Source organism: Aquidulcibacter paucihalophilus (assembly GCF_002105465.1).
Taxonomy (GTDB): Bacteria; Pseudomonadota; Alphaproteobacteria; order Caulobacterales; family Aquidulcibacteraceae; genus Aquidulcibacter; species Aquidulcibacter paucihalophilus.
Genome location: NZ_NCSQ01000158.1, coordinates 1 through 48,156, shown reverse-complemented (window position 1 = coordinate 48,156; position 48,156 = coordinate 1). Strand labels below are relative to the sequence as shown.

Sequence of the window (48,156 nt, the reverse complement as noted above, 5' to 3'; positions counted from 1 at the left end):
CTGCACCAAAGCCTTCTAGAACAAAAGAACGAGAAGCGATGCGATCCCCGATGGGGTAGTCCAGGCCTAGACCTCGTGCCGGAGAGTCCCGCAAGGTCCCCGCTCGCAACGCACGCGCTGGCGGGCATGGCAACCTGAAGGACGGCGCCTCAAGCTGCGATTTCGACCGTCCAGCTTTCGATCACGGGATTGGCCAGAAGTTTGGCTGCCATTTCTTTGGCGCGTGCGGCACCGCGTTCGGGGTCGGTTTCATCAAGTTCAATCTCGATGACTTTGCCGACGCGCGCATCTTCGGCCTCATGAAAGCCCAAGCCGCGCAGGGCTTCGGCAATGGCGCGGCCTTGAGGGTCCAGCACACCCTTTTTTAGACGGACATTCACAATGGCTTTCATCGGTTGGTTTAGCCTTCTACAAACGCGCTACGTGGGTCTTTAAAAATGCCCAAGCGCTGGGCGACTTCGGCATAGGCCTCAGAAACGCCGCCCAAATCTTGTCGGAAACGGTCTTTGTCGAGCTTGTTGTTGGTGCGCGCATCCCATAAACGGCACGAATCCGGGCTGATTTCATCGGCCAAAACCGTGCGCACCATGTCGCCTTCATAGAGGCGACCAAATTCAAGCTTAAAGTCCACCAAGCGGATACCCACACCCGCAAATAGACCCGACAAATAGTCATTGATGCGCAAAGCAAGCGCCATGATGTCATCAATTTCTTGTGTGGTGGCCCAGTTAAAGGCGGTGATATGCTCTTCAGCGACGATCGGATCACCCAAGCCGTCATTCTTATAATAGAATTCGACGATGGACCGGGGTAGTAATTCGCCTTCGGGAATACCTAAACGCTTCGAGATTGAGCCTGCGGCAACATTGCGTACCACGACTTCGAGCGGGATGATTTCCACTTCACGGATCAATTGCTCGCGCATATTCAAGCGACGGATGAAATGCGTGGGCACGCCAATCGCATTCAGATTGGTCATGATGAATTCTGAAATACGGTTGTTCAGAACGCCCTTACCTTCAATAATCGCATGTTTTTCAGCGTTGAAGGCGGTCGCATCGTCTTTGAAATACTGGATCAGGGTACCAGGCTCTGGCCCTTCATAGAGGACCTTGGCCTTGCCTTCATAAATTTTCTTGCGGCGGGACATGGTCGCGCTCTCCTCAGTGGTCAGGTGGCAAGGCACGCACTCGCAGCCAGCGTGGCCCGAGTCGAAACTCCTAACGACATTTCCACCCTAACAGGCTGCGCGACAGGCCTCAATCATGTGGCGCATCCTCTTGCGCTTACTTGCGCAGAGACCTATCCAGACCCCACATAGGACTTTGTCCGCTGACACGTTTTCAAGGAAGTCTGATATGAGCCAGTTCGATGAGCGCAAGAGCGCTGAAGAAGCCAAATATGCGCACGATAGCGAGCTTTCGTTCAAAATCACGGCGCGTCGCAACAAGCTGCTCGGCGCTTGGGCTGCCGGTCTTTTAGGCCTCGAAGGCGAAGCCGCTGAAGATTATGCCAAGTCCATCGTCATGGCCGATTTTGAAGAAGCCGGCGATGATGATGTCTACCGCAAAGTCAAAGCCGATCTCGACGCCAAAGGGGTTGATGTCAGCGAGCATCAGATCCGCCGCGAGATGGAAGATCTTCTCGAAGTTGCCCGCCAACAGCTGACGGCTTAAGCCGATGGCGCGCGCGCTGGCCTTTGGTGGCTTTGCTTTGGTTATGGCAACCCTTTCTGGGTGCGCCTTAGGCCCGGTTGAGTCCGATCCGGCACAGGCCGAAGCGCGCGCGGCGGCCATGCGCCAAGATTGTTATCGCCGCGGCGGTACGTGGAGCGAAGAGACCCGCACCTGCGTCGGGGCCGATGCCATTCGTCGCTAAAAGGACTAGACAAGGCCGACTTGCCCCGCCCACTATATCTGCCATGACGTACGGCTAAGGGGTTAAATTGATTGATGCAGCGGCGGGCCTTTGTCTCCTTAGTGGGTGCAAGCTTAGGCGCGGGCCTCGTGGGGCCCGCTTGGGCAGCCAAGCGCCAGCCCGATCCCCTTGCAGGTTTGGATGCAGAGCTTGATCTGGCGCGCCAGAATTGGCGCGTCCCGGGCCTTTCGATTGCGGTTATCAAGGATGGCGCGCCGCTTTATGCAAAGGGCTTTGGCTGGCGTGACGGCGCGAAAACCCAAGCGGTCACAGCCGATACTTTGTTTGGTTGTGCGTCCCTCACCAAAGCCTTTACTGCGGCAACCGTCGCCATCTTGGTCGATGAGGGCAAGCTTAAGTGGGATGAGCCCGTCACCACTTATCTGCCTGAGTTCAAAATGGCGGGCGGGGTAGAATATGCGAGCCTGAGCCTGCGCGACATGCTCTCGCACCGCACAGGCCTTGGTACCCATGATCTCGTTTGGTACAATAATGAGAGGCTGAGCAAGTCTGAGCTTCTGGCACGTATGCCGTATTTGGAAACCTCAGCGCCCCTTCGCAGCCAGTATCAATATAATAACCTCATGTATATTTTGGCTGGTCTGGTGGTCGAGCGCGCAACGGGCCAGACGTGGGAGGCCTTCACAGATGCGCGCCTCCTCAAACCACTCGGCATGACGCGCACTGGCTTTAGCCCCAGCCAAATGGCCATGGACAGTAATTTCGCCTTTGGCCACAAGCTAACCCCGGCCAAGCAAGCCGTGCAGATTCCGTTGCGGCCAGAAGATGCGATCGGCCCAGCCGGTCAGCTCTATAGCTCAGCCAACCAATTTATCGCTTGGATGGATTTGCAGCTGCGTCGTGGTAGCTTTGGCGAGAAGCGACTGATTTCTGTCGCGCAAAGTGAAGCCATGTGGGCACCGCTTGTATCAACCGGCGGACAACCAGAGGCCATAGAATTGAGCCGGGGGCTTTATGGGTTGGGCTGGCGCACCGATTTTTATCGTGGCATGCGGCGGGTTGCCCATGGCGGCAATCTCAATGGCTTTTCTTCGCGCGTGACCTTATTCCCAGAACAGAATGTCGGCATTATCGCCTTTGCGAATATGCGTGGCACACCTCTGCCCGGCCACGTCAGTCTTGATTTGTTTGATCGCCTGATGGGGCTGGCGCCAGCCAAGTGGTCTGCCCGAGGGTTGGCCCGTCGGGATGCGAATGAGGCCAAGGCCGCCACGCAATCCCCGCCCATGCCCATACCCAATACAACGCCTTCGCGCGCATTGGATGCCTTTGTCGGAACCTTCATCCATAAAGGCTATGGCATTTGGACCATCACCCGCGATGATGCCGGTTTGCTGGGCACCTATAATAACATGCCCATTCGCCTCAATCATTGGCATTATGATGTGTTCAACGGCAAACCTACCCGCGAAGATGATGATGATCTTCTCGATGTGAAGTTTGCTTTCCAAGCCGATATGGACGGCAAAATCAGGTCCTTAGAAGTGCAGATGGATAATGATTTTCCCCCGGCCATCTTTGTCCGGACATCTGGATAAATCCGGACCACAAAATCGTCTGCCAATTTGCAGTTCTTCGGTCATAGATTTGTCATAACGACTGATCCATCCCCCTCGCTTGCGCGTAAAGCTGACAGCCAAATCAGGTGCGGACAAGGATCGGAGAGATCAGATGGCCACGTATGAGACAGCCGAAGCTCAAAGCGCAACGCGCCGGTTTGTCAAACAGGCTATGAAAGCACCGTTGCTGGAGCATGATCACGAGCGCGAGCTGGCGATTAAATGGCGCGACCATCAGGATGAGCGCGCGCTGCATGAGCTCACAACGGCCTATATGCGGCTTGTGATTTCGATGGCGGCGCGCTTCCGCAATTATGGCCTGCCGATGAGTGACTTGGTCCAAGAAGGTAATATTGGGCTGATGCAGGCAGCGGCCCGCTTTGAGCCTGATCGCGACGTGCGCTTTTCAACCTATGCCGCTTGGTGGATCCGCTCAGCCATTCAAGACTATGTGTTGCGCAACTGGTCCATCGTGCGGACGGGCACGACGGCCGCACAAAAGTCGCTCTTTTTCAACCTCCGTCGACTCCGCGCCCTCATCAGCGATACGGGGGAAGCCATGATGACGCGCGAGAACCGCGAGATTATCGCCACCAAATTGGGCGTGAGTGAACGTGAAGTCGAACAAATGGCCTCGCGCCTTTCGGCCAACGACCGCTCGCTCAATGCTCCCATGTCCGATGGGGTCGATGGTGGTGGCGAGTGGCAAGACCTCTTGCCAGATGAAGGCATCCTACCCGATCAAGATGTGATGGAGCGAACCGATACCGAACGGCGCACCAATTGGATTCAAGAGGCGCTAAAATCCCTCAATCCGCGGGAACTCGCCATCATTCAAGAACGTCGCTTGACCGATGAGGGGGCAACCTTGGAATCCCTAGGCGTCCGCATGGGCATTTCAAAAGAGCGGGTGCGCCAGATCGAGCACCAGGCCATGAAGAAGCTGAAGGCCGCTTTGATCAAAAAGGTTGGAAACCCTGAAGATAGCGGCCTTCTGCCTGACGTGTGATCCGGGCTTTAGCGAACGACTGCTCGGTCGGCATAGAGGACGGCGGTATAAATGCCTTTAGAGCCTGTCATGCGGACGGGTACCGAAACCCCCATATTGCCAACATCGGCCAGCCAGATTTGCAGGCGGATTGGCTCGCGGCTTTCGCCAGGCTTTTTCTGATTAAAGCCTGCGACTTCGGTGTATGTTCCCCGACAATAGGTCGCAGGACCCTTGTAAGCCGGGGTAGAGACTTGCTCGATCCCGACATATTGGGTGCGAATATCATAGCGCCTTTTGCCGTCGAAAATCTTGACGGCTCCGCCACAGGCCCGACCCGCATCGCGGCCTGTAACCAAGGATAATTCCATCAAGCCCGTGACGGGATCCACGGACTCCAGCTTTTGGGCCAAAGTTGCAGGCGGAAAGCCCATATTTCCCCACATCGGCGCAGCCGTCACATCAACAGAACGGCCCGCGAAATTAATGGTGATCCGGCGTCTTTTGCCATTGGTCTCTTGATTGACAAAATTTCGCGGTTTGAGCTGCCCGTCGTCAATGGCACCCTTTACCGTTGCCACGCCAGCATCATTGTTAAAGGAAGCGGCAATGCCAGAGGTGCGGTATGTCGCCTCACCACTATAGCTGTCTTGGGTCAAATTGACTTTGAACGAACCGCGCGCCAATTCGAGCGGACCAATTCGCGCCCGCAAGGAAATGTCGACCGAACGGCTCTGCCCCGGGCCCAGATTGGTGAGCAGGCTTGGCGATGGACCGTTTTGCGCGACACTAGGCGTTGCAAGCACGCAAAGGGCTGCAATCGTGCACACCAGCGGGAGTTTTGACATCAGAGGCTCTTTCGTTTCAGCTTTCAAACACGGCCTATGGTAAGTCTCTCTGTCTGAACGCAAGCTGATTGCTTATGGTCGCAAATGTGGCGGTGTCTAGACACGCGCTGCATCTTCTTTATGAGCCTTTGGGCCCTGTCGCCCAAACAACTTATCCGCCTTGGCAGGCCTTCTGGAGTTCGCGCTGCCAAGTTCCAATCAAGGGTGCAAGCTTATCAGAGGGGCCTTGCAGCTCGCTCAACAAAACATCCACAGCCCGCGCGGCAAGGCCTAAAGCCTCAAAGCCAAATGTAGCGGCATTGCCTGCTTGAACATGGGCAAGTCGGCGTAAGTCTTCATAGGTTCTGGGTTCCGCAAAGCCAAAGTCCACTTCACTCTGTAGGTTCTCGAGTGCCCCTAAGTCTGTTTTCAAACTGACCAAATAGCTACCTTTCAGGGCCGTAAGATCTGGTGGGCTTCCAAACGCGCGCATGACTTTTCTCCGTCTGTTTCCCATGGATACCAACAAATGCTTTCGGCTTTAATAAGCCAATGTGGACCTTTTCAGATGGTTTTGTGACGGTTTTGTTGCACGTGGGGCATATTTTATCTCATTGATTAATCAACCCTAATTTCCCAAATTTACAATTCTGTCGTCTAAAAGTCATATAGTTGTCATATAAGTGTTGTCACATAGTCATTTTAATGTCACATTCCTCCGACGGGACATCTGGGTCGCGCAATTTTGTGGGTCATTGAGGAGATTGCTATGGCACACCGCTTTGTTGGACTGATCGCTTTTGCTGCTTTGGCATCGGGTGCTGCGCAAGCAGAAATCGCCGATCAAAAGGTGCCGGCCAATGCCGCCCCGGAAGTGGTCTTTAAACAGATTGAGCAAGCTGCGACCAAGATGTGTGCAGAAGCTGCGCGTCGAGACCGGGTTGTGAACGAGACCCAGTGCGTCAACACCTTGATTGCTTATGCTTTGGCTGAGGCGGATCGTCCAAGCTTGACTGCTGTGGCATTGGCAGAGCGGCCTGCTGTCGCTACCATCCGTGTGCAATTGCCTGAAGCCAACAGATCCATGCAAACAACCGCACTGTCCCAATAATTGGGCCCAATGACTTGGCCCAATAATTTGAGCTCAGCGCAGCGAGGCCCCGTTACTCTTTCGGTCTAGATCGAATTACCCGTCCGTCAGACGTGCGCGTGCAAGCTTAACTTGGCTTTCGCGCACGGCGACTTGGGCGAGTTTTACCTGCGCGGCCACTTCTGAACGAATGCGCGCCATATCGGCTGGGCTCAACAGCCCACATACCCCTTCGGCCTGCCCCAATGTGCAGGTCTTTTTGCCGTCATCTGACGAGACAACAAACGAGAAATCGCCTTCATTGAGGCGCGCCGCAAGCAATTGGGTAATCTCAAGACGCTGAACCGCTTGGTCGAGTTCGTGTTCTGAATTCTTATATTGTGCTGGCGTTAAAGTGGTTGGCGTTTCGAACCGAATTTTCACACGGGTAGCCGTGCGTGCTTGTTCTAAGGCGCTGGCTGCGGCCGCACTCTGTAAGGCTAGCTTGGCCGATTTGCTGGCCTCTGCCTGAGCTTGGGCCATCAAGCTCTTCATCGACCCAGGTGCGGCTAGGGCAGGGTGCAGGCTTGCCAAGGCCGGGGGTGCCGGGGTGGCTGGGGCTGCTGGAGACTCCGCAGCAGCAGGTGGTTGGGGTGGCAACGGCCGTTCAGCATGTTCGGGGGCCTGTGGCTTGGCTGTCGCATCGGCCATGACCAAGCGCTGTGTTGTCTTCACCGAAGGCTTTTCGAAGACATGGGCGATCAGGCTTTGCTTGGCTACAGGCACGTGCGCTTGTGCCAATTTGTCGCTTTGGCACTGCGCAGCCAAGGCGGTGGCGGCACTCAATTGAACTTTGGGGGTCGCTTTGACACCGCCATAGGGCAAGCCGATCGCCAGCTTTAGCCCATCCAAACTATGCGCCCGGGCATCAGCTGATGCCCATAAGCCGTTCATCGCGCCGGCTGCTCCAAAGCTGCCGAGCAGGGCGGCCGCGCCAATCATGGTCATTCGAAGTCGCAAGGCTAGTCACCTCATGCGCGGTGAAGGGAGGACCGCAACGCCTGTTTCCACCCCATCCCGTCTGCTTCGTCAACGCAGATCGGCAAGTTTGGAGCCATTCTTACATAAGTTTAACATAGCCGTCATGGATCGCTCATGTTTGGGTGCTTTGCGCCACTTCTTTTTTGCTCGAGAATCTCCGTCGAAAGCGGCGAAGGGGCGCTTAAAAGAACTGAGAGGCGGTCGATTATTTGGCTGTGCCGCAGAACGACTCAGGATGGGGTATCCGAGCCCCAGACCTCGGGCCGTAAACGCGCCGAGGTCCCCGCCCACAGCTCAAGCTTCGGCGGGGAGGACGTCGTGAGGGGAAGTGTACTTAGACCTGCTGGGTGTCAATTCGCATCAGCCAACCACCTTCTGCTCAATCGCCCCGAAGATGGAGTGGCCGGTGGCGTCGTCGGCCCAGATGCGCACGACTTGGCCGTGTTTCAGGAAGGGCGTCTTGGCGGCACCATGGAGGATGGTTTCTACAACGCGCACTTCGGCCAAGCAGGAATAGCCGAGACCACCTTCCGCGATAGGCTTGCCAGGGCCGCCAGTCGCGTCGCGGTTGGAAACCGTGCCCGAGCCGATAAGGGTACCGGCGCAGAGGTTGCGGGTATGGGCGGCATGGGCGATCAATTGGCCGAAATCAAACGTCATATCCACGCCGGTTTGGGCCCGACCCAACGGCTTGCCATCGAGATCGACGCTTAAGGTGACATGCAGTTTGCCGCCGTCCCATAAGGGCCCGAGGCTGTCGGGCGATACGGCGACGGGAGAGAAGGCGCTGGCGGGTTTGGCCTGGAAAAAGCCAAAGCCCTTGGCCAATTCATTGGGGATCAGATTGCGCAGGCTGACATCATTGACCAGACAGATAAGGGCGATGTGGTCACGCGCCGCTTCAGCGCTAATGCCCTGTGGCACATCGGTGGTGATGACGGCGACTTCGGCCTCAAGGTCACAGCCCCAAGCTTCATCGGCAAGCGGGATCGGCGCGCGCGGCGGCAAAAAATCGTCGGAGCCGCCTTGATACATCAGAGGATCGGTCCAGAAGCTTTCTGGCATCTCAGCGCCACGGGCTTGGCGCACCAATTGGACGTGGTTCACATAGGCCGAGCCATCGGCCCACTGATAGGCGCGCGGAAGCGGTGAATGAGCCTCACGTTCATGAAAGCGTTCGGTGGGAACTGCACCGCGCTCTAAGGCCTCGCTCAAAGTCTGCAGGGCTGGGCCGCACCGGGCCCAATCGTCGAGCGCGGCTTGTAGAGTGGGTGCGATCAGGCCTGCATCCGTGCAATAATTCAAGTCAGACGAGACCACGACGAGGCGACCATCGCGGCCGGATTTGAGAGAGGCGAGTTTCATCAGTGTTTCCTAAGGGCTGGGCGGTCCCAAACCGTTTCGATGGCACGTTTTAAACAGGATCAGACTTTGCGTGGCTGGCGCGGGCCTTAGCGTGCAGCCAGTCGGCATGGCGTGGCGCTTTTTTGGTACGCGACCATTCTTCCAGCATCTCGGGCGCAACCCGTCGCAGTTCGGTGAGTTCTGCAGCAGTGCCGGTATCATGGGCGAGTTCCAACCTGTGCCCATTGGGGTCGAAAAAGTAGATGGAGCGAAAAATGCCATGATCGGTTGGACCAATCACCGAGCACCCGCGCGCCTCTGCTCGGGCCTTGCCCGCGAGCAAAGCCTCTTCACTATCGACCTTGAAGGCGATGTGCTGCACCCATTCGGGCGTATTGGGGTCGCGGCCCATGTCCGGCTGCTCAGGCAGTTCGAAAAAGGCCAGCACATTACCGCCGCCGGCATCGAGAAAGACGTGCATATAGGGGTCATAGGCACCGGTGGACGGCACATGGTCTTCAGCAAAGGCGATTTGAAAATCCATGCCCAGCACGTCGTGATAAAAGTCCACCGTTTCCTTCGCATCGCGGCAGCGATAGGCGACGTGGTGAATGCCTCTTAGCTGGCTCATGACTCGTCCCTTATCCTAATTCTCGTCTGCGTAAATGGCCACGCGCGCAGGGCTAACCGCACTCATCTGCGCGCGATACATGCCAGGTGTGTTCATGCTCGCGACGGTCTGCCCCCGCGCATTGACGACAATAACCCCGCCATCACCGCCCAAAGCTGTCAGGTCTTTCTTCATGATCGCATCTGCTGCAGCCTGCAGGTCCATGCCGGGCTCTGCTGCCTTATCGCAAATGGCACGGGCGACGCCTAAGCGGATGAAATATTCCCCGGTTCCAGTGCCCGAGACCGCGCAGGTGGGCGTTGCATAGGTTCCAGCCCCAATGACCGGCACATCACCGACTCGGCCCCATTTCTTGCCGGTGAGACCGCCAGTGGAGGTGCCAGCCACCAACACGCCCTTGGTGTCGCGCACCACAATCCCAATCGTCCCAAACCGCGCTTCCCCGGACTTAGCCGCATTCGGGCCTGAGTGGACGGGGCCATCATTATTGAGGCCAGGGGGCTTTGGCGGGATCGGCATTTTTTGTTCGGTCAGAACTTCTTCAAGAATTTGCCAGCGCCGCGCCGTCAAAAAGAAGCTATTGGGAACTTGTTCAAGACCTTGTTCGCGGGCGAATTGATCCGCGCCTTCGCCGATCAGAAATACATGTGGCGTTTTTTCCATCACGGCACGCGCCGCACTAATCGGGTGGCGGGTTGTCATCATGCCCGCAACTGCGCCGGCTTTGAGGCCTTGGCCAACCATAATGGCTGCGTCCAAAGTCGCTTTGCCAGAGGCATCAATCGCTGCACCCCGGCCTGCATTGAATAAGGGATTATCTTCCAGATAACGGGCGGTAGCTTCCACCGCGTCGATCCCATCGCCACCTTTGCGGAGGATATCGGCACCTATCTCAATGGCTTCGGCCAAGGCGGCGCGATAGGCTTTATCCTGCTCGGGTGTTAAGTCCTTGCGCTCAATCACGCCAGCCCCACCATGAATAGCAATCGACCAAGCCGGAATGGGGGCTGGCGGGCTTGTCAGGAAGGTGCGGGTCTTTTCTGGGCCGTCACCGACTTGGGTTGTCATGGTGCAGGCACCGAGGGCGAAACCCAAAGCCGCTATGCTGCAAAGCGCGCCAAATTTGCCCATCCTAAACCGCTCCCAATTTTGGCCTCAGCCTTGCAAAACCCCGCGTCGAATTTGGTCCAATTCGATGCTTTCAAACAAGGCTTTGAAATTGCCTTCACCAAAGCCCTCGTTTCCTTTTCGCTGGATAAACTCGAAAAAGATAGGGCCAACGGCATCCTTGCCAAAGATTTGCAACAACAGGCCTTGGCCTTCGCTAGGCGCGCCATCAATCAAGATTTTACGTTGGCGCAGGGCCTCCACATCATGGCCGTGACCGGGCAGGCGGGTGTCGATCAAGTCAAAATAGGTATCGATCGTGTCCTGCAGTTCGACACCGCGGGCGCGGAGCTGGTCGACTGTGGTCAATAGGTCGGAGGAACCCATCGCGATATGTTGAATGCCTTCGCCCTTATAGCGCTGTAGGAATTCTTCGATTTGGTCGGTCTTGCCTTCTTCGCCCTTGCTCTCGTTCAAGGGGATACGGATTTTGCCACAGGGGCTGGTCATGGCTTTGGAGAATAAGCCGGATACTTTACCTTCAATGTCGAAATAGCGGATCTCGCGGAAGTTGAAGATGCGCTCATAATAGTCTGCCCATACGTCCATTTTTCCGCGGAACACATTATGGGTTAGGTGGTCGAGATAGGTCAGGCCTGTTGAATTGATGGCTTCTTCTTCCGCGGCGCCGGGGATGGGCTTAAAGTCGACATCATAAATGCTTTGCGCACCATAGCGATCAACCAGATAGATAAAGGCTCCACCAATGCCCTTAATCGCAGGAATATCCAGTTCCATCGGCCCGATGGGGCTATCGACGGCTTCGGCCCCGCGCGCGATCGCCTCCCGGAAGGCATGGGCGGCATCCTTGACCCGAAATGCCATGGCATTGGCCGATGACCCGCGCTGCCGGCGGAACTCAGCTGCTTGACCCACAGGCTCCATGTTGAGAATGAAGTTGATGTCGCCCTGTTTAAAACGGATCACATTCTTCGAGCGATGCTTGGAAAACGCGGTAAAGCCCAATTGGCGGAAATAGGTCGCCAAAGCGTCGGGGTCTGGGCTTGTGAATTCAACAAACTCAAAGCCATCAGTGCCAAGGGGGTTTTCAAACAAGTCCGTCATCGGGGGCTCCCACCATCTGTTGCCCCATTATAGTTTCATTTGTTACTAATTGCCAAGATGGGGCAACATCTATTTTGCCAATTTTTCGGCCTGGTCTTCCAACTTGCGAAGCATGGCTTCCAAGCGTTCAGCGGCTTGGCTGCCAATGGCCTCAATCAGAGACTTCTCAAAAGCGAGCGCAACGGGGGCGACCTCTTGGACGATGGAGACGCCTGCTGCCGTGAGGCTCAACTCAACAGCGCGACGGTCTCTTTCGCTCGGCTTGGATTGTACGAGGCCACGGCTGATCAGGGCTTGTGCTGCTCGGCTGACGGTGACTTTGTCCATGGCGGTGCGGGTGACGAGATTTTGCTGCGACAGCGGCACGCCTTCTGCGAGGATCGCCAACAAGCGCCATTGTGGGATGGTCAACCCAAATCGTGCCTCATAGGCCTTGGCAATCAGGGCGCTGACCTTGTTGGAGGCCACGCTCAACCGATAGGGCAGATAGGTTTCAAGATTGAGTGGTTTCATGATCTCGGTGTGGGTCTCTGCTTGGTGAAGACGAGATCAAACGCCAGTTGCCTGGGTTCTGCTTCGCCGATCTTGGTCAAAGCTTCTAGGGCTTCTTTGGCTTGTAGGATACGAGATTCTGCCCCTTGGAGAGAAGCTATGAAAACGGAACTGTAGTTTGCACATGGGCGCGATTCTTGCGGTATTTTGCAAGTGCTTGCTCAAACCAGTTTTAGAGCCTTGGCGGGGCCCATAGGGACTGCACTCGACCGCTGGGCCGCCTTTGGCGATCTTGAGCGCGATCTTGCAGAGCATAGCATGCTCCAAAGCTCTAAAGGCTGGTGGATCGCTGACCTCACTTACCGCTCCTGCAGCGTGTTTAGGCTCAACAAAGGCTTTGGCGATGCGCGCACATACTGCTGAGAGAACGGCGATTTTGGCCGTGCTCACCGCTCTGTTTCGTGCGTCCCTTGCCTCAGCCGTTTCGCTAGGCAAAAAGCAACCAGCGGGCGACATCCAAAAATGGATAAATCACGGCTAGGCCGCTTGTTCTTTCCGCCCACTAATCGGAGTTACACAGAACAATCAATTCGACGGTCAACACGGATAAAAATGACCCAAGTGTGCGCAAAGCGAAACTCTAGACCACTGAAAAAGGGCTTATGGTTGGCAGGTAGAGCGCCACAAACACTGCCTCCTACCCGGTCGAATCGAGCTCTATACTCGCCCACATTCGGCGGGACTCCACCTGAGAACCTCAAAGCTGTTCGCGAGGGCCTTTTGCGAAAGGGTGGTTAGCTTGTGGTCGTATTCCACGGGTAACTCTCAGACAGACTGTGCATCTAAGCGACAAAAAATCAGCCTGCCTGCGTCTCTGGCGCGGTTGTAATGAAGGCCGGATGCGCGCGCGCTTTTGCATCGGCGGCAACCAAGAGCGGGAAGGGGGTCAAGTCCACCCCATAGCGGCGGGCATTATTCATTTGTGGAACTAAACAGATATCCGCCAAAGTTGGTAAAGGCCCAAACAAATAGCCCTGTTCTGGTGACCAAAAGCGCTTGGCCGTCTCCATCTCCAATGCGGCAAAGCCCTTGGCGATCCATTCCGCACACCATTGCGTTGTCCGTGCTTCATCGGCGCCAAAGTCGGCAGCCAGCTTGCGCCGCACACCCAGATTTTGCACCGGGAAGATATCGCTCGCAATGGCATGGGCAAAAGCACGGCATAAGGCCCGCTGCCAAATGTCGCTTGGATACAGGCTCGGTTCTGGGATGGTGTCTTCCAACCAGTCCATGATCGCAAAGGATTGGGTCAGGACCCCATTCTCGGTGACGATTGCTGGCACCCGGCCCTCGGGGTTGAGAGTGCGATAGGGATCAGACAAATGGTCATTGGCAATCAGCGAGACAAAGTGGCTGTCACTGGTCACCCCTTTGAGGGCCAATGCTATGCGAACGCGGTAGGAAGCAGAGGAGTGGGAAAACGTATGTAATTGAAGCATAGGCTTCTCCTAGCATAGGGCGATTTCCCTCACCATATGGACCGCTAACATAGGTCAAAGTCGGCGGCGAAAGTGGCTGCTAGGCAAATCGATCAGATGGCTAAATCGATCCATTACGACCTCGCACACAAAATCGTGTAGTAAAGTTGTCTTGCGTCCAATGCTTCGCGGCATGATATTAGGGCTAAGCAATGTGGCAGAAGTCTGCTTGCATGTTGAAAAGGAACGAAAATGAACGACCAAATTAGGTTTCAAGCTCAAGCGATCCCAGCCGGGAACACGATGGACATGTCCGTCGACGCTGGCCTGCGGAGCTTTATGTTGGGCGTCTACAATAAGATGGGCCTTGGCTTGGTGCTCTCGGGCATTTTGGCCTATATCACCTCTTCCGTGCCGCCCGTTCGCGATATGTTGTTTACCGCCAATGGAGGCTACACGGGCGCAGGCTTGGTATTGAGCCTTGCTCCTCTTGGCGTGTTGCTGTTTGGCATGTTTGCCATGCGCAACCCATCCAAGACCGGTGCTAACCTGTACTACTGGACGATTGTGACCTTGATCGGTGCTGGCTTGGGCGTCTTGGCGCTGCGCTACACAGGTCAGTCCTTGGCTTCGACCTTCTTCATTACGGCATCTGCTTTCGGTGCGTTGTCGTTGTGGGGTTATACCACGAAGCGTGACCTGACAGGCTTTGGTACCTTCTTGATTATGGGCATGTTTGGCTTGCTCTTGGCCGGTATTGTCAACATCTTCCTGCAAAGCCCGATGTTGATGTTCGTCATCTCTGGCTTGGGCGTGTTGATCTTCTCAGGTCTGATCGCTTTTGATACCCAGCGCTTGAAGTTCGAGTATTATTACTTGAAGGGCGACAACACGGCGATGTCAGTTGCCACCAGCATGGGTGCCTTGAGCCTGTATCTGAACTTCATCAACCTGTTCCAATTCTTGCTCAGCTTCTTGGGCGACCGCGAATAGGCTGCTAGCCCCGTCTAAAAAAGAAAGCCCGCTGACGTCAGTCGGCGGGCTTTTTGTTTGATCAGAGCAGCAAAGCTTTAAGCCTCGTCTCCCTCCTCCAGCACATCGTCCAACAAATCTTGCGCCAACACGTCTGGCGATTGAGCAAAGGGCAGCGCGGTGAGGGGCGCGCTACCCGGCAGGGTTTCGACCGCCCGCAATTGCCGACCCAACACATTCTCGCGGGTGCGGGCTTGTTGCACAACCGTCTTGGCTTGATCCAGCTTGTCTTCAACCTTCTTCAAGACGCCGCCAAACTTCTCAAACTCTTGCTTGACCTTACTCAGCACCTGCCAGACTTCGCTGGAGCGCTGTTGGATCGCCAAAGTCCGGAAGCCCATGCGCAGGCTGGTCAGCGTCGCCATCAGGGTCGTGGGGCCAGAAACCAAGACTTTAAAGTCGCGCTGAAGGCTGTCGACAAGGCCCGGCCGGCGAACCACTTCGGCAAACAAGCCTTCGGTGGGCAAGAACATGATGGCAAAATCGGTTGTGTTCGGAGGCGCGATATATTTCTCGAATATGTCTTTAGCGGCGATCTTGATGGCGCGTTCAAGACCCTTTTGGGCGGCATCGATTCCCACCGTGTCGGCCCGGTCAGACGCATCAATGAGGCGTTCATAATCCTCCACCGGCAGTTTGGCATCAATCGGTAGCCAGACTGGCGTATCACCATCATTGGGCAGACGGATCGCGAATTCGACTCGTTGATTGCTGCCCGGTTTCACTTCGACATTTTGGGCATATTGCTCCTGGCTCATCGCTTGTTCGAGTAGCATGCCCAAAGTAGCTTCACCCCACGTGCCGCGGGCCTTTACATTGGTTAGGACGCGTTTGAGGTCGCCTACGCCTGTGGCAATAGTCTGCATCTCGCCGACAGACTTGAATACGCGCTCTAATTGCTCATTCACTTGGTTGAAGGAGGCCCCTAAGCGTTGCTCTAGGGTGCCCTGCAGCTTTTCATCAACTGTCACGCGCATTTGTTCCAGCTTAGCTTCATTTTCCTGCCGCAGGACATCAAGGCGGCCTTCGACGGTCTGGCGCAGCGCCAGTGCGGTGCGATCATTCGCCTCCATCATTTCCTTGATCTGGGTTTGCGCTTTGCTGAGCGCCTCTGCTTGAGAGCGGCCCTGCGCTGTCATACCGTCAACCAATGTGGCCGAAAGCACGGCAATGGCTTTATTGACCTCCTCGCGAAGGGCCCGACTATCTTCGCTGGTTGCAGCTCGATACTCTGCCAAACTCACGCCAAAGGCGTCGAGCCGCTCGCGCTGGGCAGCCGACATGACATCAATCAGGCGCTGCAAGTCTTGTGCGATTCCGGCCATGCGACTGGCCATTTCTTCGCGCGCTTGCAGGTTCTGGCGTTGGGCTTCTTCGCGAACCGAGGTGATGCCGGTCTGAAGGTCCTGCCGATAATCGACAAAGCGCACATTCATGTCCTCAATCCGCCGACCCAATTGGGTCAAAGGACGGTTAGACCGCGTTAGAGCAAAATAGACCGCGACTAAGAGGATTAAAACATACAGACCAATGACGGCCATCAGGTTCAAAAATTCGGGCGAAATGGTTTCCGGGCTCGTGGAGGGGGCCATGGCTTAGATGTCCTTGCGACTCAATCTGGAGATAGTCTGACGTGTTTGTGCCACAGCTGATGCTGGGCTCACATACAGCACGACAGTCTAGTCTAGTTCTACGTCAAAACAGGACGCAGTCGAGCTTTTGATGAAACAGATTGGCAAGTGGGAAGATAAAAAAAGGCCGCGCCATGGTTAGGCGCGGCCACCCTCTCGCGAGAGCCAAAAGGGCGTCTCCTCCCCGAAACGCCGCCGGACCGAAGTCCAAGCCTCTTTTGTGTGACAATCTGTCACCTTTCTGTCAAGTCCTTTGGACTCTCTGTTGCAGCAATTCGACGGACAGCTAAATTCCACTGTGCGGTCAACACACCTGATAATCTTCCCAAATTACAGTATTCACGGCCTCGGCATAAGCGGTGCAATTACTGCCCCAATTTTGTGTAATTTGCCCTTTTTCATTCTTATACCAAGAAGTGCAGCTGGAATCTGCCCAGACAGTTCGGCCCAAATCTTCTTGTAACTTCGCGATAAACCGTGCCTGAGCCTCAGGCTTAATGCTCGCAGATTTGGCCTTTTGTTCGGCGAGACCTGCCAGCATTGCCCGCACATATTCAATCTGCCGCTCAATCATAAAGGTGATGGAATTATGGCCCAGATTGGTATGGGGACCATAGAGCATGAAGAAGTTTGGGAAGCCCGCTGTGGTGATACCCAAATAGGCCTCAGGCCCTTCTGCCCAGTGATCGGCGAGGCGTGTCCCTAGTTGGCCGACGACATCTAAGCTCCAGTGCCAGCCCGTCGTTTCAAATCCGGTGGCATAGATCACCACGTCCAAATCATAATGGGTGCCGGTTTCAACGCTAAGGCCTGTTGCCTCAAACCCTTCGATTCTGGCGGTCTCGAGTGTCACATGGTTTTGGGTGAGGGCGGGGTAGAAGGTATCGGTGAAAAGAAAGCGCTTGCAGCCAACGGGGTAATTGGGTGTGAGCTTCGCGCGGAGACCTGGGTCTGCAATCTGCTTTTCCAAATGCCGCTTGGCGATGTCGGCATAGGCAGCGCGGCCTTCTGGGGTCCAGCTAAATGTCTGCCAAAAGTAAGTGTCGGCGGTATCAAAAATAAGGGCGCGATTGCGTGCGCCTAGGTCCATCGCCGCTTGTGGGTTGCTGAGCAGAAGCGCAATTTCAGTGGGTGGGATTTCGCGGTCACCACGTGGCCCGATGTAATTGGCAGAGCGTTGAAACACCACCAGAGAGCGTGCAACCTTTGCGACTTCCGGAATCAATTGTACCGCGCTCGCCGCAGAGCCAATGACCCCCACCCGTTTGCCGGCAAGGTCAATATCATGGTTCCAAGCTGCCGAATGCATGCTTGCCCCTTCAAAGCCGTCTTGCCCCGGAATTGGTGGGATTGAGGGGCGGTTCAATTGACCCAAGGCCGAGATGATGGCCCCAACCTGGTGAATTTGGCCGTCTCGTGTGGTGATCGTCCAGTGCTGCTGGGTCTCGTCCCAGACGGCAGAGGTGGCTTCAGTGTTAAGGGAAAGCATAGGCCCTAAGTCGAACCCCGCGACCAATTGTTCGCAATAGGCCTGGATTTCGGCCGAACTGGGATAGGTGTTGGTCCAATGGATCGCCGGGGCAAAGCTGAATTGATAGAGCGCAACCGGCACATCGCAGGAGCAGCCGGGATACGTGTTCTGGGCCCACGTGCCCCCAACGCGGCTGGCTTTCTCAAGCAGGATCAGATTGGTGTAGCCAGCCTGTTTCAACTGAATGGCAGCAGCAAGCCCACCAAGGCCCGCGCCAATGATTGCGATTGGGGTTGAATAATCCATGAAAGTCGCTCCCAGTTTTTATTGTGAGCGCCACGATCATACAAAAAGAGCTGGCTTACAATGCCCCTATTTGGCTGGGTCTCAGGCCCGCAAATCGCCAAAGGCCAGGCGGTGCGCCCGTGTTATCTTTCCGCCCACGCCAGCAAGCTTTAGATCAAGCGTCTGACCCGCCCAATCCACCTCGACAAGGCCAAAGTTTATCGGTCCATAGCCATCACCAATCCGGTTGCTGGCGGGCTCTCGTATCCAATCTGTGCCGGGTGCTGTGGTAAAGCCTTTATTGATCCCAGAGGCTGTTAGGTCTGTTAGCGGATAGGCCACGCCGGTTCTTTGTTGATGAATTGAACCAAAATGGCGATCACCAGAGGCAAAGAGGACTCCATTGGCCTTGGTTTGGGCAATCAGATCATACAGCCGTTGTTGCGCCCGCGGGAAATTGCCCCAGCGCTCCCAGCCATGGCCGTCCGCAATGACTTGGATGGAGGAGATGATAAGGCGCAAGTCGGCAGGCTTTCTCAACTCGTCTTCCAGGAACGCCCATTGGGCGGCTCCCAAGACATCGGCTTCAGAGCTCAGGGGGTGGGGGATATAGCGTTCTTTGCCCGGTGCATTGCGTTGATCGGTCCGCACAAGGGGGTCGCGAAAATAGCGCGTGTCGAGCAAAATGACCTGCAAGACCTGGCCGGGCGGGCCTGAACGAAACGAACGATAAATGCCGGGACGCTGGCGAATTGGGTTGTTGCGGGCAATGTTCCAAAAGCTCACGAACATGGCTTGGGCTTTAGCCTTAAACGCAAAGTCTCCCCCGCCATCATTCAGGCCGTAATCATGGTCGTCCCAGACGGCTTCGGTTGGCTTAGCAGAGACCAGTCTGCGAAAGGCGGGTGCCTCGGAAAGCTTGCGATAGGCTTCTTTCAGGCTGGGCAATTGCGGATCTTTGGGCGTATCGGAGCCATAGACATTATCGCCCATCATAATCAGCAGATCGGGCTTTGCCGCTTGAACATCGTCAAGCAGACTGAGGTCTAAGTCTTGGTCTGAACATGAGGTGAGTGCGATACGTGATACACGGCGATTGCCAAGTCTTGGGCTGATGGGCGCACGGGGAAAATCGGGCAAATCTTCTAAGAAGGGCTTGGCGGTGACGCAGCCTGCTAAAGGCAGTGTGGTAAAGGCAGCACTGCCCGAAAGGGTCAAAAATTGGCGCCGGTGAAACATGCTTTTCCTTTAATCCCGCTTAGCGTCATTCTCGTGACAAATTGAGGGTGAGTCGGCTTCCCAAAGAATAGAGAGGCCATCGACTCATCAAGGCTTAGGCTTTGTGCCTGTTTCGCCGCGTTCAATCCAGAGAATGATTTCTGCAAGCCATTTTTCTAAACGGGCGAGGCTTGCTTGCTTCTCGCGCACTTCCGATAAGCGTGCCTGCATCGCCACCAGTTTCTCAGCTTGGGTCATGCTGCCATTTTCCCACGCCTGCAAAAGAGCCCGGATATCTTTCAACCGAAAGCCTAAGGTTTGGGCTAGTTTGATTGAAGCCAAGCGGTCGATATGGCTGTGGTCATAAGTGCGGTAGCCATTGCCGCGACGGTCGTCATCAGGGGTCAAGAGGCCCAACTTCTCATAGACGCGGATGGTCGAACGCTTCAGCCCGCTGATCCGTTCGAGTTCCCCGATATTCATCGCCACAAACCCTCTTGACCGTGTACTATAGTGCACAGTGTAGGCCTTTGACGCGCGCCGCGCAAACCTTAGCCACACGAAAGTTGATCATCATGTCTTCTTCCTCGCTCCCCCGACAGATTTTGCTCACCGGTGCTTCAACCGGCATTGGCCGCGCCACTGCGCTACATCTTGCCGCGCGCGGTTGGCATGTGCTGGCGGGTATTCGCAAACCTGAAGATGGAGAGGCACTCCTGCAGGCCTGCGCGTTTGGGTACCTTGAGCCTGTGTTACTCGATGTCACCCGCGACGACCATGTTCAAGCCGTCGTGGACGGTCTCAACGCGTCTGGAAGGCCTCTTCATGGCCTGATCAATAATGCTGGCTTTAATTATATGTCACCCTTCGAGGGTAGCGAGCGCCCGAAGATTGAAGCTGTGATGGCAACAAATCTCTTTGGACTTGCGCATCTCACCCGCGCCCTCCTGCCGTATCTGAGGGCGGGTGCAACTGTCGAAAAGCCTGCCCATATTCTGAATTTAGGCTCAATCGGCAGTCTGATCGGCATACCTTGGGAGGCATGGTATCACGCCAGCAAATTTGCCCTTTTGGGCCTTTCCGAAAGCTTGCAGAATGAAGTACTTGCCCAGAACATCAAAGTGACGGTGGTCTGTCCGGGGGGCATCCGAACCCCCTTTGTACAAAAGTCTGAAGCCGGGGCCGAAGACAGCCTTGCGGGCCTAACGCCTGAGCTCTCGGGTCTTTATTTGACGGGCATGCGAAAATTGGTTGGTTCAGTTGGGATGGTTGAGCGCTTTGGTTCAGACCCAATCCAAGTGGCGCGTGCCATCGAAGGCATTCTGGCGTCGCGCAATCCGCCGTTTCGTCGATTGGTTGGCACCGATGCAAAGGTCATGGCGGCCTTGCAAGCTGTTTTGCCGCGGCGGATGTTGCACGCTCTCTTGCGTGGCGCTTTCGGCGGATAAAAGAGAGGCAAGGGCTGCCACCACCGGTCTCATGGCGACAGCCCTTGCGTCCTTAGGCGTGGGCTTTAGACGTGGGCCAGATCAAACCGGTCGAGGTTCATGACCTTTGTCCAAGCTGCCACAAAGGCGTCGATAAAGCGGTGGGAGCCATCGCTACTGGCATAGACCTCGGCCAACGCGCGCAATTGCGAGTTGGAGCCAAAGATCAGATCAACCCGCGTTGCGGTCCAAACCTTGGCTCCCGTGTGACGATTGCGGCCTTGATAGAGGCCATCTTCTTCCGCGACCGGAGCCCAAGCCACATCCATATCGAGCAGATTGACAAAGAAATCTGCCGTCAATGTCTCAGGGCGCGAGGTCAGAACACCATGGTGCCCATCTGGACTCGTGACCCCCAAAGCGCGCAGGCCGCCTAGCAAAACTGTCATTTCAGGCGCGGTCAGGGTCAAAAGCTGCGCTCGGTCTACCAGCAATTCTTCAGCCGAAATCGAAAGATTTGGCTTTTGATAATTGCGGAAGCCATCTGCGACCGGTTCCATCACTTGGAACGAGGCCACATCGGTTTGCTCTTGGCTGGCATCCATCCGCCCGGGCGTGAAGGGTACCTGGATATTATGACCTGCCTTTGCGGCTGCGGACTCTAGGCCGACAGAGCCTGCCAGAACAATCAAATCTGCCAAGGAGACTTTTTTGCCCGAGGTAGTTTTCGAATTGAAGTTGGCCTGGATCTTGCGCAAGTGTTCCAACACCTTAGCCAATTGCTCTGGTTGGTTGACCTCCCAGTCCTTTTGCGGGGCCAAGGCGATGCGAGCCCCATTGGCCCCGCCACGCTTGTCTGAGCCACGGAACGTCGAGGCCGACGCCCAAGCTGTTGAGACCATTTCCGAAATGCTCAGGCCTGTAGCTGCAATCTCCGCCTTTAGTGCGGCAATAGCGGCGTCATCGACGACGGCATGGTTTAAGGCAGGGATTGGGTCTTGCCAGATCAATTCTTCGCTTGGAACCCAAGGGCCCAAATGCAAAGCGCGCGGACCCATGTCGCGGTGGGTCAATTTGTACCAAGCCCGTGCAAAGGCATCGGCAAACTGGTCGGGGTTTTCATGGAAGCGCTTTGAGATCGGGCCATAAATGGGGTCAAATCGTAGCGCAAGGTCGGTGGTAAACATCACCGGGGCATGGCGCTTGCCGGGGATATGGGCATCGGGCACCGTTCCTGCCGCATCTGCCTGGGCAGGGATAAATTGGGTTGCCCCAGCCGGGCTCTTGGTTTGGACCCAGTCATAGCCGAACAGATTGTCGAAATAATTATTGTCCCAGCGGATCGGATTGGTGGTCCAAGCCCCTTCAAGGCCACTGGTAATAGTGTCTGCACCTTTGCCGGAGCCAAAGCTATTGGCCCAGCCAAAGCCCTGTTCCTCAATCGTGGCCCCTTCGGGTTCAGGGCCGACATGCTTACTGGGATCAGCTGCGCCATGGGCTTTGCCGAAGGTGTGACCCCCCGCGATCAGGGCAACAGTCTCTTCATCATTCATCGCCATCCGGCCAAAGGTCTCGCGAATGTCAAAGGCTGAGGCCAAGGGGTCAGGCACGCCATTGGGACCTTCTGGGTTCACATAGATCAAGCCCATCTGAACGGCAGCCAAGGGGTTTTCCAATTCCCGTTCGCCTGAATAGCGCTGGTCATCCAACCAGCCCTTTTCTTTACCCCAATAGATATCTTCTTCTGGTTCCCAGACATCTACACGACCACCAGCGAAGCCAAAGGTCTTGAAGCCCATCGACTCAAGCGCACAATTGCCCGCGAGAATCATGAGGTCAGCCCACGAAATGGCACTGCCATACTTCTGCTTGATCGGCCACAGCAAGCGACGGGCTTTGTCGAGATTGCCATTATCGGGCCAGCTGTTGAGCGGGGCGAACCGCAAGGTCCCAGCGCCCGCGCCGCCCCGGCCGTCACCCGTGCGATAGGTCCCAGCACTGTGCCATGCCATCCGAATAAAGAAGGGGCCATAATGGCCGTAATCGGCTGGCCACCAATCTTGCGACTGGGTCATCAATGCCATGACGTCGGCCTTTAGTGCGTCGAGGTCTAAAGTTTGGAAAGCGGCTGCATAGTCAAAGCCGTGTCCCATTGGACTTGAAAGGCTGGTATGCTGATGCAGCATTTTCAGGTTAAGTTGGTTTGGCCACCAGTCACGATTGGATTGGGTTCCAACTTTAGCGGGTTGGCCGCCACCATGCATAACAGGGCATTTGCCTTGGGTTTCCATCGTCATATCCTCTTTTTACGTGGTGAATCTATGGACCTACGCTAAGGCCACAGGTTACATTGGTCCAATCGATTATATGACGTTGATCAATAGTTTTAATCTATGTCTTGAGCGCTCGGGTTAGACAGGGTGGCTTTAGGTCGTCTTATGCAGGCGGCTTTGATAGAAGCCGGGCTTATTCATGACGATGCCAGCTGCTTCATCTAAAGCTATAACCGCCCGCGACAGCGCCATATATTCGGCCCCGCCAGGCCGATAGGCTTGCGCCATGGTCAAGAGATGATCGCGATAGGCGCGCAAGCGCTCAAAATCCTGCTCGGGGGCAAGAAGGCCAAGATAAGAACGTGCAACCATAGCCCATAGTATGTTCTTCTTTTGTTCTTTTGCAAGGGCCTAAGGCGAGCAACAGGCTGCATTGCAGCATCGGGATGTGGATAGAGCGCGGCAAGCCTTGCGTCTGTCCGGCCCGCCCTTCCTTGACGCAAACGTCACTTTGGCTTCCTATGTCCGCAATCGCCCACGCATGGGCAAAACCCCGGGGGAGGGAAACAGATCATGACACCACTTTTAACCGTTCTGGCTTGGACTTTGGTATTGGCCTTTGTCCAAATTCTGTTGTTCGATGTCGCGCGGACCGGCCAATATGGCTTGAAGTGGAACATGGGTGCCCGCGATGAAACCATGCCACCGCTCTCACCCATGGCCGAGCGTCTCCGGCGAGCGCAAGACAATCTCTATGAGACCCTGCCGCTCTTCATTGCCGCTGTTCTGATCGCGGTTGTGGCGGGCAAGGAAAACGCGATTACGGTTTGGGGTGCCCATATTTATCTGATTGGACGGATCATTTACGTGCCGCTTTATGCCTATGGCGTGAAGAATATTCGCTCTTTGGTATGGATTATCTCCACCATCGGCCTTGGCATGGTGATTGTGCCTTTGCTGCTCGGCTAGGCAATTTGGCCAACTCCTAGGACGGCCAACGCCTTGACAGGCGGCGTTGGCGGTTCTGCCCGGGGCAATTGCGTAAGGGTCGCTGGACAGATCACGACTTGTGCGCACACCATCTCGCCAGCCCATGAAGATCAGAAGTGATGGAAATCAGATGATGCGTGACCGCTCCTTTCGCCAAGCCAAATTGACCCTCATAAGTTTAAGCCTTGGAATGCTGGCCTTTGGGCCAGCGCTTGCCAAGACTATGCCGTCAGAGCGCGCCGCACGCGCGCTGCATGAGCGGATTTTGACGCTTGATACCCATCTTGATACGCCCGCTGTCGTGGCGCGTCCGGGGTTTGATATTCTCAAGCACAATGACTGGAAGACCGCGTTTGCCCAAGTTGATGTGCCCCGGATGAAAGCCGGCGGCCTCGATGGCGGCTTTTGGGTGATCTATACGGCCCAAGGTCCGCGAACACCTGAAGGCCTCAATGCCGCACGCGATGCAGGTCTGATGCGCGCAGTGGTGATCCGCGAAATGCTGGCGCGCAGTCCTAAAGTTTTTGGTCTTGCCTTGAAGGCCGATGACGCAGCCAAGATTGCCGCAGAAGGCAAGCGCGTCGTCTTCATGTCGATAGAGAATTCTTACCCCTTGGCCAAGGACGTTTCTCTGCTTGAGACCTTTTACAAACTCGGTGTGCGCATGGTCGGGCCGGTGCATTTTGCCACCAATGACTGGGCGGATAGTTCAACGGATAAAGCCGAATGGGGTGGGCTTAGCCCACTGGGCAAGCAATTGGTGGCAGAGGCTAATCGTCTGGGCATGATCCTTGACCAGTCGCACGCCTCCGACCAGGTGCTCGACCAGATGCTGGAATTGTCGAGTGCGCCCATCATCGCCTCGCACAGCGGATGTAAGGCGATCTATGACCACCCACGCAATTTGGATGATGACCGCCTGAAAGCTCTGGCTGCCAAAGGTGGGGTGATCCAGATGAACGCTTTTGGGGCCTATTTGAAGCCCTTGCCACAATCGCCAGAGCGCCGCGCGGCCCTTGCAAAACTGGCGGCTGCTTATCCCAATCTCGCCAGCCGCAGCCAAGCTGAGCAAGAGGCTTTCCGCCAAGCCCGTGTGCGCTTGGATGCAGCGTTTCCAGAAAATCGTGCAACTTTTGATGATTTCATGGCCCATTTGCTCCATGCTATAAGGCTGATCGGCGTGGATCATGTCGGTATTGGCATTGATTGGGATGGCGGTGGTGGAGTCGTCGGCCTTGAAGATGCTTCCAAGGTTTGGAAGATCACGCAAGCTTTGATGGCCGAAGGCTATTCCGAGGAAGACATTGCCAAAATCTGGGGCGGGAATGTGCTGCGCGTCATGCGGGAAGTAGAAGCCAAGGCGCAGAAATAGGGTTTGCGGGTAGGGCGCTTGGCCAAATGGGTCGATGCGTTTAGAAGGGCGTGATGACCGAATTAAACAGCCAATTTCTGACCGCCCTCCGTCTTCAAGTTGATTTCTCTGCAATGGCACGGATCGGCAAAACCCCCGTGGGTAATCGCCTCATCGCACCGGTGACTGGAGGTCGATTTGAAGGGCCCCGTTTGACCGGCGAGGTCCTTCCAGGCGGCGCTGATTGGGCGCTTTATCGCGGGGAAGACCGCATGCTGGTCGATGTGCGTTTGACGCTGAAGACCGATGATGGGGCTTTGATCTATTTGACCTATCAAGGGGCACTGCGGACGTCTGCGGAAAATATGGTCCGCTTCAAAAAGGGCGAGATCTTGCCAAAAGAGGCGTTTAATTTGCGCACCATCACCCGGTTCGAGACAGGTGCCGTCCACTATGACTGGCTGAATGATATGATTGGCATTGGTGTCGGGACGCAAGAGACCACTGGCGTTGTCTATCAGATTTTTGAAATCCTCTAATCCGCGCTGGGCCGGCAGCTTTACAAGCTGATGCCAATGGCATTAGCGAGGCCAAATCGCTGACGTGGGAAGGGGCCAGACATTGCCAACGGATATCGAAATTGCTCAAGCCGCGACTCCTGTCCCCTTGGCCCAGGTCGCAGCCAAAATTGGCATTCCTGCTGAGGCTTTGATCCCCTTTGGCCGCACGAAGGCTAAGCTCGACACGGTCCGACTGGCAGAGGCTAAGCGCGACCGGGAAGCAGCGCTCGTTCTGGTGACAGCCATGAGTCCAACCCCTGCTGGCGAAGGCAAGACCACCACGACAATCGGTCTGGGTGATGGTCTGGCCCGGCTGGGCAAGTCGGTTGCGATCTGCCTGCGCGAACCCTCACTCGGTCCCTGCTTTGGACAAAAAGGCGGTGCAACGGGGGGCGGCCACGCCCAGGTCATCCCGATGGATGAGATCAATCTCCATTTCACCGGCGACTTCCACGCCATCACCGCCGCGCATAATCTGTTGGCCGCCATGGTCGATAACCATCTCTACTGGGGCAATGCACTTGGGATTGATCCCCGAAAAGTCGTGTGGCGTCGCGTGATGGACATGAATGACCGCGCGCTCCGCTCGATCGTCAGTTCCCTAGGCGGAAATGGACAACCGGTGGAGACAGGCTTTGACATCACGGTTGCCTCAGAAGTCATGGCTATCTTTTGCTTGGCAGAAGATTTGGCAGATCTGCAAGCCCGACTAGGGGCCATTATTGTTGCGTTTCGGAAAGATCATAGTCCTGTTACCTGTGCAGACTTGAAAGCTGATGGGGCTATGACCGCCCTCTTGATGGAGGCGTTTGAGCCTAATCTGGTTCAGACTTTGGAGGGTAATCCCGCCCTGATCCATGGCGGGCCTTTTGCCAATATTGCCCATGGGTGCAACAGCGTGGTGGCCACCAAAACAGCCTTGGGCTTGGCTGACTTTGTGGTGACCGAAGCCGGTTTTGGGGCAGACCTCGGCGCAGAGAAATTCTTCAATATCAAATGTCGCAAAGCCGGCCTAAGCCCGAAAGCGGTTGTAGTGGTCGCCACAATCCGTTCTTTGAAGATGAATGGCGGGGTGGCGAAATCAGACCTTGGTCGCACGAATGTGGAGGCGTTGGTTCGCGGCTGCGCCAATCTTGGTCAGCATTTGGAAAATCTCGCCCGCTTTGGTGTACCCGCATTGGTGGCAATCAATCATTTTGTGCAGGATTCAACGGAAGAGATTGCCGCGGTTCAGCGCTTTGTTGAGAGCCACGGTAGCCGTGCCATCCTGTGTCGCCATTGGGCAGAGGGTGGGGCTGGCACGCAAGAGCTGGCGCAAGCGGTGGTTGAAGTGGTCGAAGCAGATCGCGCGCGCTTTCAACCGCTCTATGCCGATGATCTGCCCTTGAGTGCGAAAATCGAAGTTGTCGCGAAAGACATCTACCGCGCCGCCGACGTAGTGATCGATAAAGCTGCCCTCACCAAACTCCGCCGCTGGCAAGAGGCAGGCTTTGGCCATCTGCCAGTCTGCATGGCCAAGACCCAATATAGTTTCTCAACCGATCCGACCATCTTGGGCGCGGCACAGGGCCATGTTGTAACCGTCCGCGACGTGCGCCTTAGCGCCGGGGCAGGCTTTGTTGTCGCGTTGTGCGGCGACATCATGACGATGCCCGGACTGCCCAGAACCCCAGCCGCGGAAGCCATTGGGGTGGATGCAGACCGTCACATTACCGGCCTATTTTGACGGTGCAGCCCCGATCGTAAAGGGTCCAATTGCGTCCATGATTTTGGGGTCCTTGGCAGATTTGGCCCCGCCGAAGATAAAGGCCCCAGCATTGGCCTCTAGGGCGCGATAGGCGGCATCATAATCCCAGGTCGTCAGATAGAGCTTAGCTCCACTCAAATCGGCTTGGTCACCAAAGCTGGAGCTTGGGAAGATCAAGGTAATCCGCTTGGCGTCTTTATCCACCGAAATGCTGGGAGCTGGGCCGGTTTTGGTGCCTTCTTGGGATTCACTGGCACCGACATGGCTGAACAGCGCGTTGGTCCAGCCATGGGCGCGGAATCGATAGTGCCAACTCATGCCGTCTGGCAATTCCCCACGCTGGTTTGGCATGACGCGCGCGCCGCTATCGGTCTGACCTGGCAGTTGGATGAAGCCTGTCAGACTGAGATGGTCGAACCCATTTTGCGGACTCCACACTTGGCTAATCGCGCCAACGTCAATCTCTAGCTTGAGGGCCCCGCCAGCAGTCGAAGCCCGTACGCCGCGCAAGTCCATGGTGGGATCGGCAAAGCTGGGGTCCGTAGGATAAGCATAGGCTGCCCCCGGTGGCCCCGTATCATCCCCCACAGGATCGGCCACATCTTGACGCAGGTTCCAAGCCGGCCGCACGCGGAATGTCCCCGCGTTTGAGGCTTGACCCGACCGAGTGGCATAAGCCGTCACCCGATGCGTGATGGCCTCATCGACAAATGCGGCAGTGGAGATTTTCGCGGACCACCGCCCTGTCGCATCGGCTTGGACAGATTGGGCATCGCCCAAATTGCCATCGAGTACGAGCTTGATGGTTTCTGAGGGTGCAGCTTGGCCCCGCACGATCAAGGTCGGCTCGCTAATCGGGCCCGACGGCAAAGCATCGAGGGCTGGGCTGTTGGGTGCGGCCGTCAGACTAAGCGGCGGAGCTTTGGAAACCCGCCAGACGGCCCCCGCATGTGGGCCCAATTCAGTTGTCAGCCGCTGGTTTTGACCGACCACCAAGAGAGGAGCCTTGCCGTCCATCGCAAAGAGCGGCTGCAGAACCGTACCTGCGCCTTTGCCGATATCGAGATTTTCGAGAAGGACTGGATGGTCGGCGGTATTCATGGCAATCACGAGAGTCTCGCTGCCATCCTGCATCAGATAGACCAGCGCCCCAGCGCCAGCGGCTTCCGCCGCCAAGACTTTTGGCGTGCCGCGCGATAAGACCCGGTTTTCGCGGCGCAATTTCGTGAGGCTGGCGATATAGCGATACAGCGGGCTTGTGGTGTCAAAATGATCGCGTCCGCCCGAGCCCCAACCTTCCGCAAACATAGCGGCGCGCTGGACGGTAAAGCCTTGCTCTGTCCCATAATAAATGACGGGAATACCAGGTAGCGTCATCATCATCAGCAGGTTCTGACGCAAGCCTGTTTCTGTCCCGCCACTCAAGAAGCGGTCGACATCGTGATTATCAAGGAAAGTCGGCATCAGATGGGGCTGCTGATGCAATGCCATCATATTTTCGATCCGATAGGCCAATTCTGCTGGCGGTCTGCCTCGCGCGAAGACATCTGTGGCGGTGCCATAAAGTGGGAAGTTGATCATGCCGGGCGCACGCGCTTCGCCATTTGGGCCGACCATATAGCTATTGATGCGTCGGGCGACTTTGTCCTCAAAACGGCGGTCCATCCCAAAGCCTTCGCCAAAGACATGGAAATTGTCCCGGCCAGTCCGTCGCGCCACCTCCGCCATTCCAGGTGCCTTAGGGTCCTTACTGTAGAGGAAATCGGTCATGAGCTCTGGCGGCACATAGAAGATCGTATCGACCCGGAACCCATCCACCCCCGCTGCCTTGATCCAATGCGCATAGGACTCACGCAAGGCGCGCTTCACCACGGGATTTTCAGTGTTGAGGTCATCCAGGCCACTCAATTGGAAATTGAGCTCTTGGTCGCGAACGGATAAGTTATTGATGTCCGGTGTCCAATGATAAATCCCGGCTTCACGGTCCGCCTTCCGGCGGGGATCATTTAAGGAAAACGGATATTGTGTGGGTGCCGCCATGGGCACGGAGTTTGGATAAGGCGTATAGCCTTTGGTCGGGTCCTTCGGGTCGTAATCTGGCCCATAATTGAAGAAGTTACCGGTATGGTTGAGGACTATATCTTGGATCAGATACATGCCCCGGCCATGCAGCGCTCGCGATAGGCTCTGATAATCCTGGAGTGAACCCAAATGCCGATCAATGGCTTTGAGATTGCTCGCCCAATAGCCATGATAGCCGCCATAGCCCGTCGCGGGGTCCAGCCATTGATTTTCAACCGGCGGCGTCACCCAGACTGAGGTTGCCCCAAGGCCCTGAATATAATCCAGGCGCTTTTCAACGCCTTTGAGATCACCCCCTGAAAAGCGCCCGCGCTGGGTGGGGTCAAACTCACCCTTGCCTTGGTCGTTATTGCTGGGGTCGCCATCCTCAAAGCGATCGGTCATCACAAAATAAATGACCTGATCACGCCAATCGGGCGAGGGCACATGGAGGGGCCCTGTGGCCTGCGCCATTGCCCCACCGCCGGCCAAAGTCGCCCACGTCAGTGCAGCCAAGCTTAAGCCTTTTAGAAGCGATCGAACGGTCATGCAGAAGTCCTTATGGGCTGGGGTAAGCGGCGTGTCTGGCCGGCTTGTCGATAGGCACGGGGGGTTAGTCCAAAACGTTGTTTAAACTGAAAGGCAAAATGGGCGGGGCTGGAAAAGCCTGCATCTTGAGAAATGATGCCGATGGGATCCCGGCCTTGAACCAAGCGGCGTGCAGCCAGTTGCAAGCGGTAAATCCGAATATAGGCGGTTAGGCTCATACCCATAATCTCGGCAAACCGCCGCGAAAAATAACTGGCTGACATGTGACAAAGCGATGCCATTTGCTCCAGCGTCCAATCCTTGCCCGGCTGGGCACGCAGGGCTTCCAAGGCTGGGCGCAGGCGGTCGACAGGCAAGGTGACGTGTTGGCTCTTGCCGTGCATGTGGGCGGGCGAAACCCGGGTGGCATGGGCGGCCCACAAGATCAACTCCGCGGTTCGGGCAACAATGGCGGATTGAGCGTTGGTCTGGCTGGCTTCGAGGAGGAGGTCACAGAGCGTGTTGAGTTGCTTGGTTTGTTGCGGACTTGGCAGGCCATAAAATGGATAGCCCAAGTCCAATTCTGGCAGAGTTTGGGAAAGCGCCTCTACCGTATCGGCGTCCAATTGCAGCAACACCCATGATTTTTCCCCGGGGCTAAAGGCATAATCATGGCTGCACATCGGCGGGACATAGACGACACTTTGCGGCTCAAGGGTGGTCTCTTCCCCGTCCAACCAAAATGAGCCTTTGCCGGACTCAAAAATCACCAATTCCGCGACGCTGTGATAGTGGGGAAAGCGGTCTAAACCCGGTGCGTCCGGGCCATGCTTGACCCGCTCAGCCCATACGTGCGTGCCAGCGGCTAGTTCAACGGGTTCGCAAAGGTGACGCAGCGGCATGGTGTTACCATGACTTGAATTGAGATGGGGTGCAAGATTGGCTTGGCTGACGAGGCTGTGAACCAAGCGGCCTACGCACCTTCGCGCATCAAGTCTTTGGCTAAATGATCGCCCACGCGCAGAGCATTGGCCACAATCGTTAGCGTTGGATTGACGGCGGCAGAAGAAACAAACACGCTCGCATCCACCACATAGAGATTGTCCAAATCATGCGCCTTGCACCATTTGTCGACGACCGAAATTGCAGGGTCATCCCCCATCCGCAACGTGCCGCATTGATGGGCGGTGCCATAGAGCGGCAATTCTTGGTCGATTGTGAAATTGGCTTCGAACAAGGAAGAGCGTTCCCGCGTGAAATTTTCAAGCCCAACCTCTAACTTCTCGACTAATCTTTTATGCGCCGTCAAATCGCCTTCTGTGTAAGACAGCTTGATCCCGCCATTCTCATTGAGTGTCACCCGATTATAGGGCCGGGGCAGGTCTTCCGACATGACCAAAAAGCTGACCATGCGTTCGGCCAGTGCGTCCATGAAAGTGTCGGGCAGCAGATTAGGGCTGATGAAGTCTGCTAGCTGCCCTTCAAGCGTCTGCCCGGACATATATTCCAGCATTTGGATTTGCCCCATTGGATAGGGGAATTCCTCTTCCGTATCGCCATAGTAAAAATCATTGACGCAAAGGGTCTTTGGGAAGCTGGAATCGAAATGCTGCAAAGCTACCGAAATCACCGCCGACGTGGTGTGAAACATATAATTGCGTCCAACTTGGTCAGAGCTGTTGGCGAGGCCATTGGGATGTTTTGGGTTGGCGGACTTGAGCAACAGGGCAGCAGAATTGGCCGCACCAGCAGCTAATGCGACATAATCGGCGGAGAATGAGACCTCGCCATCTGGCCCAGAGGCGACCACTTCGGTGACCTTTCTGCCGGATGCGTCGGTCTTGAGCTCAAGGACCTTATAGCCCGGCAAAAGCTTGACATTGGGTGCGGCTTCCAGAGGCTGGAGCGCAGCCGTGCGAGCATCGACTTTGGCCAAGAGACGGCAAGGGAAGCCGCCACAGGTCTTGCAACGCACGCATTTGCCTTCTTGCGGATTGGCATCATTGCGGCGAATACCCAAAGGCAAGGGCGAAGGGGTCCAGCCTAAGTCCTCGAAATGGGCTTTCAGCCGCAGCATGCCGGGGTCATGGGTCAGCGCGGGGAAGGGATAGGGTGGGTCGTTAGGATCGTCAGTTGGGTCAATCCCGCGTTCGCCATGCACCTCCCACAGGCGCTCTGCCTGTTCATACCAAGGCCGCATATCATCATAGGTCACGGGCCAAGCTGGGCTGACGCCATCGAAATGGTCTACCCGATCAAAATCCAGCGGTTTAAAGCGCATGAGGGCAGCACCATAGAAACTCGTATTGCCGCCCACCCAATAATGGGTGTTGGGGGTAAATGGCTTGTCATCCTTATCGGTCCATTGCTCGTCCGTGCGATAGATGCGGTCGACAAACACCCGTTTCGGGTCCCAGTTTTCGCGCCCGACGGGAAGATGCTCACCCCGTTCTAAGATCAGGATTGACTTCCCCGTGCCCGCCAAGGCTTGGGCAAAGCTGGCGCCGCCGGCACCAGAACCGATAATCACAACATCATAATGGGGCATCAGAATCTCGTCAGGCTTTTGGGTCGGGTAGGGAAAATTTCTTAGCTTGTGGCCGGATCAAGGCCGCCGTCCAACTATCGGGAAGAATTTTCATAAATGCAACTGCAAGTTTATTGGGCCAGCCAGGCACGACCACCTCTTTGCCTGCCTCATTGGCGGCAATCGCGATGGCAACAACGTCTTCGGCGGTTTGTTTGTAGAGGCCGGATTTCGCGATCAATTGGTCGGTACCATTCGCCTTGGCAAACTCACTTTCGGTTTGGCCAGGGCAGACGGCGGTCAGAATCACACCCTTATCTGCGACTTCAGCGGATAGAGATTGGGTCATCTTCACAACAAAGCTCTTGGCAGCAGGGTAAAGCGTATGGCCCGCGGCACCAGAGGAAAAAGCAACCATGCTGGCCACATTGATGATCCGCCCATAGCCGCGCTCGACCATCGCGGGCAAAAGCGCATGGGTGAGGCTGACAACAGATGTTACCAGAACCGCGACAAAATCAATTTGCTCTCGGCCTTTCGTGGCCAAAAAGGTCTGGGGCAGGGAATAGCCTGCATTATTGATCAAAATATCACAGGATCGGCCCTGTTTGGCCAGCGCGCCGACGATGAGGTCAGTGGCCTCGGGTTTGGACAAGTCAGCCTGCACAGCAAAAGCCATAATGCCATGTTGCTGGCCTAATTCGAGCGCCAAAGCTTCCAAGCGGTCGAGACGGCGCGCCACCAGACACAGGTCTGTATCGCGCTTGGCATAGGCGCGGGCAAAGGCCTCGCCAATCCCTGATGAAGCTCCGGTGATAACGGCAAGGCGGCGCGTCGTTGCGGGCTGGCTCATAACAGATCGCCTTTTCTCGATGAGTTGGCCTACCCTAATGTGAAACCATAGCATTTGCACAGGTGGTGGGGTGATGGATGTGCGTTGCGCACAAGTGCTTATGCAGTTGGCATGATCTTGCCCGCGAATGTCCTGCGGTATCAGCGACCGCTTAAGCCAACAGGAATTTACACGTTGCTTGGTTGGCAAGCGGGAAAAGGGGTGCAACAGTTGACAGTGGAAGTGCTGAAATCAGACTGGACGTGTTCGACCTGCTTTCAGCCCACGGATCATTTTGGGGGGGCCAAAACGAATGTCTTTGAAATCCAACATGCTGTGTTGCACCATTTTGGCAACACTCTCTTTTGCCGCTGTCGTACCCGCTTTTGCGCAAACAGCACCCGCACCAACCCCAGCAGAACCTGCCAAGGAAGCAGAAGTCGTGGTCGTGGTAGGAACACGCATTGAAGGCGCAAAGGCTGCCGGAGATTTGCCGGTTTCTGTTCTGACGGCTGAGCGGATAGCCGCCGTCGGGAGTGTTTCGGGCGATGATTTGTTCCGCTCCATCCCGCAGGCAGGCGACGTTCAATTCCAAGAGTCACGCACCACCGGCAATTTGAACGATGCCCGCGGCGACAACTCATCCATCAATTTGCGCAGCGTCGGCACTGGCAACACCTTGGTGCTGCTCAATGGTCGCCGCATGATCCTGACGCCGGGCACGCAGACAGAAAACTTTGTGCCGGTACAAACGGCCAATACCAATTCCTTACCAGTCGGCGCGATAAGCCGCGTTGAAGTTTTGCGCGATGGCGCTGCGGCCATTTATGGTGCGGATGCGGTTGCGGGCGTCGTCAATGTCGTGCTCGACAAGCGCTACAAGGGCGTGCGGGTAGATGTGCGCCATGCATTCGCAGACGGGACCGAAGAATCCACAGCCGCGATCAAGTCGGGCTTTGAGACCCCAGGCGGTGGTCGCCTCATGCTGTTTGGCAGCTATACCCACCGTACCCCTTTGATGGCGAGTGAACGCGCATTCTCGGCCAGCTAGGATCATCGCGCTGCTTTGTTTGGCACGCCTTGGGCGGGTGATACGTCGTTTGATAACCGCTCAACCTCTTCCCCATGGGGGTCATTCACCGTCATTCCCGCAACCACGGTTGTTCGCCAAGGCACAACGGCTTTGACGGCTTCGGGCGTATTCCACGTGGAGCCGGTCAACAACTTTGCAGCCGGTTGCTCCAGCACCGTTTATAATGGTAACCTCTGTTTGCGCAGTGGCACCATCACGGGCGCAAACTCCCGCGTGTTGCGCTATGATGAAAACCCAGATCGCAGCATTCGCGGCGGATTAGATCGCGCGACGTTGTTCGGCACCTTCAGCCAAGACATTGGCCCGATGGAGTTCTTCTCCGAGCTTGGCTATTATCACGCCGAATTGGAGGGTCAGCGCGAACAGTCGGCCCCTATCTCCAGCGCGGTCATCTCTATCCCTGCCAGCAATTTCTATAATCCCTTCGGCGCGACGACCATTAATGGCGTGGCTAATCCCAATCGTCTGGCAAATCTGACGGGTGTGCCCACGACCGGTTTGGCGTTGCGCATCACCACCTATCGTCCGGTAGACACGGGTCCGCGTACGTTTGTCGTAACCGATGATATGGTGCGAGGCTTGGCCGGCTTGCGCGGCGATTGGCGCGATTTCAAGTGGGAATCCGCGGTGACCTATTTTTGGGCGCGCACCAATGATGAAACCCGTAACGCCATCAGCAACACCCTGTTCCAGCAGGCCTTGGCCAAATCGACGCCAGACGCCTATAACCCGTTCAATGGTGGCACTCAGCCAACCTATTCGTTTGGCGACGCAACCCCCAGCAATGCTGACACGATCAAGTCCTTCTTAGTCAATGCCAACCGGATTGGCACCACCTCTTTGGCTACCATCGACTTCAAAGCCTCCAAAGCAGAGCTGTTCAAACTGCCTGCGGGTTCGGTTGGCTTTGCTGGCGGTGTGGAAGTCCGCAAAGAAACCTATCAAGACAATCGCGACTCTCGCCTGGACGGAAAAATTACCTATACCGACAGTGTGACCGGCATCACGTATGGCACCGACATTATGGGCGCGAGCCCTGCGCCGGATGTGAAAGCAGACCGCACGGTTTCGGCGGTGTTTGCGGAATTGTCGGTACCTGTCGTGTCGGAAGAAATGGGCGTGCCCTTGATCAAGTCCATCGACTTGCAATTGGCTGCCCGCGGCGAAAGCTATTCGGATTTCGGCGATGTGGTGAAGCCAAAGATTGCGGGCAGCTGGGTCATTGTTGATGCGGTCAAGCTTCGCACCTCTTGGTCGCAAAGCTATCGTGCGCCAAACTTGGCGCAATTCTATAGTGCCGGAACCCAAGTGGCCAATACGCGGACCGACTTTGCCGCGTGCCGCCTTAACAATACAACCTGTACCGGCGTCAGCACGTTGGAAGTGCGGGCGGGCAACCAAAAGCTAAAGCCAGAAGATGCCGAAACCTTCTCTTACGGTGTCGTATTCCAGCCAATTAAAGGCCTGACTCTGACGGTGGATTCCTGGTCCTTGAAGTCGGAAGGGGTGATTGGGATACAAGGGGCTCAAAACCAGATCCTCTATGACCTCCTGTTGCGCCAAAGTGGTAAGTCCAATCCAAATGTGGTGCGCTTGGCCCCGGTCGGCACCCAAGTTGTAGGCGATCTTTCCTTTGTGCAGGATGATTATTTCAACCTCGGCCCTCGCACCTTGGAAGGGATCGACATTGGCTTGAGCTATGACCTCCGGACCAAAAAATATGGCAATTTTAGCATTGATTTGGCTGGTTCCAAGCTGACGGAGTTCCAACAGTCTGCCTCACCTTTGCAGCAAGAGCTGATCGATGCCAATGCCGCTGGTAAGTTTGGAACGGGCGTCACGATCACCCAAGCTGGCAGCCAAATTCAGGTCAATGGCAATCCTGAATGGCGCGCTTCTGCAAACCTAACATGGCGCAAGGGCCCGATCAGCATGGGTGCGTTGATCAATTATGTTGGGCCAGTCTTTGATACGGGCACCTTGCTGGTCAATGGGCAGAATTACCAGCTCGAATCCATGACCACGGTCAATACTTACATTCAATATCGCAAGGACGGCTACCGGGCTCGCTTTGGCGCACGCAACGCATTCGACCAAAAACCACCGCGTAGCTCGTCCAATTACGGCTTCTTGGGTTCCTTACATGACCCAATTGGTCGGATGTTCTATCTGGAACTGTCCAAAGACTTCTAAGGACAGACTAAACGTGAAAGTGGCCTCTTTCATCCGCACTGATTGAGAGAGGCCACGCGTGTTTGAGGTCTGTGGATTGGATTTTTAGCGGGGAAGGTATGGCGATGAAGCAAACATCACCTCTGATTCGATTGGTTGTGGGGGTTGTTGTTTCAGCCTCGTTGATTTTCACCCCCGTTCAGGCTCAACGCAGACAGCTTCTGGAATATCCCAGTATTCATTCCCCCGTTGTCGGCCAGTCCGGTATGGTGGTGACCCAGAATGCCATGGCGTCGAGAGTTGGGGCTGACATCATCGCCGAAGGTGGCAATGCGGTTGATGCGGCGGTTGCCATTGGCTTTGCGCTTGCTGTGACCTTGCCGCGTGCGGGCAATATTGGCGGCGATGGCTTTATGTTGATCCATGATCAGGCCACCGGCAAACAAGACTTTATCGACTTCCGGTCCGTCGCGCCCAAGGCTGCGACTTTGGCCATGTTTATCGATAATGCCGGTAAGGAAAGCCCGATTGCTGGGCGAGGTTATCTGGCCCCTTCGGTTCCCGGCACGGTCGCAGGCCTATATTTGGCCCATCAAAAGCATGGCAAACTGCCTTGGACGAAAGTGGTGGCCCCGGCGATTGCTCTGGCGCGTGACGGAATCGCCATTACCCCTGACGAAGCTTTTGTATTTGAATGGGCGAAGGAGCGTCTTTCGACCAGCGCGGCAGCCAAGCGCACTTTCTATAAGCCAGATGGCAGTCTCTATAAGGCCGGTGAGATTCTCAAGCAGCCAGACTTGGCTTGGACGCTGACCCAGATCGCCCGACGCGGTGCTGACGGCTTTTACAAGGGGCCTGTTGCCAAGAAGTTTGCCGCCGATATGGCCCGCCACAATGGCTTGATTACCGAGGCAGACCTTGCCGCCTATCGCCCGGTAGAACGCCAGCCCCTCAGGGGTAGTTATCGCGGCATCGAAATTGTGACCGCCCCGCCAGCCAGTGCAGGTGGTGCTACCATGCTCAATATTCTGAATATGCTTGAGAATTTTGATATGGCCGCCACACGTTCCGGCTCTGCACAATCCTTGCATTTGATGTCAGAAGCCATGAAGCGGGCCTATATCGACCGAGCGGAAGTTTTGGGCGATACCGATTTTGTGAAGGCCCCCGTACAAGGCTTCATTTCGAAGGCTTATGGCCAAGAGCGCGCCAAAACCATCGACCCAAACAAAGCCTCGGAAGTAAAAAAGCTGACCGTCGGCGATCCCATGCGCTTTGAAAGCCCATCGACAACCCATTATTCAGTGGCCGATCCTGAAGGCAATGTTGTCAGTACCACCTATACTCTGGGGGCAGACTTTGGCTCGGGTGTCATGATTGAGGGGACGGGCATTCTTCTCAATAATCAGATGAATAATTTCGACCATGAAGGGGCCTTTGAAGCGCAAAAGAACGGCACGCCACCGCCGCTAAATGCCATGGCACCAGGCAAGCGCATGTTATCGACCATGATGCCGACAATTGCCTATAAGGACGGCAAGCCTTGGTTGGTGGTCGGCACACCTGGCGGCAGCACCATCATCACAACCGTCACCCAGCTCCTCGTCAATGTGATTGATTTTAAACTCAACATTGATGAGGCAACCCATCAGCCGCGCATCTATCAAGGCTGGACCGACACGCTGCGGGTAGAACCCAATTTCAATCCAGACACAGTGGCGATCCTCGAGCGCATGGGGCATAAGGTGACGTCGGATGAGACGATGGGCAGCGCCCAGTCCATCATGATTGAAAATGGGCTCTATCTCGGCGCCGCTGATCCGCGTCGGCCCGGGGCATTGGCTATTCCCGTAAAGGCGCGGCGCTGAACGCAAACGTGGACAAGGGATAGCTTGATGGTTCCAACCTATGTCATAGGTTGGGACGAGAGAGACAACGGATCAGGTCATGCAAACCACGCTATCCCCTTTAAAATTCCAAGACCCTTTGCGCACGGCCAAGGGGGAAGAGCGGGCCTTAGTGGCTTTCGATCGGTTCCAAACGCTGTGGTTTAACACCGGCACTTTATGCAATATCACCTGCGTTAATTGCTATATCGAGAGTTCCCCCACCAATGACCGTTTGGTCTATCTGACCCCACAAGATGTCGTCCCCTTTCTAGATGAGTTGGCGGCAGAACAGCCTGGGGCAGTCGAAATTGGGTTGACGGGCGGGGAGCCTTTTCTTAATCCCGATGTCATTGAAATTTTGACCCTTGCTTTGGAGCGTGGGCATCCGGTTCTCATACTTACCAATGCGATGCGGCCGATGATGCGCCCGCGCGTGCAAGAGGGGATCGCACGCTTAATCGCCCGCTTTGGCGACCAATTGACTTTCCGTATTAGCCTTGATCATTGGAGCGCTCATTACCATGATCAAGAGCGTGGCGAGGGTGGCTTTGAGGAGACTTGTCAGGGGATTGATTGGCTTGCGGCCCAAGGGGCAAAGCTTGCGATCGCCGGGCGGACTTTGTGGGGGGAAAGCCAAGAAGAGAGCCAAGCAGGCTTTCGCGCCCTGGTGGCAGCGCGCAACTGGCCCATCGATGTGGATCAACCCTTGTCGCTCGTCCTGTTTCCAGAAATGGATGCGCGGGTGGATGTGCCTGAAATTACCCCAGCCTGTTGGGGGATTTTGGGCGTCGATCCAAAAGGCCTAATGTGTGCAAGTTCGCGCATGATCGTCAAACGCAAAGGGGCGGTTGCGCCTATCGTTCTGCCTTGCACCCTATTGCCCTATGATACCAGCTTTGAGATGGGCACGACTTTGGCATCGAGTCTCGGGTCGGTGCGCCTCAATCATCCCCATTGCGCGAAATTCTGCGTCTTGGGGGGCGGTTCCTGTTCCGCCTAATCCCAGGTCCGGCCCAATAGGACCCCAAGCTCTTCCAGCAATTGCGCCTCGGAAGTCACCTTAATGGTGCGCATCCCCATGGCTTTGGCAGGCTTGAGATTAATCCCGAGATCGTCGAGATAAATGCATGCGGCAGGATCCAACTGCAGCGTTTCACACATCAGTTGATAGATGCGGGGATCGGGCTTGCGAATGCCGATTTTGGAGCTCTCGATCACATGGTCAAAACTTGCCATCACCTCGCCTACGGCCCGGGCTTTCTCCAAAGTGCCCGCCATGCCGGCACCGTGGCCCACGGGCACATTGTTGGTGATGCAACCAAGCCGATAAGTGCCTTTCAGCGCCTTTAGGGCCGCAATTGCACCGGGGCGTAAGTCTCCAGCCAGCAAGGCCAAGACGTCTCGCCCGGCCACCTTATAGCCCAAGGACGTGCTTTCGGCGGTGAACATGGCATCGAAAGCCTCTGCGTCGATTTCTGCCCGCTCAAACAAAGCCCAAGCATTGGTATCAGGGTTCACGCTATTGACTTGGCGAATGAAATTTTCGGGCAGACCGCTCTGGCGTTCATAACGAGCGAAGGCTTCAAACGGCGATGAGGTCAAGACCCCACCAAAATCCCAAATCACTGCATCTGTCCGCACTGTTTTTCCTGCCCTTTATCAGGCTGACAGCTTAGGCGGTTTTCGCGTTTCTATTCAAGTCGTCGTATCTCTGCAGTCCGGATCAGTGATTGGCTATCAGAATAAATTTATCTTAAAAGCTTCTTTTGATTTGGTTTGTGTGTTTGGGTGCCTTGATTGGTCGGTAACTTCGCCTTTAAAGCGAAGTATGAGGTAAATATTACGCCATAAACATGTATATACATGATTTTTATTGACTTTATATATTCAGGATGACTTTGTGCTTGTGGTAACCACCGCCTAAATAACTGCACAGTCGCACCAAGTCTTGTTTGTAAGGTCGCATCCATGAAACGCATCGCCCTTTGGTCTGCATCGGCATGCCTGCTGGTCCCAGCGCTCGCCTCCGCACAACAACCAATGGATTTACAATTGCCCACCCATGCCAAAGCCGGGCAATGTTTTGCGCGTGTCCTCGTGCATGCAACTTATCGGGCTGAAACGGTGCCTGTGATCCTTCGCGATGCCCACGAAAGCGTGCAGGTTCGCGATCCAGTGTTTAAGTCAGAGGTAAAGACCTTTCAGTTGAGTGACGCTTATAAGGATTATGTCGTCACGCCACCAACCTTCCGGACCGAGCAACAGAAGATTGTTGTTCGTCCAGCCCATGAGCGCTTGCGTGCTTCCCCGGCCGTGATTGGAACCCGTCCCGTAACAGTGGTGATCCGCGAGCCACGACTGGTTTGGCGTCCCGGTAGCAAGGGCTCAGATGTGCGCCGCATAGATGCGGCCACGGGCGAAGTATTTTGTCTTTTGGAAGAACCGGCCAAGACGGCCGTCATGCATCGCGAAGTGCAAATCACCCCAGCACAAGTCACGCGTGAGACTGTTCCCGCGGTCGAAGAGACGGTTATGCGTCGCTATTTGGTGACGCCACCCACCGTGCGGGAAGTATTGGTCAAAGCCGAGACAAAAGATATCAAAGTAGATACTTTGATTGAGCCAGCTCGCGAGGTCCGCACGAAAGTAGAGCCTCGAATGGGCAGCATGCAGCGTGAAGTCGAAGTCACGCCAGAATGCTATGAGTGGGTGCCCGTCGTCTGCGTCGATACGCCGGAAGGCAAACAGTCGATCCAGGCGGTTCAGCGCGCCTTGGCAGCCCGTAAACTCTATAGTGGCCCGATTGATGGCGTTGTTGGACCAAAGACGAAGCAGGCACTGGCTGCATTTCAGCGGGCTAGCGGCTTGCCGGGCCAAGGTAGTTTGACGGTAGAAACAACGCGCGCGCTCGGACTATAAGCATTCAATCATTTAAGATTGCTTTCCCGATGAAATGGCTGGGATACTTCTCAGTTGATCTGAACCCAGTCTCTTGCGCTAATATTTTCTTCGGGTATCAGTTTCGCCACCTTGGAGAACTTGTGCTTTGGCTGCATCAACTTCGATTCCTATAACCATAATGATTGTCGATGATAATCAGCATATGCGCGGGATATTGAAGGAGTTGCTGCGCGCTGCTGGCGTCAATGATATTAAGGAAGCCTCCGATCCAGTTGAAGCTTTCGAGTATATGAAGGCGAGTTCGGTTGATTTGCTTCTTGTCGACTTGGCGATGCCCTTGATCGATGGTGTTGAATTCACCAAAATGATCCGCACAAGCGACGATAGTCCTAACCCCTTCCTGCCTATCATTATGATCACAGGCCATTCAGAGCGCTCGCGCGTCAGTGCAGCGCGCGATGCGGGCGTGAATGAGTTTCTGGTAAAGCCTGTAACCGCCAAAAGTTTGATGGAGCGCCTGACATTGATCGTCAACAAGCCCCGAAACTTTGTGAAGAGTAAGACCTATTTCGGGCCGGACCGTCGTCGTAGACCCGATCCGAATTATGGCGGCAGTGAGCGCCGCAAAGACCTGCAAGCCAAGGGCTGAGGCAGGCCGCGTGTACCTTGCGTGACGCGGTGATATTTCGCTGAAGTTTCATGACGCAGGAAGACTAGCGAATTCCACGCCAGATTCTTTGAAAAAATTGCAGCGAAAAAACCTAGATAGTATTTTGAAAAATATGAGCTTTTTGAGGATTTTTTTTGAAGCTGTTTTTCGAGGTGAAAAAAACGATTGCGCCACGGAAAAATAGCCTTATACGCGCTTCTTCCGGCGGACCTGGAAACAGCATCCAGTCCACTAACGCCCCCTCGGGCCCAGGCCACACGGCAGCGGCTTCCATCCCCGCTTCCGGCGTAAGCTTCCAAGGGCGGACCTGACTTACATCCGGGTTGTGATCGGGCTTCCGATCATGGCCTAGCATGTCCGACTAACGCCGGCCTGGGTTTAGATCATAGGGGGGTCCGCATGGATCACTTCAATTCTGCGCACGACGCTGTCGTGAAGCTGCGTCCGGATGTGCCATTGGCCGTCAACCGTCCGCATCTTGTTCGGGCGGCTGCACGTTGGTTCCTCGATTCATTCGAGGGGGATATTCTCTATGCCGTGAAGGCAAACCCTTCGCCATGGGTGCTGGAAGCTTTGTGGCGGGAAGGCGTTCGTCATTTCGATGTTGCATCGGTCAATGAGTGCAAGCTGGTGCGGGACATGTTCCCATCCGCAACCTTGGCCTTCATGCATCCGGTGAAGAATCGCGCTGCGATCGCGCGTGCATATCATGAGTTTGGTTGCCGCATTTTCGCGCTTGATAGCGTGGAAGAGCTGCAAAAAATTCTTGATGAGACCGGCGGGGCCACCGATCTGACGTTTATTGTGCGCTTGCGCGTCAGCAATGCGGACGCCAGCTTGAAGCTAGAGGCCAAGTTTGGTGCCATGGGCGATGAGGCTGTGACCTTGTTGCGCCAAGCCCGCGCTGCAACGCAAGAAGATTTGGGTGTGTCCTTCCATGTGGGCAGCCAGTGCATGAATCCCAGCGCGTGGCGCGCAGCCCTTCGCGAAGCCTCCCAATTGATTATCCAAGCCGGTGTCACCATCGACGTGGTTGATGTTGGGGGTGGCTTCCCATCCATTTATCCAGGCATGAACCCGCCACCGATGCAGCTCTTCATCGATGAAATCCATCGTGTGTTTGACGCCATGCCGGTGACGATGAATTGCAAACTATGGGCAGAACCCGGTCGCGCCCTCGTGGCAGAAGCAACCTCGATTGTTGTCAAAGTCGATCTGCGCAAGGGTGATGCGCTTTATATCAATGACGGCTCTTACGGGAATTTGTTTGATGCCACTCATGTTGGTTGGGTCTATCCAGTCGCCATGATCCGTCCTGAAGGGGGTGAGCCGTCTAAACTGGCTGACTTCCGCTTCTACGGGCCGACCTGTGACTCCATGGATGCCGCAACGGGCCCATTCCGTTTGCCTGCCGATATTGGCGAAGGCGATTGGATCGAGATCGGCATGCTGGGTGCCTACGGTGTTGCCATGGCTACGCGGTTTAATGGCTATGGTGAAAGCGTGGATGTCATTGCTGAAGATGCACCCCATGCTTCGATGTTCCCAATGCCAGAACGCGTCGCCGCGCGTGTCAGCCGGTTTGCAAAAGGCTAGTTGAAGCTAGATCGTTTTTCGGGGAAGGCAGGTGCGCGATAAGCCACCTGCCTTTTCTCTTTTGGGCCCGCACTTTACTGCACTCCAGCGCCGCTAACCCTTTGCCGAAGTTTGAGACTTGGACTATGTCACCTATACCGCAGTCGGTATGAGGATACACGTCGCATGGTACAGCTTACACTTCCAGCCAATTCTCGAGTGACCAAGGGCAAGCATTTTCCTGCCCCTGCCGGCGCGAAGAAAGTGCGGACGTTTAAGATTTACCGCTATGACCCAGAAACGGGCCAGAACCCCCGCTGGGACACTTATGACGTCGCCGTCGATCAATGCGGCCCCATGGTTCTCGATGCGCTGATCCATATCAAAAGCACGATGGATGCGACCTTGACCTTCCGCCGTTCCTGCCGCGAGGGCGTGTGCGGGTCTTGCGCGATGAATATTGGTGGACGCAACACTTTGGCCTGCACCAAGGGTCATGATGAAATTCCAGGCGACACACTTGCTGTTAGCCCGCTGCCGCATATGCCGGTGATCAAGGACTTGGTGCCCGACCTTACCAACTTCTACGCCCAATATGCCTCCATTGAGCCTTATATGCAGACAACAACGCCTGCCCCGGAAAAGGAGTGGAAGCAGAGCCCAGAAGACCGCGAAAAGATGGATGGCCTCTATGAGTGCATCCTGTGCGCCTGTTGCTCCACCTCTTGCCCATCTTATTGGTGGAATGGCGACCGTTATTTGGGCCCGGCAGTTCTTTTGCAAGCTTATCGCTGGCTGATCGACAGCCGCGATGAGGAAAAGGGCAAGCGTTTGGATAATCTGGAAGACCCCTTCCGGCTCTATCGCTGCCATACCATCATGAATTGCGCCCAAGTCTGCCCCAAGGGCCTCAATCCCGCCAAAGCCATTGGCGAGATTAAGACCATGATGGTTGAGCGCGCCATCTAGGCGCGGAGGCGGGCGGCCAAGGCCGATGGCCGGGCCGCCAGAAACGCACGCAAACGGGTGCCATAGTCTGAGCTGACCGCTTGTTTGATCGAGGGACGATGCCTTAAGGCTTCGCGCCAAGCTCGAATCTTGGGTGTCTGATCAAAGACCCCAATGCCAGTTAGCTCGTCAAATGTATCAAAATAGCGAAAGATCGGGCCAAAGACCGCATCAACCAAGCTGAATTGCGTGCCTGCGAAAAAAGGTCCTTCGGCGAGAACTTTCTCGAGCTGGGAGAATTTAGCGGTCAGGCTGTCAAGCTTGGCCGCCAAGCCTGCCTCATCTGCGGCATTATACAGGCCGGCAATATCTGCCAATATAGCTGATCCGAACTCGATCCACGCGCGATGTTCAGCCCGCGTGAGGGCATCAACCGGGTGGAGTGGGTTGGGCTGTGTCTCTTCCAAATACTCAAGAATGACAGCACTTTCAAAGACAGCCCGGTCCCCCACGAGCAGAACCGGTGTCTTTCCGAGCGGCGAGATGGCTAGAAACCAGTCAGGCTTTTGGGCAAGGTCAATGTCAATCCGCTCAAACGGCACATTTTTTTCAGTTAGGGCAATAACAGCCCGTTGAACATAAGGGCACAATGGGTGGCTGATTAATTTGAGGGGCGGTGTTGACATGGCTGTCTCCGATAGATGCAATTGCATTAATCTAACTGCGCCAGCTTTGACTGTCAATCTTGATGCAATTGCATTAATCGTGCAGAGGTTAAGGCATGACGATCAAACGAGCTGCACAAGCTGATGCCAATGCCGGGGTTCGGGTGTGGAAGCGCCTTGTGCAAGCCGGCCAACAAACCATGGCAGCCGTTGAAGCCGATCTGAAAGCCGCCGGATTGCCGCCGCTGATCTGGTATGATGCCCTGTGGGAATTGGAACAAGCTGGCGAGGAGGGGTTACGCCCGTTTGAACTCGAACGCGCCATGCTGTTAGCGCAATATAATCTTTCCCGTCTGCTGGATCGGCTTGAGGCTGCAGGTCACGTCGTCCGCTGTCGATGCCCAGGCGATGGACGCGGACAAATGATCCGTTTGACTGATACGGGTCGCCTCCTGCGTCAGACCATGTGGCCCGTCTATGCCAACGCAATCCACACACATATCACTGTTCACCTCAATCAGAGTGAGGCTGACCAACTGGCCGATGCATTAGCGCTTCTGGTCCGTCCGCGTCCGTAAGCATATGCCTTCACTCCTGAGAGCATAATAAAAATGACGCGTGCGTCACCTCGTCGCGCGGCAAATCGTCAACTGGAAACCTACCTGCCACCGCCCCAAAAGGATCAGCGTTCTCAGAAATTGTTTGAGACTGACCACCATGAGGGGACGCATATGAAGAAACTTTTGATGACGGCGATCGCCGCAGCCGCGCTGGTAGGGACCACCGCCACCGCGCAGGATTTCAAGAAGCCTGAAGCTGGAACCATTAAGCTGGATGTCCGCCTGACCGGCATCATTCCCGACGAAAGCGGCTCGATCCGGACTGCCGCTGGGGCTGCGACGGGCCTGAATGTGAAGGTCAATGATTCCTTCGTTCCAACCATTGGGCTGGAATATTATCTCAATCCCAAAGTCTCCTTCGAGTTGATCGCCGGATCAGGCAATCACAAGGTCAAGGCTGTGGGCGGGGCGACGAATGTCGAGGTGGCAGAGCTGTGGCATGTGCCGCCCACTTTGACCGCCAAATATCATTTCAATTCTGACGCGCGCATCTCGCCCTATGTCGGTGCTGGTCTGACCTATATCTGGTTTGCCTCCGAAGATGGCAAGAATGGCTTTAATGTCGACCTAAAGGATGACTTTGGTTATGCCGTGCAACTGGGGGCTGATATTGCCACCACCGGGCCTTGGTCGGTGAATGTCGACCTCAAGCATATCGCCTTTGAGACCGATGCTAATATTAATTTCGGGGCGTTGAAGTCGAAGGTCACGCTAGACCCTTGGGTGGCTTCGGTTGGAATCGGCTATAAATTCTGATCGCGCTCGACGAAAATGGGCATCACAAACGTGATGCCCGTTATTCTGCACTTGGTGCATGGCCTAAAGCCGGATGACACTTTCGATCTTATGGGCCAAATGCGCATATTGGGGATAGTCTTCACACAGGATTTGTAGGAAGACATCCCAAGGCGGAATATTGCTCATATAGACGGGCCCTTCGAGGCCCGCATAGGCACCACCGCCAACCCCAGTGTACAGACCACCGCCTGGACCAGTGTAGAGGCCGCCCCCAGGGCCAGTATAGAGACCGCCGCCGGGCTCCCGGCTGAGCCCGCCGCCACGCCCGTTTGAAAGGCCTCCGCCGGGCCCCTTATAGAGTCCGCCGCCCGGACCATCATAAAGCCCGCCGCCAGGTTCCTTAGACCGACCGCCGCCTGGACCTGTGTAAAGACCGCCGCCGGGGGCCGTGCTGCGCCCGCCGCCTGCACCGACAGATTGATTACGTGGCCACATGTCCTGCACTCCAAGCGAAGAAAGCCACACTCCTAGCGCCGAAAGTTTAACTTTGACTGACTCTCAGACTAAACGAATAAAGGCCGGAGGGGCTCCGGCCTTTTGATGTACTTTGTTTTAGTTGAAACTGACTTTTGGAACCGCGCTGACAGAGTCGCGTTCATTTCGGTCGAGTTCGAAATAGGCCCGTTCTGGGAAGTTGAACACCGCGGCAACCATGTTGCTGGGAAAGGACTGGATTGCGGTATTATAGCTGGCGACGGCCGCGTTAAAGGCCCGACGTGAGGCACCCAGCTTGTCTTCAATATCGGCCAATTCACCCTGCAGGGTTTGGAAATTGGCGCTGGCCTTCAGCTCTGGATAATTCTCAGCTACCGCCATAAGATTGCCCAAAGCACCAGACAGAACTTTCTCGGCTTTCTCCAACTGGTCGGGGGACTTAGCGTCCAAGGCACCGGCGCGGGCTGCAATAACTGCTGTCAGCGTGCCAGATTCGTGGGTGGCATAGCCTTTCACAGTCTCAACCAAGTTTGGCACCAAGTCGTGACGTTGGCGCAGCGCCGCATCAATATCGGCCCAGCCTTGGTTGCAATTCTGGCGTGCGGCAACAAGATTATTGTACATGCCGGCGACCAAGAAAATCAGAATGACCGGTATGCCGACCCAGATAAACAATTCCATGGCTTCTACTCCCAACACTCTCGCGCAAGCGCCTTCTGGCCCGAACGCCGCCCATCTGGCTTGCACGCGGCACCTCACACACGCCTCCATGCCACATTAAAGCCTATAAATCGTTAAGCACTTTGGTGCGCGGTTCTTCTAGGCCGTGTGGACAAAGTGGATTCCCAAATCAGTTAG

The 48,156-nt window shown here is 55.6% G+C and carries 47 protein-coding genes; 21 read left to right on the top strand and 26 right to left on the bottom strand.

Annotated elements, in window-relative coordinates:
* Positions 1–149: 149 nt before the first annotated feature.
* Positions 150–392, bottom strand: coding sequence for a phosphoribosylformylglycinamidine synthase subunit PurS (purS, locus tag B7364_RS11725; protein WP_085340219.1), 243 nt, complete (start codon positions 390–392; stop codon positions 150–152).
* 8 nt (positions 393–400) lie between these two features.
* Complete coding sequence (gene purC, locus B7364_RS11720) at positions 401–1,150, bottom strand: phosphoribosylaminoimidazolesuccinocarboxamide synthase (RefSeq protein ID WP_085340218.1); 750 nt, start codon at positions 1,148–1,150, stop codon at positions 401–403.
* Positions 1,151–1,358: 208 nt separating this feature from the next.
* Here purC and B7364_RS11715 point away from each other — a divergent pair, with 208 nt between their 5' ends.
* From B7364_RS11715 to B7364_RS11700, 4 genes are all read left to right on the top strand, one after another.
* On the top strand, positions 1,359–1,676 hold the full coding sequence (locus tag B7364_RS11715) for a DUF1476 domain-containing protein (protein WP_085340217.1): 318 nt from the start codon (positions 1,359–1,361) through the stop codon (positions 1,674–1,676).
* Positions 1,677–1,680: 4 nt separating this feature from the next.
* On the top strand, positions 1,681–1,878 hold the full coding sequence (locus tag B7364_RS11710) for a hypothetical protein (protein ID WP_085340216.1): 198 nt from the start codon (positions 1,681–1,683) through the stop codon (positions 1,876–1,878).
* A 74-nt stretch (positions 1,879–1,952) separates the two neighbouring features.
* The gene (locus tag B7364_RS11705) at positions 1,953–3,476 is read left to right on the top strand and encodes a serine hydrolase (RefSeq protein WP_085340215.1); all 1,524 of its coding nucleotides are present in this window, start codon (positions 1,953–1,955) and stop codon (positions 3,474–3,476) included.
* 133 nt (positions 3,477–3,609) lie between these two features.
* Positions 3,610–4,506 (top strand): RNA polymerase factor sigma-32, encoded by an 897-nt coding sequence (locus tag B7364_RS11700; RefSeq protein WP_085340226.1) that lies wholly within the window; start codon positions 3,610–3,612, stop codon positions 4,504–4,506.
* 8 nt (positions 4,507–4,514) lie between these two features.
* On the opposite strand, the gene B7364_RS11695 is transcribed toward B7364_RS11700, so the two are convergent.
* Entirely contained in the window at positions 4,515–5,333 is an 819-nt protein-coding gene (locus B7364_RS11695; protein ID WP_157893665.1) for a DUF3108 domain-containing protein, read from the bottom strand.
* A gap of 151 nt (positions 5,334–5,484) precedes the next feature.
* Entirely contained in the window at positions 5,485–5,805 is a 321-nt protein-coding gene (locus B7364_RS11690) for an Hpt domain-containing protein (protein WP_157893664.1), read from the bottom strand.
* 276 nt (positions 5,806–6,081) lie between these two features.
* Between B7364_RS11690 and B7364_RS11685 the strand changes: the two genes are divergently transcribed.
* Positions 6,082–6,423, top strand: coding sequence for a hypothetical protein (locus B7364_RS11685; protein ID WP_157893663.1), 342 nt, complete (start codon positions 6,082–6,084; stop codon positions 6,421–6,423).
* A gap of 75 nt (positions 6,424–6,498) precedes the next feature.
* On the opposite strand, the gene B7364_RS11680 is transcribed toward B7364_RS11685, so the two are convergent.
* The 7 genes from B7364_RS11680 to maiA form a co-directional block, all read right to left on the bottom strand.
* Positions 6,499–7,389, bottom strand: a complete 891-nt coding sequence (locus tag B7364_RS11680; RefSeq protein ID WP_085340211.1) for a hypothetical protein — start codon at positions 7,387–7,389, stop codon at positions 6,499–6,501.
* Between the two features lie 393 nt (positions 7,390–7,782).
* Positions 7,783–8,787 (bottom strand): fumarylacetoacetate hydrolase family protein, encoded by a 1,005-nt coding sequence (locus tag B7364_RS11675; RefSeq protein WP_085340210.1) that lies wholly within the window; start codon positions 8,785–8,787, stop codon positions 7,783–7,785.
* Between the two features lie 49 nt (positions 8,788–8,836).
* Positions 8,837–9,397: a VOC family protein gene (locus B7364_RS11670; protein ID WP_085340209.1), complete on the bottom strand. Its 561-nt coding sequence runs from the start codon at positions 9,395–9,397 to the stop codon at positions 8,837–8,839.
* Positions 9,398–9,412: 15 nt separating this feature from the next.
* The gene (locus B7364_RS11665; protein ID WP_232780891.1) at positions 9,413–10,528 is read right to left on the bottom strand and encodes an isoaspartyl peptidase/L-asparaginase family protein; all 1,116 of its coding nucleotides are present in this window, start codon (positions 10,526–10,528) and stop codon (positions 9,413–9,415) included.
* 24 nt (positions 10,529–10,552) lie between these two features.
* Positions 10,553–11,629: a 4-hydroxyphenylpyruvate dioxygenase gene (gene hppD / locus B7364_RS11660; RefSeq protein ID WP_085340208.1), complete on the bottom strand. Its 1,077-nt coding sequence runs from the start codon at positions 11,627–11,629 to the stop codon at positions 10,553–10,555.
* A gap of 69 nt (positions 11,630–11,698) precedes the next feature.
* Complete coding sequence (locus tag B7364_RS11655) at positions 11,699–12,142, bottom strand: MarR family winged helix-turn-helix transcriptional regulator (protein WP_085340207.1); 444 nt, start codon at positions 12,140–12,142, stop codon at positions 11,699–11,701.
* 836 nt (positions 12,143–12,978) lie between these two features.
* Entirely contained in the window at positions 12,979–13,620 is a 642-nt protein-coding gene (gene maiA, locus B7364_RS11650) for a maleylacetoacetate isomerase (protein ID WP_085340206.1), read from the bottom strand.
* Between the two features lie 231 nt (positions 13,621–13,851).
* Here maiA and B7364_RS11645 point away from each other — a divergent pair, with 231 nt between their 5' ends.
* Complete coding sequence (locus tag B7364_RS11645; RefSeq protein WP_085340205.1) at positions 13,852–14,592, top strand: Bax inhibitor-1/YccA family protein; 741 nt, start codon at positions 13,852–13,854, stop codon at positions 14,590–14,592.
* Positions 14,593–14,669: 77 nt separating this feature from the next.
* On the opposite strand, the gene rmuC is transcribed toward B7364_RS11645, so the two are convergent.
* From rmuC to B7364_RS11625, 4 genes are all read right to left on the bottom strand, one after another.
* On the bottom strand, positions 14,670–16,223 hold the full coding sequence (gene rmuC / locus B7364_RS11640) for a DNA recombination protein RmuC (RefSeq protein WP_085340204.1): 1,554 nt from the start codon (positions 16,221–16,223) through the stop codon (positions 14,670–14,672).
* A 343-nt stretch (positions 16,224–16,566) separates the two neighbouring features.
* A complete protein-coding gene (locus tag B7364_RS11635; RefSeq protein WP_085340203.1) occupies positions 16,567–18,039 on the bottom strand; it encodes a flavin-containing monooxygenase in 1,473 nt (490 codons plus the stop codon).
* An 81-nt stretch (positions 18,040–18,120) separates the two neighbouring features.
* Positions 18,121–19,257, bottom strand: a complete 1,137-nt coding sequence (locus tag B7364_RS11630; protein WP_085340202.1) for an alkaline phosphatase D family protein — start codon at positions 19,255–19,257, stop codon at positions 18,121–18,123.
* 87 nt (positions 19,258–19,344) lie between these two features.
* Complete coding sequence (locus B7364_RS11625; RefSeq protein WP_085340201.1) at positions 19,345–19,719, bottom strand: MerR family transcriptional regulator; 375 nt, start codon at positions 19,717–19,719, stop codon at positions 19,345–19,347.
* Between the two features lie 92 nt (positions 19,720–19,811).
* Here B7364_RS11625 and B7364_RS11620 point away from each other — a divergent pair, with 92 nt between their 5' ends.
* Positions 19,812–20,684 carry an SDR family NAD(P)-dependent oxidoreductase gene (locus tag B7364_RS11620; protein WP_157893662.1) on the top strand — a complete coding sequence of 291 codons (873 nt, stop codon included), beginning with the start codon at positions 19,812–19,814 and terminating at the stop codon, positions 20,682–20,684.
* Between the two features lie 65 nt (positions 20,685–20,749).
* Here the strand turns inward: B7364_RS11620 and katG are convergent, their stop codons facing one another.
* Together katG and B7364_RS11610 are read right to left on the bottom strand one after the other, a co-directional pair.
* Positions 20,750–22,954, bottom strand: coding sequence for a catalase/peroxidase HPI (katG, locus tag B7364_RS11615; RefSeq protein WP_085340224.1), 2,205 nt, complete (start codon positions 22,952–22,954; stop codon positions 20,750–20,752).
* Between the two features lie 135 nt (positions 22,955–23,089).
* A complete protein-coding gene (locus tag B7364_RS11610) occupies positions 23,090–23,308 on the bottom strand; it encodes a hypothetical protein (protein ID WP_085340199.1) in 219 nt (72 codons plus the stop codon).
* 201 nt (positions 23,309–23,509) lie between these two features.
* On the opposite strand from B7364_RS11610, the gene B7364_RS11605 reads away from it, so the two are divergent.
* The 4 genes from B7364_RS11605 (at position 23,510) to B7364_RS11590 (ending at position 27,563) form a co-directional block, all read left to right on the top strand.
* The gene (locus B7364_RS11605) at positions 23,510–23,905 is read left to right on the top strand and encodes an MAPEG family protein (protein ID WP_085340198.1); all 396 of its coding nucleotides are present in this window, start codon (positions 23,510–23,512) and stop codon (positions 23,903–23,905) included.
* Between the two features lie 151 nt (positions 23,906–24,056).
* A complete protein-coding gene (locus B7364_RS11600; protein ID WP_085340223.1) occupies positions 24,057–25,298 on the top strand; it encodes a dipeptidase in 1,242 nt (413 codons plus the stop codon).
* Positions 25,299–25,351: 53 nt separating this feature from the next.
* Positions 25,352–25,816, top strand: a complete 465-nt coding sequence (locus B7364_RS11595; RefSeq protein ID WP_085340197.1) for a DUF3237 domain-containing protein — start codon at positions 25,352–25,354, stop codon at positions 25,814–25,816.
* Positions 25,817–25,898: 82 nt separating this feature from the next.
* Positions 25,899–27,563, top strand: coding sequence for a formate--tetrahydrofolate ligase (locus B7364_RS11590; RefSeq protein WP_085340196.1), 1,665 nt, complete (start codon positions 25,899–25,901; stop codon positions 27,561–27,563).
* Here B7364_RS11590 and B7364_RS11585 read toward each other — a convergent pair.
* The 4 genes from B7364_RS11585 to B7364_RS11570 form a co-directional block, all read right to left on the bottom strand.
* Positions 27,555–30,194, bottom strand: a complete 2,640-nt coding sequence (locus B7364_RS11585) for an alpha-amylase family glycosyl hydrolase (RefSeq protein WP_085340195.1) — start codon at positions 30,192–30,194, stop codon at positions 27,555–27,557. The two genes, B7364_RS11590 and B7364_RS11585, sit on opposite strands and share 9 nt — an antisense overlap.
* Positions 30,191–31,075, bottom strand: coding sequence for an AraC family transcriptional regulator (locus B7364_RS11580; RefSeq protein ID WP_085340194.1), 885 nt, complete (start codon positions 31,073–31,075; stop codon positions 30,191–30,193). The genes B7364_RS11585 and B7364_RS11580 overlap by 4 nt, the downstream gene beginning before the upstream one ends.
* 71 nt (positions 31,076–31,146) lie before the next feature.
* A complete protein-coding gene (locus B7364_RS11575) occupies positions 31,147–32,721 on the bottom strand; it encodes a GMC oxidoreductase (RefSeq protein ID WP_085340193.1) in 1,575 nt (524 codons plus the stop codon).
* 10 nt (positions 32,722–32,731) lie between these two features.
* Positions 32,732–33,553, bottom strand: a complete 822-nt coding sequence (locus B7364_RS11570; RefSeq protein ID WP_085340192.1) for an SDR family NAD(P)-dependent oxidoreductase — start codon at positions 33,551–33,553, stop codon at positions 32,732–32,734.
* A 292-nt stretch (positions 33,554–33,845) separates the two neighbouring features.
* Here B7364_RS11570 and B7364_RS11565 point away from each other — a divergent pair, with 292 nt between their 5' ends.
* From B7364_RS11565 to B7364_RS11550, 4 genes are all read left to right on the top strand, one after another.
* Entirely contained in the window at positions 33,846–34,583 is a 738-nt protein-coding gene (locus B7364_RS11565; RefSeq protein WP_085340191.1) for a TonB-dependent receptor plug domain-containing protein, read from the top strand.
* A 15-nt stretch (positions 34,584–34,598) separates the two neighbouring features.
* Positions 34,599–36,818 (top strand): TonB-dependent receptor, encoded by a 2,220-nt coding sequence (locus tag B7364_RS11560; RefSeq protein ID WP_085340190.1) that lies wholly within the window; start codon positions 34,599–34,601, stop codon positions 36,816–36,818.
* Between the two features lie 104 nt (positions 36,819–36,922).
* Entirely contained in the window at positions 36,923–38,665 is a 1,743-nt protein-coding gene (gene ggt, locus B7364_RS11555) for a gamma-glutamyltransferase (protein ID WP_085340222.1), read from the top strand.
* Positions 38,666–38,744: 79 nt separating this feature from the next.
* Positions 38,745–39,686: a radical SAM protein gene (locus tag B7364_RS11550; RefSeq protein WP_085340189.1), complete on the top strand. Its 942-nt coding sequence runs from the start codon at positions 38,745–38,747 to the stop codon at positions 39,684–39,686.
* On the opposite strand, the gene B7364_RS11545 is transcribed toward B7364_RS11550, so the two are convergent.
* Positions 39,683–40,327 (bottom strand): HAD-IA family hydrolase, encoded by a 645-nt coding sequence (locus tag B7364_RS11545; protein WP_085340188.1) that lies wholly within the window; start codon positions 40,325–40,327, stop codon positions 39,683–39,685. The genes B7364_RS11550 and B7364_RS11545 overlap by 4 nt on opposite strands.
* A gap of 327 nt (positions 40,328–40,654) precedes the next feature.
* On the opposite strand from B7364_RS11545, the gene B7364_RS11540 reads away from it, so the two are divergent.
* Positions 40,655–41,605 (top strand): peptidoglycan-binding domain-containing protein, encoded by a 951-nt coding sequence (locus B7364_RS11540; RefSeq protein WP_085340187.1) that lies wholly within the window; start codon positions 40,655–40,657, stop codon positions 41,603–41,605.
* Between the two features lie 160 nt (positions 41,606–41,765).
* A complete protein-coding gene (locus B7364_RS11535) occupies positions 41,766–42,236 on the top strand; it encodes a response regulator (RefSeq protein ID WP_085340186.1) in 471 nt (156 codons plus the stop codon).
* Positions 42,237–42,348: 112 nt separating this feature from the next.
* On the opposite strand, the gene B7364_RS11530 is transcribed toward B7364_RS11535, so the two are convergent.
* On the bottom strand, positions 42,349–42,531 hold the full coding sequence (locus tag B7364_RS11530; RefSeq protein WP_085340185.1) for a hypothetical protein: 183 nt from the start codon (positions 42,529–42,531) through the stop codon (positions 42,349–42,351).
* A 125-nt stretch (positions 42,532–42,656) separates the two neighbouring features.
* Between B7364_RS11530 and B7364_RS11525 the strand changes: the two genes are divergently transcribed.
* Positions 42,657–43,853 carry a type III PLP-dependent enzyme gene (locus B7364_RS11525; protein ID WP_085340184.1) on the top strand — a complete coding sequence of 399 codons (1,197 nt, stop codon included), beginning with the start codon at positions 42,657–42,659 and terminating at the stop codon, positions 43,851–43,853.
* A gap of 165 nt (positions 43,854–44,018) precedes the next feature.
* Positions 44,019–44,801 carry a succinate dehydrogenase iron-sulfur subunit gene (locus B7364_RS11520; protein ID WP_085340183.1) on the top strand — a complete coding sequence of 261 codons (783 nt, stop codon included), beginning with the start codon at positions 44,019–44,021 and terminating at the stop codon, positions 44,799–44,801.
* Here the strand turns inward: B7364_RS11520 and B7364_RS11515 are convergent.
* Positions 44,798–45,466 carry a glutathione S-transferase family protein gene (locus B7364_RS11515; RefSeq protein WP_085340221.1) on the bottom strand — a complete coding sequence of 223 codons (669 nt, stop codon included), beginning with the start codon at positions 45,464–45,466 and terminating at the stop codon, positions 44,798–44,800. The two genes, B7364_RS11520 and B7364_RS11515, sit on opposite strands and share 4 nt — an antisense overlap.
* Positions 45,467–45,561: 95 nt before the next feature.
* Here B7364_RS11515 and B7364_RS11510 point away from each other — a divergent pair, with 95 nt between their 5' ends.
* A complete protein-coding gene (locus tag B7364_RS11510) occupies positions 45,562–46,023 on the top strand; it encodes a MarR family winged helix-turn-helix transcriptional regulator (protein ID WP_085340182.1) in 462 nt (153 codons plus the stop codon).
* A gap of 153 nt (positions 46,024–46,176) precedes the next feature.
* On the top strand, positions 46,177–46,821 hold the full coding sequence (locus B7364_RS11505) for an OmpW/AlkL family protein (protein ID WP_085340220.1): 645 nt from the start codon (positions 46,177–46,179) through the stop codon (positions 46,819–46,821).
* Positions 46,822–46,884: 63 nt separating this feature from the next.
* On the opposite strand, the gene B7364_RS11500 is transcribed toward B7364_RS11505, so the two are convergent.
* Together B7364_RS11500 and B7364_RS11495 are read right to left on the bottom strand one after the other, a co-directional pair.
* Entirely contained in the window at positions 46,885–47,298 is a 414-nt protein-coding gene (locus B7364_RS11500; RefSeq protein WP_085340181.1) for a hypothetical protein, read from the bottom strand.
* Positions 47,299–47,415: 117 nt separating this feature from the next.
* Entirely contained in the window at positions 47,416–47,979 is a 564-nt protein-coding gene (locus B7364_RS11495; RefSeq protein WP_085340180.1) for a LemA family protein, read from the bottom strand.
* Positions 47,980–48,156: the final 177 nt, after the last annotated feature.

What these genes read in the sequence shown, in the direction of transcription:
- purS (WP_085340219.1), bottom strand. Translation starts at nt 392, where the DNA reads ATGAAAGCCATTGTGAATGTCCGTCTAAAAAAGGGTGTGCTGGACCCT.
- purC (WP_085340218.1), bottom strand. Translation starts at nt 1,150, where the DNA reads ATGTCCCGCCGCAAGAAAATTTATGAAGGCAAGGCCAAGGTCCTCTAT.
- B7364_RS11715 (WP_085340217.1), top strand. Translation starts at nt 1,359, where the DNA reads ATGAGCCAGTTCGATGAGCGCAAGAGCGCTGAAGAAGCCAAATATGCG.
- B7364_RS11710 (WP_085340216.1), top strand. Translation starts at nt 1,681, where the DNA reads ATGGCGCGCGCGCTGGCCTTTGGTGGCTTTGCTTTGGTTATGGCAACC.
- B7364_RS11705 (WP_085340215.1), top strand. Translation starts at nt 1,953, where the DNA reads ATGCAGCGGCGGGCCTTTGTCTCCTTAGTGGGTGCAAGCTTAGGCGCG.
- B7364_RS11700 (WP_085340226.1), top strand. Translation starts at nt 3,610, where the DNA reads ATGGCCACGTATGAGACAGCCGAAGCTCAAAGCGCAACGCGCCGGTTT.
- B7364_RS11695 (WP_157893665.1), bottom strand. Translation starts at nt 5,333, where the DNA reads ATGTCAAAACTCCCGCTGGTGTGCACGATTGCAGCCCTTTGCGTGCTT.
- B7364_RS11690 (WP_157893664.1), bottom strand. Translation starts at nt 5,805, where the DNA reads ATGCGCGCGTTTGGAAGCCCACCAGATCTTACGGCCCTGAAAGGTAGC.
- B7364_RS11685 (WP_157893663.1), top strand. Translation starts at nt 6,082, where the DNA reads ATGGCACACCGCTTTGTTGGACTGATCGCTTTTGCTGCTTTGGCATCG.
- B7364_RS11680 (WP_085340211.1), bottom strand. Translation starts at nt 7,389, where the DNA reads ATGACCATGATTGGCGCGGCCGCCCTGCTCGGCAGCTTTGGAGCAGCC.
- B7364_RS11675 (WP_085340210.1), bottom strand. Translation starts at nt 8,787, where the DNA reads ATGAAACTCGCCTCTCTCAAATCCGGCCGCGATGGTCGCCTCGTCGTG.
- B7364_RS11670 (WP_085340209.1), bottom strand. Translation starts at nt 9,397, where the DNA reads ATGAGCCAGCTAAGAGGCATTCACCACGTCGCCTATCGCTGCCGCGAT.
- B7364_RS11665 (WP_232780891.1), bottom strand. Translation starts at nt 10,528, where the DNA reads ATGGGCAAATTTGGCGCGCTTTGCAGCATAGCGGCTTTGGGTTTCGCC.
- hppD (WP_085340208.1), bottom strand. Translation starts at nt 11,629, where the DNA reads ATGACGGACTTGTTTGAAAACCCCCTTGGCACTGATGGCTTTGAGTTT.
- B7364_RS11655 (WP_085340207.1), bottom strand. Translation starts at nt 12,142, where the DNA reads ATGAAACCACTCAATCTTGAAACCTATCTGCCCTATCGGTTGAGCGTG.
- maiA (WP_085340206.1), bottom strand. Translation starts at nt 13,620, where the DNA reads ATGCTTCAATTACATACGTTTTCCCACTCCTCTGCTTCCTACCGCGTT.
- B7364_RS11645 (WP_085340205.1), top strand. Translation starts at nt 13,852, where the DNA reads ATGAACGACCAAATTAGGTTTCAAGCTCAAGCGATCCCAGCCGGGAAC.
- rmuC (WP_085340204.1), bottom strand. Translation starts at nt 16,223, where the DNA reads ATGGCCCCCTCCACGAGCCCGGAAACCATTTCGCCCGAATTTTTGAAC.
- B7364_RS11635 (WP_085340203.1), bottom strand. Translation starts at nt 18,039, where the DNA reads ATGGATTATTCAACCCCAATCGCAATCATTGGCGCGGGCCTTGGTGGG.
- B7364_RS11630 (WP_085340202.1), bottom strand. Translation starts at nt 19,257, where the DNA reads ATGTTTCACCGGCGCCAATTTTTGACCCTTTCGGGCAGTGCTGCCTTT.
- B7364_RS11625 (WP_085340201.1), bottom strand. Translation starts at nt 19,719, where the DNA reads ATGAATATCGGGGAACTCGAACGGATCAGCGGGCTGAAGCGTTCGACC.
- B7364_RS11620 (WP_157893662.1), top strand. Translation starts at nt 19,812, where the DNA reads ATGTCTTCTTCCTCGCTCCCCCGACAGATTTTGCTCACCGGTGCTTCA.
- katG (WP_085340224.1), bottom strand. Translation starts at nt 22,954, where the DNA reads ATGGAAACCCAAGGCAAATGCCCTGTTATGCATGGTGGCGGCCAACCC.
- B7364_RS11610 (WP_085340199.1), bottom strand. Translation starts at nt 23,308, where the DNA reads ATGGTTGCACGTTCTTATCTTGGCCTTCTTGCCCCCGAGCAGGATTTT.
- B7364_RS11605 (WP_085340198.1), top strand. Translation starts at nt 23,510, where the DNA reads ATGACACCACTTTTAACCGTTCTGGCTTGGACTTTGGTATTGGCCTTT.
- B7364_RS11600 (WP_085340223.1), top strand. Translation starts at nt 24,057, where the DNA reads ATGATGCGTGACCGCTCCTTTCGCCAAGCCAAATTGACCCTCATAAGT.
- B7364_RS11595 (WP_085340197.1), top strand. Translation starts at nt 25,352, where the DNA reads ATGACCGAATTAAACAGCCAATTTCTGACCGCCCTCCGTCTTCAAGTT.
- B7364_RS11585 (WP_085340195.1), bottom strand. Translation starts at nt 30,194, where the DNA reads ATGACCGTTCGATCGCTTCTAAAAGGCTTAAGCTTGGCTGCACTGACG.
- B7364_RS11580 (WP_085340194.1), bottom strand. Translation starts at nt 31,075, where the DNA reads ATGCCGCTGCGTCACCTTTGCGAACCCGTTGAACTAGCCGCTGGCACG.
- B7364_RS11575 (WP_085340193.1), bottom strand. Translation starts at nt 32,721, where the DNA reads ATGCCCCATTATGATGTTGTGATTATCGGTTCTGGTGCCGGCGGCGCC.
- B7364_RS11570 (WP_085340192.1), bottom strand. Translation starts at nt 33,553, where the DNA reads ATGAGCCAGCCCGCAACGACGCGCCGCCTTGCCGTTATCACCGGAGCT.
- B7364_RS11565 (WP_085340191.1), top strand. Translation starts at nt 33,846, where the DNA reads ATGTCTTTGAAATCCAACATGCTGTGTTGCACCATTTTGGCAACACTC.
- ggt (WP_085340222.1), top strand. Translation starts at nt 36,923, where the DNA reads ATGAAGCAAACATCACCTCTGATTCGATTGGTTGTGGGGGTTGTTGTT.
- B7364_RS11550 (WP_085340189.1), top strand. Translation starts at nt 38,745, where the DNA reads ATGCAAACCACGCTATCCCCTTTAAAATTCCAAGACCCTTTGCGCACG.
- B7364_RS11540 (WP_085340187.1), top strand. Translation starts at nt 40,655, where the DNA reads ATGAAACGCATCGCCCTTTGGTCTGCATCGGCATGCCTGCTGGTCCCA.
- B7364_RS11535 (WP_085340186.1), top strand. Translation starts at nt 41,766, where the DNA reads ATGATTGTCGATGATAATCAGCATATGCGCGGGATATTGAAGGAGTTG.
- B7364_RS11530 (WP_085340185.1), bottom strand. Translation starts at nt 42,531, where the DNA reads ATGGAAGCCGCTGCCGTGTGGCCTGGGCCCGAGGGGGCGTTAGTGGAC.
- B7364_RS11525 (WP_085340184.1), top strand. Translation starts at nt 42,657, where the DNA reads ATGGATCACTTCAATTCTGCGCACGACGCTGTCGTGAAGCTGCGTCCG.
- B7364_RS11520 (WP_085340183.1), top strand. Translation starts at nt 44,019, where the DNA reads ATGGTACAGCTTACACTTCCAGCCAATTCTCGAGTGACCAAGGGCAAG.
- B7364_RS11515 (WP_085340221.1), bottom strand. Translation starts at nt 45,466, where the DNA reads ATGTCAACACCGCCCCTCAAATTAATCAGCCACCCATTGTGCCCTTAT.
- B7364_RS11510 (WP_085340182.1), top strand. Translation starts at nt 45,562, where the DNA reads ATGACGATCAAACGAGCTGCACAAGCTGATGCCAATGCCGGGGTTCGG.
- B7364_RS11505 (WP_085340220.1), top strand. Translation starts at nt 46,177, where the DNA reads ATGAAGAAACTTTTGATGACGGCGATCGCCGCAGCCGCGCTGGTAGGG.
- B7364_RS11500 (WP_085340181.1), bottom strand. Translation starts at nt 47,298, where the DNA reads ATGTGGCCACGTAATCAATCTGTCGGTGCAGGCGGCGGGCGCAGCACG.
- B7364_RS11495 (WP_085340180.1), bottom strand. Translation starts at nt 47,979, where the DNA reads ATGGAATTGTTTATCTGGGTCGGCATACCGGTCATTCTGATTTTCTTG.